This is a genomic window from Rhodanobacter lindaniclasticus (genome assembly GCF_004799035.1).
GTDB classification, from domain to species: domain Bacteria; phylum Pseudomonadota; class Gammaproteobacteria; order Xanthomonadales; family Rhodanobacteraceae; genus Rhodanobacter; species Rhodanobacter lindaniclasticus.
Window position 1 is genome coordinate 1 of the sequence record NZ_MWIO01000032.1, and the last position, 55,908, is coordinate 55,908.

Consider the following 55,908-nt stretch of genomic DNA (forward strand, 5'->3'; position numbering starts at 1 on the left):
CCGCGAGCGGGCTCCTACCCGTATTTCGGCGGCGCGGGGTGGACGTGGCCGCAGGCGTCGCAGGTGCGCGCCTCGATCGAGCGGTAGAAGCGCTGGAACACCGGCGGAAAATCCTGCTCGATGCTGGCGAGGGTGAAGTACTCCTCGTACAGCTTGTGGTTGCAACGCTCGCAGAACCACATCAGGCCGTCTTTCTCGCCGGGCAAGCGGCGGCGCTCGATCACCAGGCCGATGGAACCCGCGGCGCGGTTGGGCGAATGCGGCACGCGTGCGGGCAGGTAGAAGATCTCGCCGGCGCGCAGCGGGATGTCGCGGGCGACGCCGTCGTCCTGCACCTTCAGGGTGATCTCGCCCTCGAGCTGGTAGAAGAACTCGGGGCCTTCGTCGTAGTGGTAGTCGGTGCGTGCGTTCGGACCGCCGACGATCATGATGATGAAGTCGCCGTCGACGATGCACTTGTTGCCTACCGGCGGTTTCAGCAGGTGGCGGTGCTCGTCGATCCAGCGTTGCAGGTTGAGGGGCGGGGTCAGGGCCATGGCGTCGCTCGCATTCGATGCGTGCATGTTAGCGCCGTCGCGACGTTCAGACTTCCAGCGTCGCCAGGTCGCCCTTTTCCTCCAGCCAGGCCTTGCGGTCACCGGCGCGCTTCTTGGCCAGCAGCATGTCCATCAGCTTCGCCGTGCCGGCGTCGTCGTCGACGGTCAGCTGCACCAGGCGACGGGTATCCGGGTGGATGGTCGATTCGCGCAGCTGCGGCGGGTTCATCTCGCCCAGGCCCTTGAAGCGGGTGGTGCTGACCGCGCCCTTGATCTTCTCGCGCTCGATCCGCTGCAGCATCGCTTCCTTCTCGCCCTCGTCGAGGCAATAGAACACCTGCTTGCCCACGTCGACGCGGAACAGCGGCGGCATCGCCACGAACACGTGGCCCTCGCTGACCAGTTTCGGGAAGTGGCGCAGGAACAGTGCGGACAGCAGGGTGGCGATGTGCAGGCCGTCGGAATCGGCGTCGGCCAGGATGATCACCTTGCCGTAGCGCAGGCCGGCCAGGTCGTCCTTGCCGGGATCGCAGCCGATCGCCACGGCGAGGTTGTGCACTTCTTCGGAGGCCAGCACCGAAGTGGATTCGACCTCCCAGGTGTTGAGGATCTTGCCGCGCAGCGGCAGGATCGCCTGGAACTCCTTGTCGCGCGCCTGCTTGGCGCTGCCGCCGGCCGAATCGCCCTCGACCAGGAACAGCTCGGTGCGGGTGAGGTCGGTGGCGGTGCAGTCGGCCAGCTTGCCGGGCAGTTGCGGGCCCTGGGTGATCTTCTTGCGCACGATCTGCTTGGCGGCTTTCAAGCGCGCACTGGCGCGCTCGATCGCCAGTTGCGCGATGCGCTCGCCCATCTCCACGTTCTGGTTCAGCCACAAGCTGAAGGCGTCGTGGATGACGTTCTCGATCAACCCGGCGGCATGACGCGACGAAAGACGCTCCTTGGTCTGGCCGGCAAACTGCGGGTCCTGCATGCGCGCGGACAGCACGAACGCGATGCGCTCCCAAATATCCTCCGGCGCCAGCTTCACGCCGCGCGGCAGCAGGTTGCGGATGTCGCAGAATTCGCGGATCGCGGTGGTCAGGCCGCTGCGCAAGCCGTTGACGTGGGTGCCGCCCTGCATGGTGGGGATCAGGTTGACGTAGCTTTCCTGCACCAGCTCGCCCTCGGGCAGCCAGGCCAAGGCAACCTCCATACCTTCGGCATCGCGCGCCATCTGGTGCACGAACAGCTCGGCCGGCAGCAGCTCGTTGCCGTTCAGTTCGCCGCGCAGGTAGTCGCGCAGGCCGTCCTCGTAATGCCACTCGACGATTTCGCCGCTGGCCTCGTCGGTGAGCTTCACGTTGAGGCCGGCGCACAGCACCGCCTTGGCACGCAGCAGGTGCTTGAGCTTGCCCAGCGAGATCTTCGGCGAATCGAAGTACTTCGCCTCGGGCCAGAAGCGCAAGGTGGTGCCGCTGCGCTTCTTCGGCACCGTGCCGACCACTTCCAGCGGACTGACCTTGTCGCCGTGCGCGAACGCCATCGCGTATTCCGAGCCGTCGCGGCGGATGGTCACCTCGACCCGATCGGACAAGGCGTTGACCACCGACACGCCCACGCCATGCAGGCCGCCGGAGAAGCTGTAGTTCTTGCCGCTGAACTTACCGCCGGCGTGCAGCCGGGTCATGATCAGCTCGACGCCCGACACGCCTTCCTCGGGATGGATGTCCACCGGCATGCCGCGGCCGTCGTCGCTCACCGACACCGAGCCGTCGGCGTGCAGCACCACCTCGATCGCGCTGGCATGGCCGGCCAGCGCCTCGTCCACCGAGTTGTCCACTACCTCCTGCACCAGGTGGTTCGGGCGGGTGGTGTCGGTGTACATGCCCGGCCGGCGCTTGACCGGGTCCAGGCCGGACAGGACTTCGATGTCGGCGGCGTTGTAGCGACTGCTCATGCGGGTGTTTCTGTGGAGAAAAGACGGTGAAGCATGGGGTGCGCGGGCGGCCGTGGTCAAGGTCCGGCGAAGATCCTCGCGGCTATCCGTGCCGCGTAATGGGTTGGCCTGAAAAACCCCGCCAGGTCATGACGGGGTTCCGGGGAAATCACCGGTCCACGAGCCATACGTTACATGGCTGCACGTACCGAGGGTTGGTTTTGCTTGTTGTGGATGGACTTCATTCCGGCATCAATTTGCAGAGGCTTTCGCCTCCGGAAGAACAGCTGTTGCCTTGATAACGAATTTCCGTCCAGTTACCCATTCCACCGCCACTGGGCTGCCATTCGTATGTCCACTCCTGAAAAACGGTGGTCGTTTGATTGACAACGGTGATTCGCTCTCCGGGAGTTCCATTGGGTGGGAGCGCCACGGGCGGGCCATTGTCGGGCGGAGTCGGGGGCGTAGCGGCAGTCTGGGCCAAATCCGATGAGTAAGGAGTTTTTATCGTAATGGTGATTCTCCCTATGCCACCAATTCCATCAATGGCCGAAAGGGTGCCGTCATGCCTTTGCGCGTGGCGACGAGCGCTCTGCTCATTCTGGTGTTCGATCCAGGCTTTCCATTCGCGGTAGAAGGCGGAACCTGGGGTCAGAATGTATGTCCGTTCGGAGTTCGTGAGCGAATAGGGCGGCGAGGTTGCTGGAGCCGATGCCTGAGTGGAATCTTCCGGTGTCGAATCCCGCGACTGGGGAGCCTGTGCAAGCGCCATGGTCGAGCCGGTCAGGCAGACTGCCAAAAGAGCCCTTTTGAAAAAGTGCTTGACTTCCATAGAGGTATCTCCATTGATTCAAGTGATGAACCCCGAGACCGGTGGAGGCTGCTACCTTGCTTGTGGGCATTGCGTGATGCGGGATTACATGTGCGACGGGTCGAGTGGTGAGGTTTTGTCTTTTGGGGCGAGTTCAACTCCGAAGTTGCGGCACCATGAATCTGCAGGTTTTCTACCGGACGTCGCTGGCGTGGCGACGTTGAAGCGGTGACATTCGTGACTCCCTCACCGATACCCCTGCGCCTGCAACGAGAACAGGTGCGCGTAATGCCCGTCCTCGGCCATCAGCTGCTCGTGGTTGCCGCGTTCGATGATGCGGCCGTCCTGGATCACGATGATCTGGTCGGCCATGCGCACGGTGGAGAAGCGGTGCGAGATCAGGATCGCGATGCGGCCGCCGGAGAGTTCGCGGAAGTGTTCGAAGATGGTGGCTTCGGCTTGCGCGTCCATCGCGGCGGTGGGTTCGTCCAGCACCAGGATGTCGGCGCGTGAGCGCATGAAGGCGCGAGCCAGGGCGATCTTCTGCCACTGGCCGCCGGAGAGTTCGCGGCCGTCGTTGAACCACTTGCCGAGCTGGGTTTCGAAGCCGGCGGGCAGGCTGTCGATGAAGTCGCTGGCCATGCCCTTGTCGCTGGCCTCGCGCCAGCGCGCTTCGTCGTCGAAGTGGGTGACGTCGCCGGCGCCGACATTCTCGCCCACGCGCATCTGGTAGCGCGCGAAGTCCTGGAAGATCACCCCGATGCGTTGCAGCAGCACGCCCTCGTCCCACTCGCGCAGGTCGGTGCCGTCGAGCAGGATGCGGCCGCTGTCGGGCGTGTACAGGCGCGTGAGCAGCTTGATCAGGGTGGTCTTGCCCGAGCCGTTCTGGCCGACCAGGGCCAGCGATTCGCCGGGGCGGATGTGCAGGTCGATGTCGCGCAGCGCCGGTTCGCTGGCGCCGGGGTAGGTGAAGCTGACCTGCTCGAAGCGGATGCCGTCCTCGGGCTTCGCGCCGCGCTGCGCCATGCCGGTCGCCGGCGGCACCGGGGTTTCCAGATACTCGTACAACGTGGAGAGGTAGAGGTTGTCCTCGTACATGCCGCCGATCGCCGACAGCATCGCCGACACCGCCGACTGGCCCTGGCGAAACAGCGCCAGGTACATCGTCATCTGGCCCAGGGTGATGCGCGCCATCACCGTGCTGGCGGCGATCCACGCATAGGCACCATACAACGCCAGCGTGCCCAGCAGGCCCAGCACGAAACCCCAGCTGTCGCGACGCACGGCGAGGTCGCGATCGGCGCGGTACAGGGTGTGGAAGATGTCGCGGTAGCGTTGCAGCAGCAGCGGGCCGAGGCCGAACAGCTTCACTTCCTTGGCGTGGTCCTCGCGCGCCAGCACGGTTTCCAGATACAGCTGCATGCGCGTTTCGGGCGAGCGCCAGCGGAACAGCCGGAACGCGTCACCGGAGAACTTCGTCTCGGCGAAGAACGAGGGCAGGCCGGCCAGCAGCAGCACAGCCACCGCCCACGGCGAGAACTGGAACAGCAGGCTGCCGTAGCTGAGCAGCGAGATCGCGTTCTGGCCCAGCCCGAACGTGCGCGTCACCAGCGACAGCGGCCGGCTCGATGCCTCGCGCCGGGCGCGGGTGAGCTTGTCGTAGAACTCCGAGTCCTCGAAGTGCGCCAGCTCCAGGGTCAGCGCCTTCTCCAGGATCATCACGTTGACGCGCTGGCCCAACTGCGCCCGCAGCAGCGACTGACACAGCGACAAACCGCGCTGCGCGCCGGCCAGCGCAGCCACCAGCAGGCCTTCCAGCGCCACCCATTCGAAGACCGGGCGCAGCGGCGCGTGGCCGTCTGCGGCCCAGAGGCGACTGGCGGTCACCACCGCATCGACGATGTGCGCACCGACCCAGGCGATGCCAGCCGGCAGCAGACCGGCAACCAGGGTGAGCGCGGCCAGCGCGACGGTCAGTGCGTGGCTGGTGCTCCACACCAGCTCCAGCGCGCGACCGCTGTAGCGGAACACGCCCAGGAAGCTGCGGGCGAGTTCCTTCGGTGGCTCGGGAGAAGTGGCGTGGGGTGGCACGTGGTGAGGGTATCGGAAGGCGCGGACAGCACGCGAGGCTTCCGACATGGGGGCCACGCCGCCTCACGCAAGGTGAAACGTGCAGGAGCGCACCCTGTGCACGATGCTCTTCGTGACGTGACGAAATGGCATCGCGCCCAAGGGCGCTCCTACAAAGAGGCTTGGTAGAGCTCCGGGAACAGCCGTTGCAGATGGGCCACCTTGGGCGCGTCGTTGATCACGATGTACGGGTTGCGCGGGTGCTGGTCGTAATAGTGCTGGTGATAGGCCTCGGCCGGATAGAACGCCTTGAGCGGGACCACCTGGGTGACGATCGGCGCGGCGAACGCCTTGGCGGCGGTCAGCTGGGCGATGTAGTCGGTGGCGATTTTCTTCTGCTCGTCGTTGCCGTAGAAGATCACCGAGCGGTACTGGGTACCGCGGTCCGGCCCTTGCCGGTTGAGCTCGGTGGGGTTCAGCGCCACCGAGAAGAACACCTGCAGCAGCTTGCCGTAGCTGATCCGGGAGGGGTCGAACTCGACCTGCACCGACTCGGCGTGGCCGGTGTCGCCGTCGCTGACTGCATCGTAATGGGCGGTGCCGGCGGCGCCGCCGGAATAGCCGGCGGTGACCTGGCGCACGCCCTTGACGCGCTCGAACACCGCCTCGATGCCCCAGAAGCAGCCGCCGGCGAACACGGCCACCTCATCGTGCGCGGTGGATGGCGCGGCATCGACGGCGGGTGCGGGCAGGCGCACGACTTCGCGGGCGGCCGCGGCAGGCTGGCAGGCGGCGAGGCCGGCGAGCAGGAGCGCGGCGGCAAACGGAAACAGGCGAAACACGCGTGGGCGGATCATGGGCAACCTCGCTGACGATGGCATGCGGACGCACTCAACCAGTCATTCGTCGGCGGGGCGGCAGCGGTTACCCAGCGACGGCGCGGCGTTACCATGGGCGGCGAATTCGCTGGAGGGTTGCATGCCTGACGCCGTCAATCTGGACGCCTATCTGCGCCGCGTGGGCTGGTCCGGCCCGGTAGGGACGGATCTGCCGACCCTGCGCGGGCTGGCCATTGCGCATGTGGCCACGATCCCGTTCGCCAACCTCGATCCGCTGATGGGCCTGCCGGTGGATCTCGGTCTGGCGGCGCTGCAACGCAAGCTGGTCGACGAAGGCCGCGGCGGCTACTGCTTCGAGCAAAACCTGCTGTTCGAAGCCGTCCTGCGCGAGATCGGTTTCGAGGTGAACGGCTTGATCGCCCGCGTGCTGTGGGGGCATCCGGAGGACGTGCAGACCCCGCAGAGCCACATGCTGCTGCGCGTCGAACTGGAGGGCGGAAGCTGGCTGGCGGATGTCGGCTTCGGTGGCCACGTGCTCACCGGTGCGCTGCGGCTGCAGCCGGATATCGAGCAGCCCACCGCGCACGAGCCGTTCCGGCTGCTGGAACGCGATGGCGAATGGCGCATGCAGTCGCTGGCGCACGGCCAGTGGCGCACGCTGTACCGGTTTGATCTGCGCGCGGTGCCGATGGTCGATTACGTGGTAGCCAACCATTACGTGTCGAGCCATCCGGCTTCGCGTTTCGTCAGCCATCTCTTGCTCGGCCGCACCGCGGCGGATCGGCGGCTGGGCCTGCTCGACTACGAGTTCACCATCCGTCGCGACGGCCGCGAGCCGGAGCGCCGACTGCTGCGCGACGTGGCCGAACTGCGCGACGTGATGGAAGGCGAATTCCTGTTGCCTGCCCGCGCAGTCGCGGCGCTGGGCGATCGCCTGCAAGGCCTTCCGCGCACCTGAATCAGCCGTGTCCACCGACTGACGGGCGGCCGTCTTCGTCGCCCAGCGGATCGGCCAGCACGTGGATCTCCACATCGTCGAGGGTGACGAACTGGCCTGCGCGGATCTTGCAGGTCTTGCGCAGTTCAACGGCGCCGTCGACCTTCACCGCGCCGCTGGCCACGATCGCCTTGCCGGCGCCGCCGCTGTCGCACAGGCCGACCAGCTTCAGCAGCATGTTGAGTTCGACGTAGCCGCCTTCCAGTTCGAATTCGATGGTCTGCATGGTTCTGCCGTGGCGATGGATGGTCCGCGCTCAGGCGGAAGGGTGGGCGTGCTCGAACGCGCTGTCGGGCAGCGCCAGGAAGGCAAACCAGGGGCGGTCGTGTTCTTCGCCGAAGGTGGCGGCGTCATCCAGTACGCCGAGCAGGATCTCGTAGTCGTGGCCGGCCGCGGTGCGCAAGTCGTCGGTGTGCGCGAACAGCAGCACGTGCCCCCACGCCGGCAGCCAGCCGAGGTCGCGCAGGCAGTCGGCCAGCGCGTCCCAGTTGTGGCCGAAGGTCGCCGGCAGTTGCAGCGACGCGGCCAGCCGGCGCAGCAGTTCGTCCTTGTCGTGGCAGCCGGCCAGGTCGGTGCGGCACACGCACAGGTCGGCCTTCGCCGCCGCGCGGGACAGCCGGTCAAGATCGTCGATGCCGACGAAATACACGCCGCTCTGGGCGGGCCGGGTCAGGTCCAGGTCGAAACGGTCCGCACTCATCGCGCCACCTCGAAGCGGCGGAAGCTGCGGTAGTGATCGTCGGTGTAGTACCACACCGTCGGTGGCGTGCCGCCGGTGACGATGCGCCGCGCGCCGCGGTTGCGCGCGCCGGGCGTCTCCACCGTGTATTCGTGGTAGTAGCCGCGTGGCTGCCGCGGCAGCAGGCCCTCGTAGTTGCCGAACACGGCGCCATCCTGGGAGTGCTCGAACGGGCCGCCGCCGACGATCCGCTGCACCATCGCACGCGCCTGCGGCGGCAGCGAAGCCATCGGGTCGTCCGCCGCTGCCGCACGCGTGGCGACAGTGTTGCCGGAGGTGCCGGCAGGCGCGCCCGGTACCTCGCCATGGCGCTGCCACAGCAGCACGGCGACGATGGCGATCAGCAGCAACAGCAGCGGTCGAAGATGGCGCATGGTTCTGGCGGCAGGCGGTGGCGAGGCGAGCTTAGCAGGGCCGAACGGGGCTGCAGGCTTTCTTCATCGAAGGAAATTGCGCACACTCCGCCTTCCTCTCGATACCGCGCGCGAGCCTGCCCACCCGACTTCCGGAGCCCGGATGAGCACCACCTCCGACCATGATCGCGGCCGCTTGCCGCGCCAGATCGCCTACATCATCGGCAACGAGGGTTGCGAGCGTTTTTCGTTCTACGGAATGCGCAACATCCTCACCCCGTTCCTGATCACCACGCTGCTGCTGTACCTGCCCGAAGGGCAGCGGATGCTGGCGGCGAAGGACGTGTTCCACACCTTCGTGATCGGCGTGTATTTCTTCCCGCTGCTCGGCGGCTGGATCAGCGACCGCTTCTTCGGCAAGTACAACACCGTGCTGTGGATGAGCCTGGTGTATTGCGCCGGCCATGCCTGCCTGGCGATCTTCGAGAACAACCGGCTGGGCTTCTTCGCGGGGCTGGGCCTGATCGCGCTGGGCGCGGGCGGCATCAAGCCGCTGGTGGCGTCGTTCGTGGGCGACCAGTTCGACCAGTCGAACAAGCACTTGGCGAAGATGGTGTTCGACGCGTTTTACTGGATCATCAACTTCGGCTCGTTCTTCGCCTCGCTGCTGATGCCGCTGTTCCTGCATCACTTCGGCGCGGCAGTGGCGTTCGGCATTCCCGGCGGGCTGATGTTCGTCGCCACCGTGGTGTTCTGGCTGGGCCGCAAGCAGTACGTGATGGTGCCGCCCGGGCCGCCGGAGCCGCATGCATTTTCGAGGGTGCTCCGCACCGCGTTGCTGACGCAGCGGTCGGGGCAGGCGCGGCCGGGGCTGTGGCTGGCGATTGCTGCCGTGGTGGTGGCGCTGGCCTCGTTTGCGCTGGTGCCCGCGCTGGGTTTCGTGATCGCCGCGTGCATCGCGCTGGTGGTGCTGATCGGCGGCGTCGGTGGCGGCGCCTGGCTGCAGATGGATCGCGCGCGCGGCGTGCACCCGGACCATGCCGTCGATGGCGCGCGCAACGTGCTGCGCGTGCTGGTGATCTTCGCGCTGACCACGCCGTTCTTCTCGCTGTTCGACCAGAAGGCATCGACCTGGGTGCTGCAGGGCAACGAGATGAGCATGCCCTCGTGGTTCCACTCCGCGCAGATGCAGGCGCTGAACCCGCTGCTGGTGATGCTGCTGATCCCGTTCAACAACCTGGTGCTGTACCCGCTGCTGCGCCGGTTCGGCTACGAGCCCACCGCGCTGCGCCGGATGACCGCCGGCATCGCGTTCAGCGGTCTGGCGTGGATCGTGGTGGGCGGATTGCAGGTGGTGATTGACGGCGGCGATCCGCTGTCGATCGTGTGGCAGGTATTGCCGTATGCATTGCTCACCTTCGGCGAGGTGCTGGTCTCGGCTACCGGGCTGGAGTTCGCCTACAGCCAGGCACCCGCCTCGATGAAGGGCGTGGTGATGAGTTTCTGGAACCTCACCACCACCGTCGGCAACCTGTGGGTGCTGCTGGCCAACGCGGCCGTGCGCAACGAGAGCGTGATCGGCTCGATCGCCCACAGCGGGCTAAGCGTCACCGCGTTCCAGATGTTCTTTTTCGCCGCGTTCGCCTTGCTCGCTGCGCTGGCGTTCGGGTTGTATGCCAGGCGTTATCGTGAAGTGGACCATTACCGCCCCGCCTGACGTAGGAGCGCACCTTGTGCGCGATGCTTTCCGTCACGTGACAAAAGGCATCGCGCACAAGGTGCGCTCCTACAGATCCAGCCGCGGCATCGGCGCGATCGCAGCTGCGTAGGGCGGGCACTGCCCGCCGCTCCCGGTTTGGTCTGTGGCCGGGTGCGGCGGGTGGTGCCCGCCCTACGGCGTCGCATCCACGCGCGATTGCAACGCCATCGCGGCGGCGGGGTTGCGGTGCTTGGCGGAGCTGATGAAGAACACGAACACGTCGCGCGGTTTGCCTCGTGGCTGCACGCTGGCGGCATGCGGAAGGTCGGCGATGTCCTCTCCGGCGGCCCAGGCTTGTGCGCGCGTGGCCCAGCGGTCGAGCGCGTCGGGCGCGTAGCCGGTCGGGATGTCGTCGACGCTGCGCATCAAACGGGCATAGGCGAAATCGCCGGTGAGATCGGCCAGCGAGGGATACTCGGTCGAATCGGTGAACACGGTGGGCACGCCTCGTGCGCGGGCCAGTTCCACGTACGGCGCGCAGGCGAAGCTGGGGTGGCGAACTTCCAGCACGTGGCGCAGGGGTTTTCCGTTCAACTCGCGCGGCAGGCCGTCCAGGAAGGGCGCCACGTCGTCGGCATCGAACCGTCGCGACGGCGGCAGCTGCCACAGGATCGGCCCCAGCCGGTCGCCCATCTCGGCGAGACCGCCGTGGATGAAGCCGCTGACGCCCTTGCCGGTGTCGGCCAGCCGCTTGCCTTCGGTGATGTAGCGCGGCGCCTTCAGCGAGAAGACAAAACCCTCCGGCGTTTCCGCCGCCCACTTCGCATAGGTCGCCGGTTTCTGCGCGCCGTAGAAGGTGCCGTTGATCTCGATCGCGCGCAGCTGGCGGCTGGCGTATTCCAGCTCGCGCCGTTGCACCAGCTTGGGTGGATAGAAATTGTCGCGCCACGGCGCATAGGTCCAGCCGCCGATGCCGACGCGGATCGTGCCGTGCGTGTTCATGGCGTGGCTCCTCCGGGCTGGTGGCGCAGCCATTCGGCGGTGCCCACGCACAGCACCAGCCACGCCGCGCCGGTAGCGTAACCGGCCAGCACGTCGCTGAAGTAATGCACCTGCAGCAGGATGCGGCTGGTGCCGATCACCCCGATCATCAGCACGGCGCCGGCGATGATTGCGCGATGGAAGCGCGGCGTCAGTCGCAGCAGCACGTAGGCCAGCATGCCGTAGAACACCATGGCACCGAACGCGTGCCCGCTGGGGAAGCTCCAGCCCGGCTCGACGATGAAGCCGTGGTCGTGCAGCGGCCGCACGCGCCGGAACAGCGCCTTCAGTCCGCCATTGATCGGCAGGATGCCGAGCAGGGCCACGCTCCAGCTCGCCGCCAGCGACCATCGGTGCCGCAGCAGCAGAACCAGCAGCACCACGGCCGCCGCGCTGGCGACCCACAAGGTGTCGCCAAGATGAGTGATCGCGGCGATCATGCGCAGCACCGGCACGGGCAGGTGGGCGCGCAGGCTGGCGGCGAGGCTGGTGTCAAAGCCGCCCAGGCCGGTCGTCGGCTGGCCGGAAATCGCCAGCGCGAGGCCGCCGAAGAACAACAGCAGCACCAGGCACAGCAGCAGGCCGACGCGCCAGCGCAGCAGCGTCGGAGCCTGGCCTGTCTGCACGGCGCGGCGCTGCCAGCGCGCATTGCGCTGCCAGGCCAGGTCGCCGGCCAGCAAGGCAAGCAGCAACAGCAGCGCCCACAGCTTCAGGGCGTGCAGGGCGATCCATTCCGCCGGCGTGTTCATTGCGATCCTCGATTCGAGCGCTGATCTGCGCATGATCGCGGCTGGCGCCGCCGGCGTCGAGTTGGGCCGCTGCGTTCGCCGTACTGGCCTTGCGGGCGATTTCTCGCGATAGTGCGCGGATCGTCGCCTGAGGGGAGAACTTCGATGGTCCAGCGATTCGGGTCCATGCGTGCGCTGTCGTTCCGGCTGCTGGCCGGCCATGCCTTGCTGGTGCTCGGCACTTCGGCGCTGGCGCAGGCTCCGGCCAAGCCGCAGCTGCCGCCGCCGGTATCGACCGGCGACATCGTGCAGCCGCTGCTGCCGGCGCAGTTGCAGGATTTCGACGCGTACATGGCCCACACGCTGAAGACCTTCGAGGTGCCCGGCATCGCGGTGGCCATCGTCAGGAACGGCAAGGTGGTGATGGAGCGCGGCTTCGGCGTGAAGGAGCTGGGCAAGCCGGACCAGGTCGACGCGCACACCTTGTTCGCGATCGCGTCCAACACCAAGGCGTTCACCGCCGCGGCGCTGCAGCAGCTGGCCGACGCCGGCAAACTCGACATGGACGACCGGGTGATCGACCACCTGCCGTGGTTCCGCATGTCCGACCCGTACGTGACGCACGAGATGCGCATCCGCGACCTGCTGGCGCACCGCAGCGGCCTGAACCTGGGCGCGGGCGACCTGCTGTACTGGCCGCCGACCTCGTACACCACCCGGGACGTGGTCGAACGCCTGGCCAGGGTGCCGCTGAAGAACGGCTTCCGCAGCCACTACGCCTACGACAACATCCTGTTCGCGGTGGCGACCCTGGTGATCGAGCAGGCTTCCGGGCAGAGCTATGCGGACTACGTGCGCGAGCACCTGTTCAAGCCGGTCGGCATGGACGAATCGCTGATCGACATGACCTACCTGAAGCCCGGCATGGACGCGGCTACCGGCCATGCTCCGTACGAGTTCAAGGACATCAAGCCGGTGCCGCCGATGGCCTGGCTCAACGATCCGGGCGCCGGCGGCATCTATTCCAGCGTGCACGACCTGGCCAAGTGGATGAACGTGCAACTCGCCGGCGGTGCGTTGCCGACGATGGGCGCCGACGGCAAGCCGCAGCGGGTGTTCTCCGAAAAGAGCCACCACGAGATGTGGTCGATGCTCACGCCGATCCCGATCAGGAAGGCGTCGATCCCCGAGCTGGAACCGCTGACGCCGGACTATTACGGCTATGGCGAAGGCTGGTTCCTCGGCCAGTACCAGGGCCGCAAGCTGGTCTGGCACACGGGTGGCTGGCCCGGCTTCGTCTCTCGGGTGACGATGGTGCCGTCGCTGAAACTCGGCGTGGTGGTGCTGACCAACCAGCAGTCCGGCGCCGCGTTCAACGCGGTGACGTATCGCGTGCTGGATGCGTACCTCGACCCGTCGCGCAAGACCGACTGGGTGGCGGTGTACGAGAAGGCCGTGCAGCACGCCCAGGCCAAGGCCGACGACAGCGTGGCGAAGCACGAACAGGCGCGCGACAAGCGCAGCAAACCTTCGCTGCCGCTGGCCGACTACGTCGGCACCTATCGCGACCCGTGGTATGGCGACGTCACCGTCAGCCAGGAACACGGCAAGCTGCGCATGCGCTTCAGCAAGACCGAACAGCTGGTGGGCACGATGACGCCGTGGCAGCACGACAGCTTCACCGTGCGTTGGGACGACCGCTCGCTGGACGCCGATGCCTTCGTCGATTTCGCGCTGGACATGGACGGCAAGATCCGCGAAGTGCGCATGCAGCCGATCTCGCCGTTGACCGATTTCAGTTTCGATTTCCAGGATCTGCGACTGGTGCCGGTGAAAGTCGCCACCGGGGCGTCTGCGGACAAGTGATCCATCACGGCGCCGTTCGCGGCGTCCATGCCGAAGGGGAAGGGACATGAACTATCGTCGTCATGCGGTGACGATCCTGCTGTCATTCGGATTGCTGGTCAGCGTCGCCCAGGCGCGCAGCGACAACACGCTGGAACATCGCTACATCCGCGTCGAACTGGGTGCGGCCAGCACCCAGGCGACCTCGGGCCGGCTGCTGCTGTTCGCGGTCGATGCCAAGGCGGCGCAGGCGGCGGCCAAAGCGGAGTCCAAGGGCAAGAGCAGCGTGGTCGAGTCGGTAGACGCCAATCCGTTCAGCGGCACGGTGACCAGCGTGGCGGCGGCCGAGGTGGACCACTGGGCGCCGGGGCAGGCCATCGACATCGACACCAACCGCATGGCGTACCCGGCTCCGTGGTCGCAGCTGCCGGCGGGCGATTACCTGGTGCAGGCCGTGCTCGACGTGAACCACGACTACAACTACACCGGGCGTGGTGCCGGCGATCTGCTCAGCGACGTGGTCAAGCTGCATCTGCCCGCGACCGCCGTGCCGAAACTGGTCCTGGCAAAGGCCTTGCCGGCAGAGGGTGACCCGTGGGCCGTGCCGGAATCGGCGTCGCCGGACCTGCGCGAACGTGTGGCGGCGGCACGCCCGCATGCGCACCTGGTCGATTTCATCAGCCCGTCGCTGAGTGCGTTCTGGGGCCGGCCGATCCACATGCGCGGCTGGGTGCTCACCCCGCCGGGCTACGACGCCCATGCTGCCGTGCGTTATCCGACGGTCTATTACACGCAGGGTTTCGGCGGCAACAACGAGCGTGTGATCGGCCCGGTGGCGACCGTCTACGCGGCGATGGCCAGGCAGCAGATGCCGCCGATGATCTGGGTATTCCTCGACGAGTCCAGCTCCACCGGCACCCACGAGTTTGCCGACTCGGTCAATAACGGTCCGTGGGGACAGGCGCTGACCACCGAGTTGATCCCGCATCTCGAAGCGCACTACCGCATGGACGCCGATGCCAACGGTCGCTTCCTCAACGGTCACTCGTCCGGTGGCTGGGCCACGCTGTGGCTGCAGACGCGCTACCCGAAGCTGTTCGGTGGCACCTGGTCGACCTCGCCCGATCCGAGCGACTTCCACGATTTCACCGGCGTGGATCTTTACGCGCCGCATGCCAACGTCTACCGCCGGCCCGACGGCTCGGCCTATCCGCTGGTGCGCAACCACGACAAGGTGCTGGGCACCTTCGAGCAGTTCGCGAAACTCGAACGCGTGCTGGGCAGCTATGGCGGCCAGTTGGCCTCGTTCGAGTGGGTATTCTCGCCGCGCGGTGAGGATGGTCGGCCCGTGCCGATGTTCGACCGCGACACCGGCGCCGTCGACCCGGCGGTGGTGGCGTACTGGCGCGATCACTACGACATTGCCTATCGCCTGCAGCAGCACTGGCCGCAGTTGAAGCCCGACCTGGACGGCAAGATCCATCTCTACGTGGGCACGGCCGACACGTTCTATCTCGACGGTTCCGCGCACAAACTGAAAGCCGTGCTCGATGGCCTGGGCGCGAAGACGGAGTTCCGTTTCGTGCCCGACCGCACCCACGGCAACCTGTACTGGATCGGCGAGGACCACCACGGCCTGCTCAAGCAGATCAGCTGGGCGATGTATGCCGTTGCGCGGCCGGATTCCAAGCTGAAGCCCGTCACCGCTCCCTGATCCTTGTCGTGCCGTGGGGCGGGCACCGCCCGCCGCCCGCGCCCGCACGTGAAGCCGGCGGGCAGTGCCCGCCCTACGCGTCTCGCGGGCCGCCGCCCGCGCGGTTTCGGATCACTCCGGCTGCCACGGGTCGTAGCTGCCGATGTACCAGAGGTGGCCTTCCGGGTCGTGGCAGCTGTAGCCTGCTCCGCCGTAGTCCTTTTCGGCGTAGTCATCGACGATCACCGCGCCGGCGGCCTTCGCCCGCTCGTAGTGGGCCTTGCAGTCGGTCACGGTCACGCAGGCGCACTGCGTTTCGCGGCCGCCGATCTCGTCGGGTTGCGCAATGTGCCGGCCGAAATCGTCATGGCGCACGCCGCCAAGCATGATCATGCCGCGGCCGTAGGCCAGTTGTGCGTGCTCGACCTGGCCGGCGTCGTTTTCGTAGACCGCATGCCGTTCGAAAGCGAATGCCTGGCAGAGCCAGTCGATGGCCGCGTGGGGATCGCGATAGCGCAGGCAAGGGATGATGGTGCTGCCGCCGGACTGTTCCATGGGTACCTCCGTGGTGGAATTTCGCAGAGCGGGTGGCGCGGTCGTTCCGCTTGCGCGAAACGACGTCACGGTCCTGCAGGGACGCGACCAGATTAGCCCGGCGGGGTGTAGCGGTCTTGTAGATTTCCGTCGCTCAGTCGAGCGGCAGGTGGTTCGAATACGGACCGCGCGCGGCCATGAAGGCGCTCGGCGTGACGCCGGCGAACTGGCGGAACTCGTGGGTCAGGTGGGCCTGGTCGAAATAGCCGCCGTCGGCTGCCACCTGGCTCCAGTTCACCGTGGGCTGCGCTGCCGCATGATCCACCACCGCGCGAAAGCGCAGCAGCCGCGTGTAGTGCTTGGGGCGCATGCCTATCTGGCGCTGGAACAGCAGGCCGAAGCGGCGCTCGGACAAGCCCGCCTCGCGCACCAGCGGCGCGATGCGTTGCACCTGCGGCGCGTCGGACAGGCGGTCCAGCGCGTAGGCGATGGCGGGATGCAGGGCCGTGCTGTACAGGCGGCGCTCCAGCCACCCGGTCAGCAGGCGCAGGCGGTCGTGCGGCGCGGCGATTTCCAGCAATTGCTCGCGCAACAGCGCGGCGGCCCGGCCGAACAGGTCGCCCAGGTCGATGTCCCGTCCGATCAGCGTGGTGGCGTCCTCGCCGGTCAGCGCGTGGGCACCGCCGGGGCGGAACACCACGCCCATCACGCGGATCTGTTCGGCGGTGTCGATGATCTCGCTGCGCAGGGTGGGACCGCCCAATACGCAGGCGGACGAGCGGATGCAGCGCCGCGCCGCGTCGTCGGTGTAGACGCGGGTTTCGTCCTCGTGCAGGTTGATGATGAGCTGCGCCCCGGGTTGCGGCAGCACGCGCTCGTGGCGATGCGCCGCGGGCGGCATGTCCCAGTCCCATACCTTCGCGATCAGCTTGTCCAGCGGTGCACCGGGCTGGCAGTACTGGAATCCCATCGGCTCGTCTCCGTGGATAGGCGGCAGTCTAGCGTGCCGGCTCAACCCGTGTGTTCGTCTTCCTCGGCCAGCGGTGGCAGCGTGCGCACCAGTTGCGCGCGCACCAGCGGCAGCCGCGCGCGGCGCAGGCGCTGCAGCAGTTCGAACAGCAGCTCGCTCTTCACGCCACTGGTGTCGCGGGGGCTGCCGACGTAGGCCACGCAGTTGAAGGTCATCGAACCGGCATCGAGGCCGTCCAGCTGCACGTAGGGCGCCGGCGCGGCCAGTGTGCGCGGGTGTGCGCCGAGTACCTCCAGCGCCAATGCCCGTACCTTGTCGGCATCGGTGTCCAGCGGCATCGGCAGCTTGATCTGCACGCGGCCCAGCGCATTGGCCTGGGTCACGTTGCGCACGTTTTCGGTGATCAGCTGCGAGTTCGGCACGATCACGGTGGAGCGATCCCACAACTGGATCTCGGTGGCGCGCACATTGATCCGGCGGATGTCGCCCTCGACCTCGTTGAGGCTGACCCAGTCGCCCACCTTCACCGGCCGCTCCACCAGCAGGATCAGGCCGGAGATGAAGTTCTGCACGATCGCCTGCAGGCCGAAGCCGATGCCCACCGACAGCGCGCTGACGATCCAGGTGATGCTGGTCAGGTTGACGTGCAGCGCGGCAAGGGTCAGCACCAGTACCAGCAGGCCGCCGAGGTAGCCGAGCAGGGTGACGATGGAATCCTGCATGCCCGGTTCCATCGTCGACTTGGGCAGCAACTGTTCGCGCAGCCAGCGCTTGAGCATGTGCAGCAGCACGCCGCCGACCACCAGCACCAGCACCGCCCGGAAGATGTTGCCGGGATTGATCGGCAGATCGCCCAGTTTCAGGTTGCCGAAGGTGCGCACGGCACTGGCCAGCAGGTCGCCCGGGCCGGCGCCGAACGGGGTCAGCACGATGGCAATGGCCAGCAGGGTCAGCAGCACCCTGGCGATGCCGGCGAGCAGGGTAGCGGCCTGGTCCAGCGCATGCGGCGCCAGCTGGAAGGATGTCTGCAGCCGCTGGCCGCCGCGTTCGTGCGGCGAGAGCGCGATGTGGATCAGGTCGTTCAACAGGTGGCCGAGCAGCCACGCACTGGCCACCACCACGCCGACCCACAGCATCTGCACCGCGGCGAAGAAGGCCAGCGCGATGTAACCGGTGGCCACGCCCAGCCAGCTCACCAGCACGCCGAGCACCGCGCCGGCGCCGAGCGCGCCGACCCACAACGGACGATGTTCGACCACGCCCTCGGCCGCCGCCTGCCGCCGCGCGCCGCGCAAACGCCACCAGCCCGCCGCGATCAAGCCGCTGACCACCAGTGCCACCGCGCCGCGCGTGGCCACCGTGGTCGGCAGGCTGGAGCCGATGGTGCGGCTGATGCGCTCGATCAGGCCGAACAGCAGCGCGGCGGCGCCGAGCAACCAGGGCAGCATGCGCAAGCGTTGCGCGGCGAGGTCAGACAGCGGCGGCAGGCGCCAACTCGGCCGGCGCACGGAGAGCAGCGCGCGGCCCAGCCCGGTGACAAACGCGGCGAACAGCACCAGGCGCACCGCCGATCGCGCCAGCGCGTCGAGGTCGGTCGCGAGGATGTCGTTCCAGTTCAGGCCCAGGTACACCAGCTGGGCGGCGAGGCCGGTGGTGAGCAACGCGGTGAGCGCGACCGCCACCGCCATCGCGCTGCGGCGCAGGTGGCCATCCGGCACGTGGCGCGTGGCCAGGCGCAACAGCAGCCCGTCGAGCAGCCAGCGGCCCACGCCCAGCCACAGCAACGCGCCGATCAGGCACAGCAGCAACGGCGTGCGGTTCGGCGGTTGCCATGCCTCGCTCCAGGCATCGGCCAGGCGACCGCCGAGACGATCCAGCCGCGCCAGGTCATCGGGGAAACTGCGCGCCGGCTCGCTCCAGAACGCGCTGCTGAAGGGCGACGCCGTGCGCGATGCCAACCGGGCCTGGAACTCGTCGTTGCGCAGGCCGGTGATCTGCGCGGCTAGTTGCAACGCGTTCTGGCCCAGCAGCTGCGCCTGTTTGACCTGCGCATCCAGGCCGGCCAGCGCCTTGTCGAGTTGCCGGCGCTGCGTGGCGACCCCGATGGCTTCCGGTGGCGCGTCCCTGGCCGGCGCCGGCCCCAGCACGTCGAGCTGGGCCTGCACGGCCGCCATCTGCGGCGCGAGGTCGAGTGCCAGCTGGCGCGCCTGGTCCTGCACGGCCAGCGCGGTGCCGCGCAGGTCGGCCAGTGGGGTGTCCGGGTGTTTGGACTTGAGCGTCGCCTTGATCGTGTCCAGGCGATCGTCCAGCAGCTGCATGGCCTGCGCCGGCGTGGCGGAGGACGCCGCGGCGGCCGGCGCGGCGTCGCCCTGCGCCTGTGCGGCGAAGCTGCCGAGACACAACAGCGCAAGGAGGACGAACCGGCACGGCATGGGCATCCGCGCATGATCGGAGCGTCGTGGCGGGTGGTCAATCGCCACGGCGAGGGTGCCGCGAAGGCCGCAAGGCGTGCGTTCAGATTGGGCTGGGCGGACCGGGCACTTGACGTCAACTAGTTTGTAATGCAAACCTATTTGCATATTTCGAGAGGAACCCCCGATGAGTGACGAAGTCCACGATCGCCTGCAGGATCTCGAAGGGCTGACGCGAAGCTATGCGCGCTATTCGCGCAACGCCGGCGGGCTGTCCTCCGTGCTCGGCGGGGTGCTGTGTTTGCTCGCCTACTTCGGCGGGCAGTTGCTGCATGGCGTGGCGGTGGCCAGTGCGGTGCTGATCGCGATTCCCGCGGTGTGGCTGCTGGCCAAGGGCTGGATGACGCGTCGCTACTACCAGCGCTGGGGCCACGTCGAAGAGCAGGAGACGCCGGCGGAGCGGCGCACGCACTGGTTCTGCGTCGGCGGGGTGCTGCTGGTGGCGCTGGTGATCACCGTCGGCCTGGCGTTTGCCGCGCGGCCGCACCCGTGGTCGCTGGCGCCGGGGATGATCGGCTACCTGGCGCTGCTGTGGTTGCTGGTGCCGGCCGCGTGGCGCTGGCTGCGCAGCCCGCTCGATTTCATCGTGGGCGTGTTCCTGTTTTGCCAGGCGGCGATGGTCAGCGGCGGCGGCTATTACCCGCTGATCGGCACCACCCACACGCCGCAGGCGACGCAGATGTCGCTGGTGGCGCTGATGTTTCCGCTGGCCGCGCTGGTGATGATCGCCAATGGCGTGCGCGAGCATCGCCAGTTCCAGCAACTGCGCCAGCGCCTGCAGCAACTGCGTCCCGGGCAGGAGGACGAGGCATGAGCGCACCGGGCGACATCACCGAAGTCATGGCGCTGGACCGGCTGGTGCACGAACCGGCGCGGCTGCTGATCCTGGCGGTGCTGTCGGGGGCCAAGCTGGTCGAGTTCGGCTTTCTCGAGCAGGTCAGCGGGCTCAGCAAGGGCAACCTGTCCAGCCACATGAGCAAGCTCGAGGCCGGCGGCCTGATCGAGGTGAAGAAGAGTTTTCGCGGCAAGCGCCCGCTGACCGAGCTGTGCATCACGCCGGCCGGCCGGCGCGCGCTGGCCAACTATCGGCGCCAACTGGCGACCGTGATGCAGGGCATCCCTGCACCGGCCGCTCCCACGAAACGGAGACGCGAGGAATGAAATCCGTCACGAGACTCATCCTGGGCGCCGCGCTGGCGGCTGCGCTGGGCACGGCCACCGCTGCCGAGGCGCCGGTGTTGCCCGCGCGCATCGCGCAGGTGGCCGAGCAATATGTTGAGGCCGGTACGTATCCGGCGATGGTGGTGGTGATGGTCGACGACGGCCGCAGCCAGATCGCCGGTTTCGGCAGGCTGGCCGACGGCCGCGCGCCGGACGGCGAGACCATGTTCGAGATCGGCTCGGTGACCAAGACCTTCACCGCCTTGCTGCTGGCCGAGGCGGTGCAGGCGAAGGCACTCAGCCTGGATACGCCGGTGGCCGACCTGCTGCCGGATTTCAGCATCCCGGCGCGCCACGGCAAGTCGATCACGCTGGGCCTGCTGGCCGAGCAGTTCTCCGGCCTGCCGCGGCTGCCGGGCAACCTGCAACCGGCGGACCTCGGCAATCCGTACGCCGATTACAGTCGCGACCGGCTCAAGGCCTTCCTGGCCGGCTACCAGCTGCCGCGTGACCCCGGCGCGGCTTACGAATACTCCAACCTCGGCTTCGGCCTGCTTGGCGATGCGCTGACCCGGCACGCCGGGCTTTCCTACGCTGAACTGGTACGGCGCGAGGTGCTGGCGCCGCTCGGCATGCGGTCCACCGGCACCGGGCTGACGCCCGCCGTGCGCGCGCGTCTTGCCCCGGGTCACGACGAGGTGGGGCAGGCCGCCAGGCATTGGGACTTCGGCGCGCTGGCCGGTGCCGGCGGCCTGCTGAGCGACGGCGACGACATGCTGCGTTATCTGCAGGCCAGCATGGGCCAGCTGCAGACACCGCTGGCCGCGGCCATGCGGCTGGCGCAGGCGCCGCGGCGCGACATCGGCGGCGGTGACCACATCGGCCTGGCCTGGATGACCCACCATACGGCCGGCGGCGACGTGATCTGGCACAACGGCGAGACCGGTGGCTACAGCAGCTTCATCGGCTTCACGCCCGACGGCCGGCGCGGCGTGGTGATCCTGACCAATGCCACCAGCGCGCCGCAGGAGCTGGGCTTCGCCGCCTTGCTGCCGTCGGCACCCTTGCCGGTGGTGCACAAGGCGATCGCGCTGTCGGGCGCGCAGCTGGATGCCTGCGTCGGCCAGTACCGGCTGGCGCCGGACTTTGCGTTGACCGTGTTCCGCCGTGCCGACCAGTTGTTTGTGCAGGGGACCGGGCAGGGTGCGATACCGTTGTTCGCCAGCGCGCCGGGTGTCTTCTTCGCCAGGATCGCGCCGATCACCATCGACTTCGGGCGCGGTGCCGACGGCAAGGTCGACGCCCTGACCCTGCACCAGGGCGGTCGCGACCGGCGCGCGCCGCGCACGGACTCGGCGCGCGCCGCGGACGGCACGTCCAGCGTGCGGCTCGACCCGGCGCTGCTGCACGATTACGTCGGGCGTTATGTGCTGGGTGCCGGCGTGGAGTTCGCTGTCACCGTCGTGCATGACCAGCTCTACGTCCAGCTTACCGGCCAGGCCGCATACCCCGTGTATGCGAAGGCGAAGGACCATTTCTTCTACACCATGGTCGACGCGCAGCTGGGTTTCGAACGCGATCCGGCCGGCAAGGTGGAGGCACTGGTGCTGCACCAGAACGGCACGGACCAACGCGCGTCACGGCAGCCGTGATCGTCGTTTCCATAACTTGCAAGGAGAGTTCCCATGTGGGCAGCCATCATCGCCATTTTCATCGTCCTGTTCGTGGCGCGGTCGGATCGCGATCGCGCCTGCGGGCCTCGGCGGAAGAACCGGTAGCCTGTCCGGCCCGATGAACGGCGGCCCGGCTTCGGCGCTTGCGTCGAAGCCGGGCGCCATCCACGCTATCGGTCTCCCCGCTGTCCGCGCGCACCGATGATCTTCCGCTGGTTCGAATCCCTCATCGACGCATTCAAGGAACCCGTCGACGGCATGCCGCCGCAGTCGGTGTGGCGCTTCTATGCGTTCTACCTGCGCCAGGCGTGGCCGGTGTTCGCCGTGGCGATCGTGCTGGGTTTCGTGGTGGCGATCATCGAGGTGTCGCTGTTCGGCTTCATCGGCAGCATCGTGGACATGGCCAGGGGCGCGCCGCCGGCAGATTTCTTCCGGCAGCACGGCAACGAACTGCTGTGGATGGGCTTCGTGGCGCTGATCGCGCGCCCGCTGGCGATCGGTGCGCACGACCTGCTGGTGAACCAGGCCATCGTGCCCAGCCTGACCAATCGCATCCGCTGGCAGAACCATCGCTACGTGATCCGCCAGAGCCTGGGCTTCTTCCAGAACGACTTCGCCGGGCGCATCGCCAACCGCATCATGCAGACCGGCGGTGCGCTGCGCGAATCGGCGGTGCAGATCGTCGATGCGATCTGGTACGTCACCATCTATACCGGCAGCGCCATCGTGCTGTTTGCCCAGGCGGATTTCTGGCTGGCCGCGCCGCTGTTTGCCTGGGTGTTCGCCTATGTGGGCCTGCTGGCGTTCTTCGTGCCGCGGCTGAAGCAGCGCTCCTGGAAGGCCTCGGAGGCGCGCTCGAAACTGATGGGCCGGATCGTGGACGGCTACAGCAACGTGCTCACGCTGAAGCTGTTCGCGCATACGCGGCGCGAGGAAGCCTACGTGGCCGAGGCGATGATGGAGCAGACCGACAAGCTGCGCCGGATGACCCGCATCACCACCGCACTGGACGCCAGCATCACCACCCTCAACGGCTTTCTGATCGTGGGCACTTCGGCGCTGGCGCTGTGGCTGTGGAGCGAGGGGCGGGTGACGGTGGGCGCGATCGCGCTGTCGACCGGGCTGGTGATCCGCATCAACAACATGTCCGGCTGGATCATGTGGGTGGTCAACGGCATCTTCGAGGACGTGGGCACGGTGCAGGACGGCATCACCACCATCGCCCAGCCGCGCGCGGTGCAGGACCGCGACGGCGCGATGCCGCTGGAGGTGACCAACGGCGCGGTGCGCTTCGAGCAGATCCATTTCCACTACGGCAAGCAGGGCGGGGTGATCGCCGGGCTGGACCTGGCCGTGCGCGCGGGCGAAAAGATCGGCGTGGTCGGGCCGTCCGGTGCGGGCAAGTCCACCCTGGTCAACGTGCTGCTGCGGCTGTACGACCTCGAGGCCGGGCGCATCCTGATCGACGGCCAGGACATCGCCCATGTCACCCAGGAAAGCCTGCGCTCGCAGATCGGCGTGGTCACCCAGGACACCTCGCTGCTGCATCGCTCGATCCGCGACAACATCCTGTATGGACGTCCGGACGCCGGCGAAGCGCAGGTTGCCGCGGCGGTGCGCAAGGCCCGTGCCGACGAATTCATTCCCACCCTCAGTGATGGCGAAGGCCGGGTCGGCTACGACGCCCTGGTCGGCGAGCGCGGCGTGAAACTCTCCGGCGGCCAGCGCCAGCGCATCGCGATCGCCCGCGTGCTGCTGAAGGACGCACCGATCCTGGTGCTGGACGAAGCCACCAGCGCACTGGACTCCGAGGCGGAAGCGGCGATCCAGGAAAGTCTCGACCTGCTGATGCAGGGCAAGACGGTGATTGCGATCGCGCATCGCCTGTCCACCATCGCGCGGATGGATCGGCTGGTGGTGCTGGACAAGGGGCAGGTCGTCGAGACCGGCACCCACGCCGAGCTGATCGCGCACGAAGGCCTCTACGCGCGACTGTGGCGGCGACAGACCGGCGGCTTCGTGGCGGCGGAGGATGCGCCGGCCTAGCCGGCGGTTGCGGCGGACGTCCGTCGCGGGCTCAACAGGCTCCGCTGCTGCAGCAGGCAGGTTTGCCCGCCGTCGCCGCGCTTTCCAGTACCTCGGCCGCGGCCGTCAGCGCCTTCGTCGCGGCGGCGCCCTTGCGTTCGCTGTAGCGGCTGACCAGATAGTCGCTGCGCCCGCGCACCAGCAGGGTGAACTTGAACAGCTCCTCCATCACGTCCACCACGCGGTCGTAGAACGGCGAGGGTTTCATCCGGCCGTCGTCGTCGAACTCCTGCCAGGCCTTGGCCACCGAGGACTGGTTCGGGATGGTCAGCATGCGCATCCAGCGGCCCAGCACGCGCAGCGCATTCACCACGTTGAACGACTGCGAGCCGCCGCTGACCTGCATCACCGCGAGCGTGCGCCCTTGGGTGGGCCGCACGCTGCCGTCCTCCAGCGGCAGCCAGTCGATCTGGTTCTTGAACACGCCGGTGATCGTGCCGTGCCGCTCGGGGCTGACCCACACCTGGCCCTCGGACCACAGCGACAGCGCGCGCAGTTCCTGCACCTTGGGGTGGCTGGCCGGCACGCTGTCCAGGATGGGCAGTTCGTGCGGATCGAACACCCGCGTCTCGGCGCCGAAGTGGCGCAGGATGCGCTCGGCTTCCAGCGCCAGCTTGCGGCTGAACGACTGCGGGCGCAGCGAGCCGTACAGGATCAGGATGCGCGGCGGGTGGCCGGCGTCGGCCGGCAGGGCCAGCTTGGCCAGGCTGGGGGTGTCCAGCACCTCGGCGGCGACATGGGGCAGGTCCGGGATCACGGCGATTCCTGTTGCGTTGGTTTGATGATTCTATAATCATGGAAATATGGAAGCCAATCCGGAACCGCCGCCCATGCACCCGTGTCGTGTCCTGTTCATCTGTACCGGCAATTCGGCCCGCAGCATCCTGTCCGAGGCCACCCTCAATCACCTGGGCGCGGGGCGCTTCGCGGCGTTCAGCGCCGGCAGCCAGCCGACCGGGCGCGTCAACCCCCACGCGATCGAGCAACTTCAGGCCCACGGCATCGCCACCGAGGGACTCGCCAGCAAGTCGTGGGACCGCTTCACCGAAGCGGGCGCGCCGCCGCTGGACATCGTGATCACGGTTTGCGACAACGCCGCCAGCGAGACCTGTCCGCTGCTGTTCGGCGATTTCGTGAAGAGTCACTGGGGCCTGCCCGATCCGGCTGCCGCCCGGGACGCGGACGCCGCCGCGGCGTTCCGGCGTGCGCACGCGCTGATCGTGCGTCGGATCACCGCGCTGCTGCAGCTGCCGGTGGAAACGATGGGCCGCGACGAACTGAAACAGGCGCTCGACCGCATCGGCAGCCTCACCGGCGAGGAAGCCCACGCATGAACCAGCCATCCGCCGCACTCGCCGCCGACGCGGTTTCTCCGGACGGCGCCCGCATCGGCTTCTTCGAGCGCGGGCTCACGCTCTGGGTGTTGCTGTGCATCGTCGCCGGCACGCTGCTGGGCCACCTGCTGCCCGGCAGCTTCGCGGCGCTGGGCGGCATGCAGGTGGCCCAGGTGAACCTGCCGGTCGCCGTGCTGATCTGGCTGATGATCATCCCGATGCTGCTGAAGATCGACTTCGGCGCGCTCGGCGGCGTGCGCCGGCAGTGGAAGGGCATCGGCGTCACGCTGTTCGTCAACTGGGCGGTGAAGCCGTTCTCGATGGCGCTGCTGGGCTGGATCTTCATCCGCCACCTGTTCGCCGGCCAGCTGCCGGCCGAACAGCTCGACTCCTATATCGCCGGCCTGATCCTGCTGGCCGCCGCGCCGTGCACGGCGATGGTGTTCGTGTGGAGCAACCTGTGCCGCGGCGAGCCGGCGTTCACGCTGAGCCAGGTCGCGCTGAACGACGCCATCATGGTGGTGGCGTTCGCGCCGATCGTGGCGCTGCTGCTGGGCATCTCCTCGATCACGGTGCCGTGGAACACGCTGTTGCTGTCGGTGCTGCTGTACATCGTGGTGCCGGTGGCGCTCAGCATGCTGCTGCGGCGCCAGCTGCTGGCGCATGGCGGCGAGGCACGCCTGCAGAAACTGCTGCAGCGGCTGGGGCCGGTGTCGCTGGGCGCGCTGCTGGCCACGCTGGTGCTGCTGTTCGGTTTCCAGGGCCGGCAGATCCTCGAGCAACCGGCGATCATCGCGCTGCTGGCGGTGCCGATCCTGATCCAGGTGTATTTCAACGCCGGCCTGGCCTACTGGCTCAACCGCCGCTTCGGCGTGCCGCACTGCGTGGCCGGCCCGTCGGCGCTGATCGGCGCCAGCAACTTCTTCGAGCTGGCAGTGGCCACCGCGGTGGGCCTGTTCGGCGTGCATTCCGGCGCGGCGCTGGCGACCGTGGTGGGCGTGCTGATCGAGGTGCCGGTGATGCTGTCGGTGGTGCGCATCGTCAACCGCAGCAAGCGCTGGTATGAATCGGCCCGGGAGTAGCGCCATGCAGAACAGGCAAGCCATCACCATCCTCGCCGCGCTCGCCCAGGAATCGCGCCTGGCGGTCTACCGGCTGCTGGTCGAGCACGCGCCGGAAGGACTGGCCGCCAGCGCGATCGCGGAGAAGCTGGGCCTGCCCAACGCCACGCTGTCCTTCCACCTGAAGGAGCTGTCGCACGCCGGCCTGGTGAGCAGCCGGCAAAGCGGGCGCTTCATCTATTACGCGCCGGTGATGGAGGCGATGGACGAGCTGGTCGGCTACCTCACCGACCACTGCTGCAGCCAGTCCGGCGGCACCTGCGCGCCGGCCAGGCGCGTGACCGCCGGCAAGCGGCGGCCGGCTTCGGCTTGATGCAGGGAACGATCGATGACCCGGCAATGCTCCGGCGTGCTCAACCCGCCGGGATGGCGGCCGGGTCCATCCAGAACGCTTCCCACACGTGGCCGTCGGGATCGGCCAGGTCGCGGCCGTACATGAAGCCGTATTCCTGGACGGGGTTGATGTCGGCGGTGCCGCCGTTCGCCGCGGCCGTGTCGTTCATGGCGTCGACCGCGGCACGGTCATCGAGGGAGAGCGCCAGCATCACCTCGCTGGCGCCGGCATCCGGTATCGGCCGCGCGGTGAACGTGCGCCACTTGGCGTGGGTGAGCAGCATGACGTGGATGGTCTCGCTCCACACCATGCATGCGGCGGTGTCGTCGGTGAAGTGGGGGTTGTTGACGAAGCCGATGGCGGCGTAGAAGGCCATCGACTTCTTGAGGTCGGCGACCGGCAGGTTCACGAAGATCATCTTGGGCATGCGGGTTTTCCGGTGGTGGAGGCGAGGAGCGACGGTGCTCGTCATCGGAGCGACGATCGGCGGGCGGCGATTTCGACACGGCGGGGAAGCCTGCTGTCGCCCCCGTGGCTGAGCCACCGCGGGGCTGCGTTCAACGATCGCGGAGGTCCGGCGTCGCCACGCCCAGCGAACGGCAATGGCCTTCGTACTCCGCCCATTGGCTGCTGGCCGATGCACGTCCAGTCACCACGCCGCCGGGGCCGAGGAACTCGACCGTGCCCATCACGATCACCAGCGCCAGCATCGGCTCATCGCCGACGACCTTCCACCAGTCGGTGTTGCCCGGCGGCTCGTAGACGTAATCGCCGGGGCCGATCAGCTCGCCGGTGCACAGCTTGCGCGTACCGCTGAGGTTGTAGGCATGGATCTCGCCGGTGTGGCGATGCAGCGGCATCACCACGCCCGGCTCCATGCGCAGCAGCTCGACGAAGCCGCGGTCGTCGGCGAAGAAACGCAGCGGACTGGACGATTTGCCGGGCGTGGAGGAAGGCACCCAGTGCCGCGCGGTGGCGGTGCTGAAGCGGGCGGGCAGGTAGTCGTGCAGGCGTGGAGAGGGCGTGGTCATGGGCGCGGCTCAGGCGGCGATGGCGGAAAGGTAGAGTTCGAACGAGGCGTCGACCGCGGCGCGGCCGCCGCCGATGATGTTGCGGCCCCAGGTGAAGCCGTAGACATCCTCGAACGCGTAGCCGGCCAGGCGCGCCTGCATGCCGCGCACCGCGTCGGGCGGCATCGGCGTGAAGTTGGGATAGCTGCGCATGAACGAAACGTGGCGACGGTTGCTGACCACGTGCGGGGCGTCGCCGGAGAACAGCGCGCCGCCGGGTCGCGGCCCGTCCTTCCAGTGCAGCACGGTGCTGCCGGGGAAGTGGCCGCCGCTGTTGATGAGGGTCACCGCGTCGGACAGGCGGTGCTTGTCGCCGCGCCAGAACTGCACGTTCGGCGAGGGCCGGCGCACCCACTCGCGGTCCGCCTCGTGCAGCAGGATCGGCACGTTGCCAAGCGCCTCGCTCCACTCCAGCATCGAAGCGTAGAAATGCGGATGCGAGATCGCGATCAGGTCCACGCCGCCGCGCGCCTGCAGCGCGGCGACCGCTTCGTCGGTGACCAGGCTCAAGGCTTCCCACAGGATGTTGCCCGCGTCGGTGGGCAGGTACAGCGCGCGCTGGTTGATCGCGAAGGTCGGCGTCAGCCCGATGCCGAGCACGCCGGCTTCATCCTGCAGGCGCAGCGCGTGGGTGGTTTTCAGCGCCTCGTGCGTCGTCCAGGTCTGGCCGCCTGCGCCGACGTACTGGCGCTCGTCCTCGCAGACGGCGCAATGCGCGGGAGTGTTCGGGTACTGGGTGCCGCAGGTTTCGCAGATGGCTTTCGTCATGGTCTGGCCTCGCGTAGGGCGGGCATTGCCCGCCAGCTTTCCGGGATGCGTGATGGTCGGGAACGGCGGACGGCGCCCGCCCTACGGTGCAGACTCTAGGCATAATCTGGACCCTTGATTGATCCATTCGGGAGAGATTCGATGGAACCAGTTTTCCCGTTCCCCGTGCAGCTGCCGCGCGGCGCAGGCACGCTCACGCAGGCGCTGCACCAGCAATTGCGCGCGGCGATCCTGGACGGCCGCCTGCCGCCGCACGCCGCACTGCCCGCCACGCGCAAGGTGGCCGAGGCCCTGGGCGTGGCGCGCAATACGGTGGTTGCCGCCTACGACCTGCTGATTGCCGAGGGCTACCTGGTGCCGCGTCAAGGCGCCCGGCCGCAGGTCGCCGAATTCGCGCGGCGCCGGTCGAAGCCGGCGCGCGCGGGCGTGGACGAATCGCGTTTTGCGCCGGCGTGGCGCACGCCGTTCCTGCAGCCGTCGCCGGCGCGCAGCCTGCCCGAACGCAATTTCCGTCTGGGCATTCCCGATCATCGCCATTTCCCGCACGAGGTCTGGCGTCGGCTGATGGCGCAGACGCTGCGCAGGAGCGCGCGCGAACCGTTCGCCTATGCGCCGTCACAAGGCATCCCCGCATTGCGCGAGGCGATCGCGCAGCACGTGGCGTTTGCCCGCGCCGTGGCCTGCGGCGCCGACGACGTGATCGTCACCTCCGGCGCACAACAGGCGTTCGACCTGATCGCCCGCCTGCTGGTCACGCCGGGTCAGACGAAGGTGGCGGTGGAGGAGCCGGGCTACCCGCCGGTGCGCGCCGCGTTTGCCGCCGCCGGCGCGCAACTGGTGCCGCTGCCGGTCGACGACGAAGGCCTGTGCGTCGAGCGCCTGCCCGAGGATGTGCGCATCATCAGCGTCACGCCTTCGCACCAGTCGCCCACCGGCGTGGCGATGTCGCTGCGTCGCCGCGCTGACTTGCTCGACTTCGCGCGCCGCCACCGCGCGGTGATCGTGGAGGACGATTACGACGGCGAGTTCCGCTTCGGCGGCCGTCCGCTGGATGCCTTGCAGACGCTGGATGGCGACGCGCTGGTGTTCTACGTCGGCACCTTCTCCAAGAGCATGTTCCCCTCGCTGCGCAAGGGCTTCGTGGTGGCGCCGGCGTGGGCGCGCAGCGGGCTGGTCACGGTCAAGCACTGCGTCGACTCGCATTGCGACGGCATCACCCAGGCCGCGCTGGCCGCCTTCATCCGCGACGGCCACCTCGCGCGGCACGTGCGCCACATGCGGCCGATCTACGCCGAGCGCCGCGCGGCGCTGCTCGACGGGCTGCAGCACCTGCTCGGCCGCTGGCTGCAACCGATTCCTTCCGAAGCGGGCCTGCACCTGGCCGCACGATTCCGCGACCCCGCGCGGGCGGCCCGGCTCATGCCGACCATCCTGCGCTACGCCGCCGGCGCCGAATCCACCGCCGATTACGCGATGACGCGCACGATCGAGCCGGCGGTGACGTTTGGTTATGGCGTGATCGACCCGCACGCCATCACCAAGGCGTTCGCCCAGCTGTGCCGCGCTATGACCTGAATCGCTTGCGGCCACCGGAGTGGCCGTGCATGATCCCGCAGCACGCGTCGGCGGGGACCGATCGAGGCGGTTTTTCGCCGCGACAGGCTGGCGAGGGAACAGGGGAAAGGGAATGGGAAGCAGGATGTTGGCGATGGTGGCTGCCGCGCTGCTTGGCGGTTGTGCCACGGGGTATCACTCCGACAAGGGGGTGATCCGCGGTTACACCGGCGGTTACTGGGAGCAGCCCGGCCCCGGCGAACTGCTCAAGGTGGGTTTCTCCGGCAACGGTTACATCGACCGCGACACCACCCATGCCTATCTGATGTATCGCTGTGCCGAACTGGCATTGCAGCGGCACAAGCCGTACTTCCGCCTGTACGAATCGCTGCCGGACGCGATCCGCGACCGCCCCAGCATGGACCTCACGGTAGGTCGGGTGGCGGGCGCCATGGGCGACTGGGTGTTCGTGCTGTTCGACCAGGATTACTCCGCCGGCGACCTCGATGCGGACGGGGTCGAGAAGCGCTACGCCTCTTATATCCATGCGCAAGGAGGCCAACGATGAGTGCCGGTCGCTTCAGCCGCCGGCTGCTGCCCGCCGTGGCCGCTGCCCTTCTTGGCGGCTGCGCGGGGCTGCCGATGTACCAGCCGGCGGCCGGCCAGCCGCTGGCCACGATCAAGCTGTCGCCGAATCTGGCGAGTCAGGCGATGCCGCTGAGTTTCTGCGATGGTCGCCGGTGCTACGACCTCAAGAGCAGCCACGGCGAGCTGCAGGTGCCGACGGGCGAGCGCCTGATGCTTTTCAAGGTGCTGGTGGCCAGCGGCTACCAGCGGATGTATTCGTGTTCGCCCGACCTGACCTTCGTGCCCTATCCGGGCGTGGTCTATTACGCGGACTTTGCGTTGCGCGCGGAGCACTGCGTGCTGGGCCTGTATCGCGAGGCGCCGGCCAGCCGCGTGGGCATCCTGTTCGAGCCGACCGTGCGCGCGGTGCCGCACAAGCACGCCGGCTGAACCGCCGGGGGCACCGGCCGTGTACGCGCCGCGCGGGCAGGCGATACTGGCCGCCCTTGTCGACCGGAACCGCACCATGACCTCACGCGTGATCCTGGCGGCGCTGCTCGCCGCGCTGACCTTGCCGGCGCCGGCCCGGGCCGATGCCGTGTCGGACCTGCGCGCCACGCTGGTCAAGCTGCAGCCGGCGCAGCCGCTGCTGGCCACGGCGCGCGTCAGCAGCACGGTGAAGAAGGAAGACGGCAAGACCGAGCGCGCGCAGTTGCAGCTGGGCGTGCGCAGCGGCACCGATGGCCTGGAGCTGCATTTTCCGCCGGAGCTGCTGCAACGTGCCGCGGCCGAGGCGGCGGTGAACGCGAAGAACAAGGATGCGCCGACGCCGGTGCAGGACCTGCTCGGCCAGTTGAGCCCGGTCAACGTGCAGCCGATGGTGAACTACGCGCCGGTACTGCTGCGCCAGCTCGACGGCGCGACCCTGGCCAGCCAGCGCGACGACACCCGCGACGGCAAGCCGGCGCGCCTGCTGGTGTTCGACGTGCCGATGCCGCCGTCAGCGAACAAGGAGATGTCGGTCAAGAAGTACGTCGGCCAGCTCAGTGTGTGGCTGGGCGCCGACGGCGTGCCGGTGGCGGTGCGCAACATGCTGGCGATCAAGGGACGCAAGCTGCTCATCAGCATCGAATTCGGCACCACCACCGAGTACGCGTTGCGGCAGATCGGCACGCGCCTGCTGGCGGTGTCGCGGCGTACCGAGGAAAGCCATTCGATGTTCGGCCACGATGGCAGCAGCGTGACCGAGGCGGTGCTGGCGCCGACGGTCCCGGGCCGCTAAGCGGAGCCGGCCGCATCCCGGGAACCGCGCCGGGTCCGTCGGAGCCCGTCCGCGGGCTTCGACGGCGGCGCGCGTTTACCGCGGTCTTAGCGGTGCTTCTTCTTCGACAATGCGTCGAGCAGCAGTCCCACGCCCGCGGCCGCCTGCTCGCCGCGATTGCTGCTGCCATCGCCGAGCAGGCCCAGCGAACCACCACGCAGTTGCTGGAAGTCCAGCGAATACTGGTTGCCCACGCGCACCTTCTGCTGGCCGGGGATGGGCTGCAGATCCTCCACCGGCAGGTCGGCTGCGAACACATTGCCGACCGGCGTCGACGCGACGCTGCGGCTGAAGATCCAGCTGGCCGTGCGGCTCGATCCCGGCGCGATGGTGAAGTTGCCCTTGACCCCGCTGCGGCTGATCACGGCGATGCCGACGATGCGTTGCGGGTAACGCCAGTCGATGGAGTAGGTGTTGCCGTAGTTGTCGGTCATGGTCGCCGCGCCGCGCCACGGAAAGGCCAGCGTAATCGGCGAGGTGCCGGTGTTGCGGAAGCGCACGTTGAGGCGCAGGTAGTGGGTGCGATGCGACCGGTCCCACGATGGGCTGACCGAGGTCACCTCGGCCACGAACGGGCCGGCATCGAAGCAGGACACGCCGGCACAGTCGGCCGCGTGGGCGGGAGCGCCTGGAATGGCCACGGCGAACAGCGTGGCCAGCGCGAGTGCGGGCAGACGGGTGGCGATGGCACGGACTCGGATCATGGTGGTGGCTCCTGGGCTGGTGGAGAAGTGGGAGGCGTACGGGCAGGTCAGTCCTTGATGGCCTTGACGCGCGCCACGATGCTGCCGCTGCGGCTGTCGCGAAGGCTCCACGAGTCGACGTGTGCCACCACGGTTCCGCCGCCGGGGCCCGGCAACACCTTGCGGATGTGCAAGGTGGCATCGAGCAGCAGCGAGTCGTTGCCGATCCTGTCGACGATCGCCTGCGCCTGGTCTTTTGGCACGCTCCAGCTCTGCGCGGTCAGCGCGTTGTCGAACTTGAGGTTCACGGTCTGGCCCTGCGCCTTGAAGGTGTAGACCGCGCCGGGCGAGAGCGCACCCACGGTGAACTCGCCGTAGGTGGGGTCGTAGCTGCTCAGGCCGGCCTGGAGGGTGAGTTGCAGCACGCCCACGCCGCGCACCGCGGCCAGGCCGGCCTCGAACTCGGCGCGCACGGCGGTGCGGCGCGCGGCCTTGTCGGCACCGGGTGCGTAGCGCACGCGTTGATCGTCCTCCACCCATTGGTCGACCGGCGGCGCGATGCCGGCCAGGTCGTAATAGAGGAACACCATGGTGGCGTTGTCCGGGTCGTTCAGCGTGCTGCTGCGGCCGGCCAGGCCGCCGGCATCGGCGCCGGACGCCGCGGCGCGGACCGGTTGCGCCGGCGTTGCCGCGGCCGGTTCGCCCGTCGCCGTGGCGGCGGTCGGCGCCGCTGGCGACTTGCCGCAACCGCCCAGCAACAGCGCGGCCAGCGCGAGGCCGAGCGGAATCGTGCGGGTGCGGGAGATCGGATTCATGCGCATGGCCGCGTACCTCACAGTTGGGGCGCCTGGGCGTTCTTGCCCGCCTCGCGCACCTGCTGCGCGCGGCGTTCGGCATCCATCGCCTGCAGTCCCTGCTGGGTGTCGGTCAGTGCCTGGTAGCCACCGGCCTGGTCGACCACGCCGACCTGCAGGTACTGCGCCAGCGCCGGATTGCCGCGCAGCGGAACCACGTTGGCAGCCACCACCAGGCCGCAGTCCGCCGACAGGCTCACGCCGCTGTCCGGATCGGCGGCGCCGCGGCACTGGTTGAACAGCGGCGAGGTCTCGGTGATCAGGCGCCCCCGTGGGTCGTAGGCCCAGCGCAGCTGGTGGGTGTCGCCCTGGTCGTTGCGCTCGGTGGACGTGCCGTATTTCGCCAGCAGGGCCTGCTCGACGCTGTCCACGGTCGGATTGCGATCCTGCTCGAACCATTGCTCGCGGGCCACGCTGATGGCTTTTTCCTGGCCCGGCATGCCCATCGTGGCGACGAACCATTTCGACTGGCCCGGCTGCATGTCCTGGCGGACCGCATTCATGCCCCGCGCCATCGCATCACGCTCCATCTCCTGCACGATCTGGCGGCCGCTCTTGTGCACCCGCGGCTCGGCGAAGCGCGCGCTGAAGCCCTGGCGGAGGGTCTGCCCGAAGGTGTTGATCTCGAAGCCGCGACTGTTTTCCGGCTTGACCACCAGCAAGGGACCGCTGCACATCACCGCGTTGGCGGCCTGCTCGTAGCTCATGCCGGGACGCACGCCGACGATGTCGTCCACCGGCGTGCCGGGGGCGTTCGGCGCGGCATCGACCGGGCAGTCGACATCGCCTCGCGCGGCGGCGGCCACGTCCTCGGCCGATGCGTCATCGGACGGCGCCGCCGCCTGGGCCGCGGCACGGCCATTGCCTCCTGCGGTTGCCGTACCGGCCTTGTCCGCGCCGCAGGCGCAGAGCAGGCCGGCGATCAGCAGGAGACCTGCAAGCTGACTGGTGTGCATGGTGCTGGTCCTCATCGAAGGGAAAGGAAGTGTCCGGCTTGTGCAGACCGGCGCGTTCACGCATCCGGCGGCGTGTCGTTGCCTGCGCCGCTGCCGTGCTCGCGCGCCATCTGCGCGGCGCGGGCCTGGGCCGCGCGCGCCTTCTGCTGCACGCGTTCCGCCTGCGTGCGCATCTGCGCTTCGAGAGCCGCCGGGTCGAGGTCGCGCGCGGTGTCGTTGAAGATCACCACCCAGCCGCTGGCGTAGACCACCAGGCCCATGCTGAAGGCGAGGAAATACAGCACCAGCGAGGAGGCGCCCGCCGCCCGCAAGCCGGGCAGTGTGCCGAGCAGGCCACTGCCCATGCCGCCCAGGGCGCCGAGCATGGCGTTGCCGTAGCCGCCCGGCTGGCCGTAGCCGGCGTGGCCGATGTGGACCATCTGCTGCAGCGCGCCGGAGGTGGCAACGCCGAGCGAGACGATCAGCACGGCAAGCGCGATCACGAACGCCGCCATCAGGTTGAGCAACACGCCGCGCAGGGCGGTGTCGAACAACCGCGAGCGAATCACCAGCATCGTGGTCGCGACGATGCCGAACACCGAGCGCCCGTTGCAGGCAGCCACCGCCGCCAGCGGCACGGCGATGAACAGCAGTGCGTACAGCGCCACGCCCACCACCAGGGCCACGATCGGAAACACCACATAGTTGAGCGGCGGCCCGATGCCGGGGATCTGGGTGACCAGGAACAGCGCGCCGGCGGCCAGCAGCAACACCAGCATCGCGAGGCACAGCAGCAGCATCGCCAGCAGCACCTTGATCGCGGCGAAGAAGCCGCTGATCGCTGCGGCCGCGATGCCGGCGGGCCGCTGTCCGCGACCGGCCTGCAACTGACGCAGCGTCACGGCGCAGTAGCCGGCTTCGCCGACCAGCCAGGCGAACACCATCAGCAACAGGCCGAAGGTCGAGCCGACGCTGCCGGCGGCGAAGCCGGCCGTGGCCAGCGCCGTGAGCGCCAGCGCCAGGATTGCCGCCAGCGCGACCAGGGCAAGGTTGGCCGGGCTGCGCAAGGCCTCCAGTGCGGAGAGGAAACTGCCGGGTCCGGCAGCGCTTGCAGTGGTTGGCGTGGACATCGGGATCACCTCGTGGCGGATGGACGTTCAACGGATACGACGGGGGTCACTCGCGGCAGGCCACCTGCAGGGTGTTGCCGTGGCAGCGCAGCCGGTCGGCGGTGGCCGCCTTGCCGTTGACTGCGCACACGGCACCCATCTGGTGCACCAGCTCGCGGTCGCGGTTCATGGCGCTGATCCGCGCCTCGTTGCAGCCGCTGGCATCGACATCGACCCAACTGGTCCGTTGGCCGCATCCCGCGGCGCAGGCCAGGATCAGCAACAGCGATGCAATGGGCGGATGCGGCAGGGAGGGCATGGCAGGCTTCGCGGCAGTGGCAGTGGGCGAAGCCGATTGGCGCACGTCGGCGGCAGCCAAGTCGTCACGGCGGTCTAACCGATCACTAACGGCGGCGGCGATCGTTGCGGGGCGCGGCTCGCGCCGCACCGCCATCTGCGGCATAGTTCCCGTGGGGGTGCCTATGCAGCCGGTCGAACAGGGCGACGAACAACCGCTTTATCGGTACGCCTTCGGCAACGTCGAGTTCGACGAGGCGCGCGGCGAGTTGCGCGTCGACGGCCAGTCGGTGGAACTGGAGCAACGCCCGCTGCAGGTGCTCGCCTGCCTGCTGCGTCGCGCCGACGAGGTGGTGCCGCGCGAAGAGTTGTTCGCCACGGTATGGGGTGCGCGGCCCACCGTGGACAACGTGCTGGCCAACGCGGTCGCCAAGCTGCGCAAGGCATTCGGCGCCGACGGGCACGGGCGCATCGTCAACCTGCCGCGGGTTGGTTATCGCCTGCGCGGGCCGGTCGAGCGCACGGTTTCCGGCCGGCGCCTGCACAGCCTGCTGGCGCTGGCAGCCGGGCAGAGCGTGCCCGGGCGCGAACACTTCCGCCTGCGCGAGCAGCTCGGGCCGGCGCGCGGCAACGAGGTCTGGCTGGCCCGCCACGACAAGACCGGCGAGTTGCGCGTGTACAAGTTCAGCGCCGATGGCGAGCGCCTGGCAGCGCTCAAGCGCGAGGCCACGATCCACCGGCTGCTGCGCGAGAGCCTGGGCGGGCGCGACGACTTCGTGCGCGTGATCGACTGGAACTTCGCCACCGCGCCGTTCTACCTGGAATGCGAATACGGCGGCGATGACCTGGCGCGCTGGGCTGCCGGCTCGCCCGGCCTGGCCGGGCTGGATCTGTCGCAGCGGCTGCACCTGTTCCTGCAGATCGCCGATGCGATCGCCGCAGCGCACGGGGTCGGCGTGCTGCACAAGGACATCAAGCCGGCCAACGTGCTGATGCGACCAGCCGGCGACGGCTGGCAGCCGCGGCTGGCGGATTTCGGCGCCAGTCGGCTGCTGCAGCCTGAGCGGCTGCAGGAACTTGGCATCACCGCGCTGGGTCTGACCCTTACGCAGGCGGCCGGTGATTCGAACGCCACCCCGCTGTACCTGGCGCCGGAGCTGCTGGCGGGCCAGCCGCCGACGGTGCAGAGCGACGTCTATGCGCTGGGGCTGATGCTGTATCAACTGGTGGTGGGCGACCTGCGCAGGCCGCTGGCGCCCGGCTGGGAAGCCGACGTCGACGACGAGCTGCTGTGCGAGGACATCGCCGCGGCGACCGACGGTGCGCCGGCGCGACGGCTCCGCAGCGTGGCCGAGCTGTGCGCGCGATTGCGCCGGCGCGAGGCGCGGCAGGTCGAACGCAGCCGGCTGCGCGAGGCCGAGGCGCGTGCGCATCGTGCCGAGCAGCGCCTGCAGCGCAGCCGCGCACGACGGCCGTGGATTGTCGCTGCCGCGCTGCTGCTGCTGGTCGGCCTGGCCACCAGCCTGTGGCAATTCCAGCGTGCCCGCGTGGCCCGCGACGAAGCGCAGCGGCAGGCCGCACTGGCCACCGCCACCAATCAGTTCCTCAACGAGGATCTGCTGGGGGCCGGCATCGGCGGTGACTCGCCGGCGTGGTACGAGAAGAACCCCCGCCTCGGCGACATCCTCGACGCCGCGGCCACGCGCGTGGACCAGCGCTTCGGCAAGGCGCCGCTGCTGGCGGCCGACCTGCACCAGACCCTGGGGCGCGCGTACCGCAGCACCGGCGATTACCGCAAGGCGCTGGACCAGTTGCTGGCCGCGGCCGGGCTGTTGCGCCACAAGCTTGGCCGCGCCGACGAGCGCAGCCTGCTGGCCGAGTACGAACTGGTCGTGATGCAGGCGCACATGTCGCAGTTCAAGCAGGCCACGACGCGCCTGGACGAAGCCGATGCGGCGGCCGGCGTGCGCCGCCAGGCGGTGTCGGAGGTGAGCCTGCGCTCGCATCTGGCGCGTGGGGACCTCGCCTACCAGCAACTGCAGGTACAGGTGGCGCTGGACAACTATCGCGCTGCGCTGACCATGCAGAAGATCCTGCATCCGGACGATGCCTTGATGTCGGCCCACCTGCTGCTGGGCATTGCCGGCTGCCAGCTGCGCCTGGACCGGGCCGGCGAGGCCGAGCGGATCGCCCGCGAGGTGCTGGGAGGGCCGGCCTACACGCAGCAGCGGGTGGGCAGGGCAGTGCTGGCGCTGGCGCACTCGCGGCTGGGCGACGCACTGCGCGCGCAAGGCCGCCATGCCGAGGCCATCGCGGCCACGCAGCGGGCACTGGCAGATTACGAGGCGACGCAGGGACCCAGTGGGCAGGGCACGATCACGGCGCTGAGTTCGCTGGGTTACCTGTACTCGTTGAGCGGCGACGATGCCAGGGCGCTGGTGGTCCAGCGCGACGTCTACCGACGCGCGCTGGCACGCTGGGGCGCCCGCCACCAGTACACCCTGGTGGAGCAGCTCAACCTTGGATCGCAGGAGCAGGAGGCCGGTGACCTGCCCGCCGCGCTGGCCGACCTGCGCGCGGCCGAGGATGGCCTGGTGGCGGTATCGGGCGAGCGCAGCCCCACGGTGCAGGCAGCCCGCGTCGCCCGCGCCGACGTGCTCAGCCAGCTGGGTCGTCAGGCCGAGGCGCTGGCCCTGATCGAGCATGTCGATCCGGCGGCCTACCAGGCCAGCACCGCCGACCCCGGCCGCGCCTCCGTGCTTGGCGCGCTGCACGCGCAGATCCTGCTGCGCATGGGGCGGCGTGCCGAGGGCACGGCACGGATGCAGCAGGCGCTGCGCGAGATGAGCGCTGCCGGCGTGGCGGAGGAGGAAATCGCCCGCTACCGCAAGGACCTGCCCGAGAACGCGGTGGCCGCGCAGTGATTGCCGACGGCTTGTTCGCGAACCCGCGAAAACCGACCAGGCATCCGGACGTCCAGACTGCCGACTGGCGTGAATGGGCGGAGTGCGACATGGTATCCAGACCTCGACTCCTGCCGGGCGCACGCTGTGCGCGCGGCCAGTGCAGTCGATGCAACTGTTTTCGCGACGTCGCCAGAGGCGGCGCGCGATCGGGACCGGCAGCAATCCAGCGCGCGGTCAGGCAAGGCGAACCACCGCAACACCCACCTGTACAGGAGATGGAAGATGAACACCCGTTTTGAACGTTCCGGCCCGCTCACCGAACTGACCAGCTACCCCCAATGGGCACAGGACATGGTGGCCGATTGCGAAGCCGCCAAGCAGGGCGTCGTGCGGCACGAGATGTGGGATCTGATGAGGGAGGCTTCGCTCAGCCACACGGCGACGCGTCACTTCATGGTCGGCATCTGGCCGGTGATCGAGCGTTTCCCGGCATACATGGCGCTGAGCCTGCTCAAGACCCGCTTCGGCCGCAGTTCCGGTGACAACCTGGCCCGGCGCTGGCTGGTGCGCAACATCCGAGTGGAGCAGAACCATGCCGAATATTGGCTCAACTGGGCCGAAGGCGCGGGGGTCGCGCGCGAGGACGTGCTGAATGGCCGCGCACCCCACGGCACAGGAACGCTGGCGGACTGGTGCGAGGAGATCTGCGCCAGCGGTTCGCTGGCGGCGAGCGTCGCGGCCACCAACTATGCCGTCGAGGGGGCCACCGGCGAGTGGTCGCAGCGGGTATACGAAAGCAAGGCCTATGCCGAGAGCTTCGCGCCGAAGGAACGTGCCGGCAGTTTGCGTTGGCTTCAACTTCACGCCGCTTATGACGATACCCATCCGTGGGAGGCGCTGGAGATCGTCTGCACGCTGATGGGGACGACCCCGGCCGCCCACGACGTGGAACATATTGCCAGTTGCATCAAGCGCAGCTATGTAAGCATGCGTATCAGCATGGATCACTGCATCGACGCGCGTTACGAGTTGGAGGCCATGAGGGAAGCCGCCGCCTGAGTTCCCGAGCTGCAACAACCAAGGAGCACGCAGTGGGTCACACGGCACCAGTCATGGTAGAAGGAGCGTGATGCGCACTTCTCAAACCACCTTGCAAAAGCCTTTGTCGCGGCGGCTGATGCCGCTGGCGTATGCGCTGATCGCGATGGTGGGGCTGATGCTGGCCCTGACCTGGGGTGCGTTGCAGATCCAGATCACTCTCGCCGGTTTCCTCAACGGCGAGAGCCTTTGGTCCAAGGCGCAGAAGCAGTCGGTGATCGACCTGGAAGCCTATGCGATCAGCGGCGACGCCGTGGACCTGGCCGGCTTCAAGCGCCACTACGCGGTGGTGCTCTCCGATCGCTGGGCCCGCGACGCGATCGCCTCGGGCCAGTTCGACCACGACAAGGTCGCCCAGGCGTTCGCCCGAGGCAGCGTGATCCCCGATGCCATCCCCGGGATGATCTTCATCCTCCAGCATTTTTCGTCGGCGCCGCACATCAGCGAGGCGCTGCGCGCCTGGTACTCGGTCGACGATGCCATTACCGAGCTGGACGAGATTGCCGGCGAGTTGCAACGCGCCTACGCGGCCGGTGGCCTGCAGCCGGCCGAACAGCTCCGCCAACGCAGTCGCATCCACGAATTGAACCGTTTCATCGAGCCGCGCACCAACGTCTTCTCGGTCGAGGTGGCGCGTGGCGCCTCGTGGGTCGGCAAGCTGCTCTTCGGTGGCGTGGTCGCGGTCACCCTGGTCGCCGTGCTGCTGTGGCTGGGCATGGCACGGCGCATCCTGGAAAGCATCCGCGGCAGCGAGGAGCGCTACCGGCTGCTGTTCGACAGCGCGGCCGACGCGATCGTGATGATCGACGAGGGCAGCGGGCGCATCCTCGACGTGAACCGCACCGCGGCGGCATGGACCGGGCGCAGCGCGAAGGAGCTGATCGGCGACCGCTACGTGCACCTGTTCCTGCAGCCGCTGGCTGGCCAGCAGGCGGGGCGAGCCGCCACCAATGCACTGTTGGCCGCCGACGGCAGCACCCGCCCGGTGGAAACGCAGACCAGCGTCGCCCGCTGGGGCGAGCTGCCGGTTTGCCAGGCGATCATCCGCGACATCTCCGAGCGGGTGGCGATGGAACAGGAGCGCCGGGTGGCAGCTGAGGCGCTGGCCAGCATCGCCGAGGGTGTGGTCATCGCCGACGCGCATCAGCGGATCACCTCCACCAATGCGGCGCACACCGAACTGACCGGCTTCAGCAGCCTGGCACTGCAGGGCCGGCGGTTGGGTGACACGCGCCGCCTGCCGGACGGACGTGCGCTGCCCAAGGCCATCTGGGACGAGGTGGCTGCCGGCGGCAACTGGATCGGCGAAGTGGTGAGCACCCGCGCCGACGGCAGCAGCTATCCGGAACACCTCAGCCTCAGCGCGATCCGGAACGGCGAGGGGCATGTGACGTACTACGTGGCGGTATGCACCGACATCCACGAAGCCAAGGCCAACCAGCGCCGGCTGGAGCACCTGGCCCGGCACGATCCGCTGACCGGCCTGGTCAATCGCGCCGAGTTCGAACGCTATTGCACGGAGGCGATCGCCCAGGCCGAACGCGAGCGGCTGGCGGCGGTGGTGCTGTTCATCGACCTGGACGCGTTCAAGATCGTCAACGACAGCTACAGCCATGCGATCGGCGACCGCCTGCTGGTGAAGGTGGGTGAGCGGATCAGCCGGCAGCTCTCCGACGGCGACGTGGCCGGACGCATCGGCGGCGACGAGTTCACCGTGCTGCTGCCGCGGCTGAGCCTGCGTGAGGATGCGCGGGCGATCGTCAATCGCCTGCTGTCGACACTGTCCGAGCCACTGGTGCTGGACGATTACGAGGTCGTGCTCACCGCCAGCATCGGCGTGGCCGGCTATCCGCTGGACGGCAATGATGCGGCCACCCTGATCGCCAACGCCGACGCCGCCATGTACGCGGCCAAGACCGAGGAGCGCAATGCGTTCCGTTTCTACACGCCGATGATGCACGCCGACAACCGGCGCCGCCTGCAGCTGGCGACCGAACTGCGTCAGGCGCTGAGCCGCGGCGAGTTCCGCCTGGTGTTCCAGCCCAGCATCGAACTGGGCAGCGGGCGCATCGTGGCGGTGGAGGCGCTGCTGCGCTGGCAGCATCCGGAGCGTGGCGAGGTGCTGCCTGGCGAGTTCATCCCGGTGGCGGAGAACCTGGGCCTGATCCGGCGCATCGACGAATGGGTGCTGCAGGCCACTTGCGCCCAGATCCAGGCCTGGGACCTGGCCGGAGTGCCGCCGATCCGCGTGGCGGTGAACATCTCCGCGCGCTGGTTCGGCCATCCGTCCTTCGTCGACGGCGTCAGCCGCACCTTGCAGTCGCGCCGCGTGTCGCCGCACCGCCTGCTGCTGGAGATCACCGAGAGCGCGATGCTGCGGCTGGGCGACGACACCCAGCGCACCATGCAGACGCTGGACATGCTGAACATCGACGTGGCCATCGACGATTTCGGCACCGGCTACTCCTCGATGGCTTACCTCAAGCTGCCGGCCGTCACCTATCTGAAGATCGACCGCTCCTTCGTCACCGGCCTGCCCGGCGACGCCAACGACGCGGCGATCACCGAGGCGATGCTGGCGATGTCGCGCAGCCTGGGCCTGATCACCATCGCCGAAGGCATCGAGACCGAGGCGCAGCACGAATTCCTGCTGCGCGCCGGCTGTGTCGAAGGGCAGGGCTACCTCTATTCGTATCCCTTGCAGGCCGAAGAAATCCAGGCGCTGCTCAGCCCCAACCAGCAGAGCGGCTCCCCCCGGCTGCGGCTGGTGCCGCCACGGCGCGGTTGATCGGCATGCGGGGCGGGGCGTCGACCCGGCTGCTTTGATGTGCATCAGGGCAGGCGCGAGCGTCGCGCGGGACACTGGCGGCAGTCCAGCCAGCCCGCATCTTCATGTCCAGCAACCCTTCCATTCCTGACGGCAGCAAGTTCACCAGTCCGCAGGGCACGCGTGCGGTCAAGGGCGGCCAGAAGCCCAATGCGCACAGCCATGAACCCGACGTCAGCCGCAAGCCGCCGTGGCTGCGCGTGAAGCTGCCCAGCGGCGCGCGTTACGAGGAAGTGGCCGAGATCGTGCGCACGCACCAGCTCAACACCGTGTGCGCCGAATCCAAGTGCCCCAACATCGCCGAGTGCTGGGGCCGCGGCACCGCCACGCTGATGCTGATGGGCTCGGTGTGCACGCGCGCGTGCAAGTTCTGCTCGGTCTCCACCGGCAACCCGAACGGCTGGCTCGACCCGCTGGAGCCGGCCAAGGTGGCCGACGCGGTGGCGCTGATGGGGCTGAAGTACGTGGTGCTCACCTCGGTGGATCGCGACGACCTTGCCGACGGCGGCGCCGCCCACTACGCCGCCTGCGTGAAGGCCATCCACCAGCGCTCGCCCGACACCGCGGTGGAGGCGCTCACCCCCGATTTCGCCGGCAACCATGCCAGCGTCGCCACCGTGCTCGACGCCGGCCTGGCCACCTATGCGCAGAACCTGGAAACCGTGCGCCGCCTCACCCATCCGGTGCGCGACCCGCGCGCAGGCTATGAGCAGACCCTGGGCGTGCTGGCCTTCGCCAAGCGCCACGCGCCCGGCACGCTCACCAAGACCAGCCTGATGCTTGGCCTGGGCGAAACCGACGCCGAGATCGAGCAGGCGCTGGACGACATGCGCGAAGCCCGGGTTGACGTGGTCACCATGGGCCAGTACATGCGGCCCAGCCCGCACCACCTGCCGGTGGAGCGTTTCGTCACCCCGGACGAATTCCGTGCCTATCGCGAACTGGCGCTGGGCAAGGGCTTCGTGGAAGCGGTCGCCGGGCCGCTGGTGCGTTCGAGTTATCGCGCCGAACGCGTGCTGGAGCACAACAACCTGGGGCTGTGACCCGGGCGCGACGGGCCGGTCCATCGCTTCGATGTCCACCGGCATCAGGGGGGCGCCATGTTCTGTTTCTTTTCGCACCGTTCCCTTCGCCGCTCGCTGACCGGGCCGGACGCCGCTGGCGTCGTGCCGGGCCGCAAAGCATCCGCCGCATTCGCCGTCGAATCCGTGCTGGCACGCGAGCAGCGCATCGACGACGAACTTGCCCGGAGCTTCCCCGCCAGCGACCCACCGAGCCGGGTACAGGGCACGGCGTCCGTGCGTTATTGAATGGCCGCCCGCCGGCCGGGCAGTGTCTGCCTTGACTATAGCGGCGCGCAGTGGCGGTTCAGCCATTCCAGGTCGGCTTCGGCCAGCAGCGGGCTGAGTGCGGCGCGCACACTGGCGTGGTAGTCGTCCAGCCATGCGCGCTCTTCCGGATTGAGCAGGTTCGGTTCGAGCGCGCGGCGATCGAACGGGCACATGGTGAGCGTCTCGAAGGCGAGGAATTCGCCGAACTCGGTGCGGTCGGCCTCGATCACCACGGCCAGGTTTTCGTGGCGGATACCGTGCCGGCCGGGCTTGTACAGGCCCGGCTCGATCGAGCTGATCATGCCCGGTTCCAGCGGCACCAGCGCGCCGCCCGGCGCCGGTGCGCGGATGCCGTGCGGGCCTTCGTGCACGTTGAGGAAATAGCCCACGCCATGGCCGGTGCCGTGACCGTAATCCGTGCCCGCCGCCCACAGCGGCGCACGCGCCAGCGCGTCCAGTTGCGGGCCGCTGGCGCCCCTGGGGAAGCGCGCGCGCGACAGGCCGATCATGCCCTTCAGCACCAGCGTGGCGTCGCGGCGCTGCTCCGAGGTGGTTTCGCCCAGCGCCAGTACGCGGGTGATGTCGGTGGTGCCGCCCAGGTACTGGCCGCCCGAATCGACGAGCAGCAGGCCCTTTGCCTGCAAGGTGCTGTGCGACTGCGGCGTGGCACGGTAATGCGGCAGCGCGCCGTTGGCCTGATAGCCGGCGATGGTGGCGAAGCTCTCGCCGACCCAGCCGGGCTGGGCCGAGCGCTCCTCGTGCAGCAAGGTATCCACGTCCAGTTCGGTCACCGTCATGCCGGCGGCGAGCCGCTGCTCCAGCCGGCGGAAGCCGCGCACCAACGCCGCGCCGTCGCGACGCATCACGTCGCGGACGTGGTCGAGTTCGGCGGCGCTCTTGACCGCCTTGAACGCGGTGCTGGGGTTGGCCGCCTCGATGCGGGTGACCTCCGGTGCGATCGCCGCGGCGATCGCGCTGACCACGCGGCCGCTGTCCAGCAGCAGACGGTCGTCCGCGCCCAGCTCCTGCAGGGTGGAGGTGATCGCGGCGTAATCGGCGATGCCGATGCCGTCGGCGGCGAGGGATGCCACCACCGTGTCGTCGAGCTTGGCGCGACCGACGAACAAGGTGGCGCCGGCGTCAGCCCGCACCAGCAGGTGGGCGAGGAACACCGGGTTGCACTCGACGTCGCTGCCGCGCAGGTTGGTCAGCCAGGCGATGTCGTCGAGGCTGGACACCAGGTGGTGGGTGGCGCCGAGCTTGCGCATCGCCTTGCGCAGGCGCGCGAACTTGTCCGCGCGCGCGATGCAGGCCCAGGCCATGGCGTGCTCGGTCACTGGCGATTGCGGCAGCGGCGGACGGTCTGTCCAGATCGAGCCGGGCAGGTCGAGGTTGGTGCGCACGCTGACCCCGGCCAGGGTGCGCTCGATCTGGCGCAGCGCGGTCAGTGCCACGCTGTCGCCGGCCACCGCCAGCACGTCGCCCTCGTGCAGGTGCTGTTGCAGCCATTCCAGATGTTCGGGCGTATGCGGCACGCGCAGCTTCATCAGTTCGATGCCGCTGCCGGCCAGTTGCTGCTCGGCCTGGGCGAAATAGCGCGAGTCGGTCCACAGCCCGGCCCATTCGCGGCCGACGACCAGGGTGCCGGCCGAACCGTCGAAGCCCGACAGCCACTCGCGTGCCGACCAGTGCTCCGGCAGGTATTCGGACAGGTGCGGATCGGCGCTGGGGACGAGCACGGCGGCGACGCCATGCTGCTGCATCGCCGTGCGCAAGGCGGTCAGGCGGGCGGAGACGGGGTTGTTCATCCGGCCATGCTAGCAGGCGCCAGTCGGTGTTTTGCTGCCCCGCGACGCAACGGAAATGAACCGACCGGCGCAATTTTTCGTGCGCCATCTCGCAGCCGGGGCCTTCTGCAGCTAAAATGCCAATTTCCCGCACGGCTGCTTTCCATGACCCCCCTGATTTTCGTCACCGGCGGTGTGGTGTCCTCGCTTGGCAAGGGCATCGCTGCGGCGTCGCTGGCTTCCATTCTCGAAGCCCGCGGCCTCTCGGTCACCATGATGAAGCTCGATCCCTACATCAATGTGGATCCGGGCACGATGAGTCCGTTCCAGCACGGCGAGGTCTACGTGACCGACGACGGTGCCGAGACCGACCTCGATCTCGGGCATTACGAGCGTTTCGTGCGCACCCGGCTGGCGGGCAAGAACTCGATCACCACCGGCAAGATCTACGAGAGCGTGATCCGCAAGGAACGCCGCGGCGATTACCTCGGCGCCACGGTGCAGGTGATCCCGCACATCACCGACGAGATCAAGCACTGCATCCACGAAGCCACGCGCGGTTTCGACGTGGGGCTGGTCGAGATCGGGGGCACCGTGGGCGACATCGAATCGCTGCCGTTCCTGGAGGCGATCCGCCAGCTGCGCATCGAGCATGGTCCGGAGAAGGTGGTGTTCATGCACCTCACCCTGGTGCCGTACATCAAGGCCGCCGGCGAGATCAAGACCAAGCCCACCCAGCATTCGGTGAAGGAACTGCGCTCGATCGGTATCCAGCCGGACATCCTGCTGTGCCGCTGCGAGCAGCCGCTGCCCGACGGCGAGCGACGCAAGATCGCCCTGTTCACCAACGTGCCGGAGCACGCGGTGATCAGCGCCGCCGACGTCGACGTCATCTACAAGCAACCGCTGTGGCTGCACCAGCAGGGCCTGGACGACATCGTGGTGAAGAAGCTCGGCCTGGCCGCCAAGCCGGCGGACCTGTCCGAGTGGCAGCGCACGGTGGATGCGGTGGAGCACCCGAAGGACGAGATCACCGTCGCCATCGTGGGCAAGTACGTCGAGCACAAGGATGCCTACAAGTCGCTGGCCGAGGCGCTGCGCCATGGCGGCATCAAGCAGCAGACGCGGGTGAATCTGGACTGGATCGACTCCGAGCAGGTCGAGGCCGAAGGCGCCGCCAAGGTGTTGGGCAAGGCCGACGCGATCCTGGTGCCCGGCGGTTTCGGCAAGCGCGGCTTCGAAGGCAAGGTGCTGGCGGCGAAGTACGCCCGCGAGCATGGCGTGCCTTACTTCGGCATCTGCTACGGCATGCACGCGGCGGTGGTGGATTTCGCCCGCCACGTGGCCGGCCTGACCGATGCCGATTCCAGCGAGAACGACCGCAACACCGCGAACCCGGTGATTGCGCTGATCACCGAATGGACCACCGCGACCGGCGAAGTCGAGCAGCGCAACGACCGTTCCGACCTGGGCGGCACCATGCGCCTGGGCTCGCAGGAATGCCGCCTCAAGGCCGGCACCCTGGCACGCGCGATGTACGGGCAGGACGTGGTGCGCGAGCGCCATCGCCATCGCTACGAGTTCAACAACCGCTACCGGCAGGCGTTCGAGGATCTGGGCCTGGTGATCTCCGGCAAGTCGATGGACGACCTGCTGGTGGAGATCGTCGAGTTGCCGCAACAGAAGCATCCGTGGTTCCTCGGTTGCCAGGCGCACCCGGAGTTCACCTCGACGCCGCGCGACGGGCATCCGTTGTTCAGCGGCTTCGTGCATGCGGCGCGCGAATACAAGGCCGTGCACAAGGGGCCGAAGCTGGCTGAGGAGTCGGTGGCATGAAGCTTTGCGGGTTCGAGATCGGGCTGGACCAGCCGCTGTTCCTGATCGCTGGCCCCTGCGTGGTGGAGTCCGAGCAGTTGCAACTGGACACCGCCGGCACGCTGAAGGAGATCACCGGCCGGCTCGGCGTGAACTTCATCTTCAAGTCCAGCTTCGACAAGGCGAACCGTTCCTCGGGCGACAGCTTCCGCGGGCCGGGGCTGGAAGAGGGCCTGCGCATCCTGGGCGAAGTGAAGCGCCAGGTCGGCGTGCCGGTGCTCACCGACGTGCACGAATACACGCCGATGGACGAAGTGGCATCGGTCGTCGACGTGCTGCAAACGCCGGCGTTCCTGTGCCGGCAGACCGATTTCATCCAGAAGGTGGCGCGCGCCGGCAAGCCGGTGAACATCAAGAAGGGCCAGTTCCTGGCGCCGTGGGACATGAAGCACGTGGTGGCCAAGGCCAAGGCCGTCGGCAACGACGACATCATGGTGTGCGAGCGCGGCGCCAGCTTCGGCTACAACAATCTCGTTTCGGACATGCGTTCGCTCAGCGTGATGCGCGAGACCGACTGCCCGGTGGTGTTCGACGCGACGCATTCCGTGCAACTGCCGGGCGGGCAGGGCGCCAGCTCCGGCGGCCAGCGCGAGTTCGTGCCGGTGCTGGCGCGCGCGGCGGTCGCGGTCGGCGTGGCCGGCCTGTTTGCCGAAACCCATCCGGATCCTTCCAAGGCACTTTCCGATGGACCAAACGCCTGGCCACTCGGCAAGATGGAGGCGCTGCTGGAAACCCTGCAGGAGATCGATTTGGTAGTAAAACGGAGAGGTTTCCTGGAAGCAGACTATGTCTAACGTGCGACCAATCTCATCCTTTATCTTGATGGTCTTGTTAGCAGGGCTATTCCCGGCGAATGCGAATGGGGTTGCTAATCAAGACTCAGAACGGGCGGCGCTTGCTTGTGGAAGGGATTTTCTTGGTCATCCTGCGCCAGAGATAATAAATGGCTTTATTTCTCAAAAACTCGGGAATTCATTCAAAGAGGCGTTGCTGAGTGTGTGGCCGTCCAATTCTGCAACTCGGGGTCAGGTGGAGAAAACGGACCCATTAACAGAAGACGGGATTAGCAAGTTGGTGGAAATTAGTGGTGCCGAGTATATTCGGCAAATGTATCGGGTGGATCGTTATCCGGGGGATAAACTAAACACGGTATTTCTTTATTATTTGGCTGCTGCCGCTGGAAACACCTGCGGCATTACCGATGGCATGGAAGAGGATTTTGCCGAATTCTTGAACAAACCTGCACCAGAGAGGGGGTCTGTTTTTGGGTTGAGTTTTGGCGCTCTGGACAGTGAGCAGGCTGCATTTCAGATCTGTGTGGCAGATGCGAAGAAAGATGGTGGCGCATATTCATCAAGAGGGAGCGTGTCAGTGGGCACCGGTAATTTGGCTGAGCTGGAGCAGGCTGCCCACGAAGCTCTGTCTGATTCAAAAAAATTTGGCCCCGTCCTAAGCGTTAACAAAAAGATGTCTGATGAGGAGAAGGCGAAATATGGGCTTTCAAATGCTACCGAAGTGCGCACTTTCCAAGTTCTATCCTTGCTTGCTGCGGCATCGGTCAAGGACATTGACTACACAACTCGACTGAAGGCGAGGATTGTTTACGACTATTACGCAGCGCCTGTCGGATCGTCCTGCCGGATGTCTGATGATTTGAAAACTGTTTTGGGGAAATTACATGTATAGCATTGCGCGCATCCACGCCCGTGAAATCCTCGACTCGCGTGGCAATCCCACGCTGGAAGCCGAAGTCACCCTGGCCGATGGTGGTTTCGGCCGCGCCGCGGTGCCGAGTGGTGCTTCCACCGGTTCGCGCGAGGCCGTCGAGCTGCGCGACGGCGACAAGTCGCGCTACGGCGGCAAGGGCGTGAAGAACGCGGTGGCCAACGTCAATGGCGCGATTGCCGACACGCTGAAGGGTTTCGATGCGGCCGACCAGAAAGGTCTGGACGCCAAGCTCATCGCGCTGGACGGCACGCCGAACAAGGGCAAACTGGGCGCCAACGCGCTGCTTGGCGTGTCGATGGCGGCGGCGCATGCGGTGGCGGCTTCGCGCGGCGAGCCGCTGTGGAAGTACCTGTCGCACGGCAAGCCCGGCGCGCTGCCGGTGCCGATGATGAACATCATCAACGGCGGTGCGCACGCGGACAACAACGTCGACGTGCAGGAGTTCATGATCCTGCCGGTGGGCATGCCCAGCTTCGCCGAGGCGCTGCGTGCCGGCGCGGAAATCTTCCATGCCTTGAAGAGCGTGCTACACAGCCGCGGCCTCGCCACCGCAGTGGGCGACGAGGGCGGCTTCGCGCCGAACCTGCGCTCCAACGTGGAAGCGATCGACACCATTCTCGAAGCCGTGAACAAGACCGGCTACAAGGTCGGCAGCGAGATCCTGCTCGGCCTCGACGCGGCCAGTTCGGAGTTCTACAAGAACGGCAAGTACGACCTGGCCGGCGAAGGCAAGCAGTACAGCTCGGCGCAGTTCGTCGACCTGCTGGCGAGCTGGGCGAAGCAGTATCCGATCGTCACCATCGAGGACGGCATGGCCGAAGGCGACTGGGACGGCTGGAAGCTGCTCACCGACGCGATCGGCGAGCGCGTGCAGGTGGTCGGCGACGACCTGTTCGTGACCAACCCGGCGATCTTCCGCGAGGGGATCGAAAAGAAGATCGCCAACGCGATCCTGATCAAGGTGAACCAGATCGGCACGCTGTCCGAGACGCTGGAGGCGATCGCCATGGCCGACGCGGCGAAGTACGCGGCGGTGATCTCGCACCGCTCCGGCGAAACCGAGGACACCACCATCGCCGACATCGCGGTAGCCACCACCGCGACCCAGATCAAGACCGGCTCGCTGTGCCGCAGCGACCGCGTAGCGAAGTACAACCAGCTGCTGCGCATCGAGGAGGCACTGGGTTCGGCCGCGCGCTACGCCGGTCGCGACGCGTTCCCCAACCTCGGCCGTTTGCCGGGCTGACCCGGACCCGCTGCCGTGCTGCGCTGGGTCGCCTTGCTGTTGCTGCTGCTGCTGGCCGGATTGCAGCTGAAGCTGTGGTTCGGCGGCGGCAGCATGCAGGAGGTGGACAGTTTGCGCGTGGCAGTGAACAAGCAGACCAGCGACAACGCGCGCCTGCAGAAGCGCAACCAGGCGCTGGCCGCCGACGTGCACGATCTCAAGCATGGCGACCAGGCGGTCGAGGCGCGAGCACGCACCGAGCTGGGGCTGATCAAGCCCGGCGAGGTGTTCTACCAGGTGGTCGAACCCGCGCGCGCGGGCAGCTCGCCGGCCACGGCCGCCTCCGCTGCGCGCGGCTCGCCATGACCGGCACCACGTTGTGGTGCGTGGTGCCGGCGGCCGGGCGGGGCGTGCGGGCCGGCGGCGACTTGCCCAAGCAATACCAGTTGCTGGCCGGCCGGTCACTGATCGAACACACCCTGGAGCGTCTCGCCGTGCATCCGCGGATCGGCGGTCTGCTGGTGACGCTGGCGGCCGATGACCGGCACTGGCCGGGTCTGCACGACGTGCGTGGCAAGCCGGTGTTGACCGCCATCGGCGGCGCGCAGCGCAGCGAATCCGTGTTGGCCGGGCTCGACGCCCTGCCGGAGCGTGTGGGCAGCGAGGAGTTCGTGCTGGTGCACGATGCGGCGCGCCCTTGCGTACGGCCGAACGACATCGGTCGCCTGATCGAGCAGGGCACTCAGGGCGACGGCGGCCTGCTCGGCGCACCGCTGCGCGACACGCTCAAGCACGCCGATGGCGACGGACGCGTGGAGCGTACCGAGTCGCGCGAGTCGCGCTGGCGCGCGTTCACGCCGCAGATGTTCCGGCGCGGCCCGTTGGCGGCAGCCCTGCGCGAGGCAAACCGGCAGGGAGTGGCCGTCAGCGACGAGGCGATGGCGATGGAACTGGCCGGTTTCTCGCCGTTGCTGGTCGAGGGTGCCGAAGACAACATCAAGGTGACCACGGCGGCGGACTTCGCGCTGGCGGAGTTCCTGCTCGCAAGGACAAGCTCATGAGGATAGGCAGCGGTTTCGACGTGCACGCATTCGGCGAGGGCGACCACGTCATGCTCGGTGGCGTGCGCGTGCCGCATGGTCGCGGCGTGGTGGCGCACTCCGATGGCGACGTGGTGATCCACGCGCTGTGCGATGCCATCTTCGGCGCGCTGGCGCTGGGCGACATCGGTCGCCATTTTCCACCCACCGACGCGCGCTGGCGCGACGCGGACAGTCGTCAGTTCCTGCGTCACGCGGCAGTGCTGATGGCCCGGCATGGTTACACGCTGGGCAACGCCGACGTCACCGTGATCGGCGAGGCGCCAAAGGTCGGCCCGCACGCGCAGGCCATGCGCGAAAACCTGGCTGCCGACCTGGACAGCGAGATCGGTCGCATCAGCGTCAAGGCCACTACCACCGAAAAACTCGGCTTCTGCGGCCGGGGCGAAGGGATTGCCGCGCAAGCGTGTGTCCTGCTGGAGCGCGCGTGACCGAAGTAGAAGCCCGCAGCGCCGCGAACCGGCTGCACGACCAGCTCGAAACCATCGTCGAGCTGCTGCACCGGCACGAGGAGGGCGGCCGGCTGCCGGCAGACGCGCTGGCCGAATTGCGCCAGCAGCTGGACGAACTGCACTCGGCCGACATCGCCTTCATCCTCGAATCGCTGCCGCTGGATGACCGCCTGGCGGTCTGGCAACTGGTCAAGGCCGACCGCGACGGCGAGATCCTGCTGGAAGTCTCCGACGCGGTGCGCGAGTCGCTGATCGCGGACATGGACCGCCACGAGATCCTCGCGGCAGCCGAGACGCTGGATGCCGACGAACTGGCCGACCTGGTCGAGGACCTGCCCACGGCGATGTTGCCGGAGTTGATGGCCAGCCTGGACACGCAGCAGCGCGAGCAGGTGCAGTCGGCACTGTCCTACGAGGAGGATCAGCTCGGCGCGCTGATGGATTTCGAGATGGTCACGATCCGCGAGGACGTGAGCCTGGAGGTGGTACTGCGCTACCTGCGCCGCTGGGAAGAGCTGCCGCCGCAGACCGACAAGCTGTTCGTCATCAACCAGGACAACCTGCTCACCGGCGTGTTGCCGCTGCACTGGCTGCTGGTCAATTCGCCCGAGCGCATGGTCAGCGAGGTGATGGCGCCGGACGTCAACACCTTCCACCCCACCGACGACGCCTACGACGTGGCGCAGGCGTTCGAGCGCTACGACCTGGTGACCGCGCCGGTGGTGGACGAGAGCGGCCACCTGATCGGCCGCATCACCATCGACGCCATGGTCGACGTGATCCGCGAGGAGAGCGAAAGCGAGGCGCTGGGGCGGGTCGGCCTGCGCGAGGAGGAGGACATCTTCGCCTCGGTCTGGGCCAGCCTGCGCAACCGCTGGCTGTGGCTGGCGATCAACCTGATGACCGCCTTCATCGCCTCGCGCGTGATCAGCCTGTTCGAAGGCTCGATCGAACGCCTGGTGGCGTTGGCCGCCTTGATGCCGATCGTGGCAGGCATCGGCGGCAACTCCGGCAACCAGACCATCACCATGATCGTGCGCGCGCTGGCGCTGAACCAGATCAGCGCCGACAGCGCGCGGCGGTTGTGGCGCAAGGAGATGGCCGTGGCGCTGCTGAACGGTCTGGTGTGGGGCGGTGTCATCGGCATCGTGGCGTGGCTGCTCTACGACAGTGCCTCGCTGGGCCTGGTGATGACCGCGGCGATGACGCTCAACCTGCTGCTGGCGGCCTTCGCCGGCGTCGGCATCCCGATGTGCATGACCCGTTTCGGCCGCGACCCGGCGCTGGGCTCCAGCGTGCTGATCACGGCGATGACCGACAGCGGCGGCTTCTTCATCTTCCTCGGCCTGGCCACGATCTTCCTCTTGTAGGAGCCCGCTCGCGGGCGAAGCCTTCATTGCAGGAAACGGACACAGGGAGTCGCAAGAGCATCTGCAGGCGATCGATGGTTACAGGATTCCACATGCAAGAACTTCCCCGTGCGTTCGGCGAACCGCCACTGACTGCGCGTCTGCGGACCAGTCCCGAGGATTTCCTGGTCGAGGAGATCCTCGGTTACGACGCCGATGGTGCCGGCGAGCACCTGCTGCTGTGGGTGGAGAAACGCGGCGCCAATACCGACTGGGTCGCCCGCGAGCTGGCGAAGTTCGCCGGCGTGCCGCCGGTTGCCGTCGGCTATGCGGGGCTCAAGGATCGCCACGCCGTGACCCGGCAGACCTTCTCGGTGCAACTGGCCGGCCGGCCCGCCCCGGACTGGTCGACGTTCCCGCACGCGGAGGTGAAAGTGCTGGCGGCGACGCGGCATTCGCGCAAACTCAAGCGCGGCGCCCTGCGCGGCAACCGTTTCGTGCTGGTGTTGCGCGAGGTGAGCGGCGATCGCGCGCGTGCGGAGTCGGTGCTGCAGCAGATCGCCGCGCACGGTGTGCCGAACTATTACGGCGAGCAGCGCTTCGGCCGTGAAGGCGGCAACGTGGCGCAGGCGCGCGCGATGTTCGGTGGGCGCCGGATGGATCGCGACAAGCGATCGTTCCTTTTGTCGGTCGCGCGTTCGCACATCTTCAATGGCGTGCTGGCGGCGCGGGTCGAGCGCGACGCGTGGGACCAACCGATGGACGGCGAGATCTGGTCGCTGGCCGGTTCGCGCTCATGGTTCGGGCCGGAACCGTTCAGCGACGAACTGGCCGCCCGCCTGGCGCGCGCCGACATCCATCCGTCGGGTCCGCTGTGGGGGCAGGGCGAACCGCCGAGCCAGGGCGAAGCCGGTGCGCTGGAGCGCGAAGTTGCCGCAGCGGACGAAGACCTCGCCGCCGGGCTGGCCGCCGCGCGCATGGACCAGGAACGCCGCCCCCTGCGGTTGATCCCGCACAACCTCCGCTGGCGCTGGCAGGACGACGAGGCGCTGGAGCTGTCGTTCGAGTTGCCCGCTGGCGCATACGCCACTGTCGTGGTGCGCGAGCTGGCGAAAGGCGAGGAGTGAGTAAAGGAGGAGTGAGAAGTGAGAGAAAGCACGAGCGCACCCGCTCCTCTCTCACTTCTCACTCCTCTCCACTCACTTCTGCTCTTTCAGCAAGACGATCACCGCGCCGGTGCCGCCTTGCGCCGCGCGCGCCGAGGCGAACGCAATCACGTCGTCGCGCCGGCGCAGCATGCGGTCGGTGAGTGCTTTCAGCACCGGGCCGGCGGCCTTGGAACGCAACCCCTTGCCGTGGACGATGCGCACGCAGCGCACGCCGGCCTGCCGTGCTTCGGCCAGGAACGCGACGATGCTGGCCTGGGCCGCGGCCGCGTTCATCTGATGCAGGTCCAGCTCGTCGCCCACGCTGAACTGGCCGCGCTTGAGTTGCCGCAGCAGTCTGGGCGGATAACCGTCGCGCAGGTAGCCGAGTTCCTCGCCGACTTCGAGCGTGGCGGGATCGAAATCCATGTCCAGCAACTCGCTGGCGACGGCGGCTTCGTCGGCTTCGAACATGCGTGGGTGTGGCGCGGGCCTTTCCGTCGCCGGCGGTGGCGCCATCGGAGCGAGTCGCTGTACCTCGCCAATGGCGTCGCGGAACAGGCGGCGGTCCTCGTCGGTGATCCGGGGCGGGTTGGGTCGCTTCATGTGCGCATCCTAGGGCAACGCTGCTCAAGTATCGCCGCCGTCATCACCTCATCATTTCAGATTCAACGCGTTGAGGCCCACCCTCTCTGTCCGCATACCTTCGGTCCACGGCCAGTCTGCCTTCGCCTGCGGCCCTGTGGTCTGCGAACACAGAGGCTGGGTGACGGTGGTGATACTCGAGCAGCGTTGCCCTGACCAGAAGCGGACAGACCATGCGATGAATCCCGGTGAAACTTGGGGGCGCGCTACGGTAGACTTGCAACCATCATGCAATCGCCACGCACGGGCTGCGGGGCGCGCGCAGTCAGTTTTCGACGGAGCATCATGCGAGTTCTGGTCAGCAACGACGATGGCGTGGATGCGCCGGGCATC

General features: G+C 67.9%; 54 protein-coding genes (1 of these 54 only partly in view). 30 read left to right on the plus strand and 24 right to left on the minus strand.

Annotated elements, in window-relative coordinates:
- Positions 1-14: 14 nt before the first annotated feature.
- The 5 genes from B1991_RS12070 to msrA form a co-directional block, all read right to left on the minus strand.
- Positions 15-536 (minus strand): 3-hydroxyanthranilate 3,4-dioxygenase, encoded by a 522-nt coding sequence (locus tag B1991_RS12070; protein ID WP_136258939.1) that lies wholly within the window; start codon positions 534-536, stop codon positions 15-17.
- Between the two features lie 46 nt (positions 537-582).
- Positions 583-2,472, minus strand: coding sequence for a DNA topoisomerase IV subunit B (gene parE, locus B1991_RS12075; protein WP_136258940.1), 1,890 nt, complete (start codon positions 2,470-2,472; stop codon positions 583-585).
- Positions 2,473-2,692: 220 nt separating this feature from the next.
- Positions 2,693-3,283, minus strand: coding sequence for a hypothetical protein (locus B1991_RS12080; RefSeq protein ID WP_136258941.1), 591 nt, complete (start codon positions 3,281-3,283; stop codon positions 2,693-2,695).
- A gap of 225 nt (positions 3,284-3,508) precedes the next feature.
- Positions 3,509-5,353 carry an ABC transporter ATP-binding protein gene (locus tag B1991_RS12085; RefSeq protein ID WP_210772125.1) on the minus strand — a complete coding sequence of 615 codons (1,845 nt, stop codon included), beginning with the start codon at positions 5,351-5,353 and terminating at the stop codon, positions 3,509-3,511.
- 149 nt (positions 5,354-5,502) lie between these two features.
- Positions 5,503-6,189: a peptide-methionine (S)-S-oxide reductase MsrA gene (msrA, locus tag B1991_RS12090; protein WP_136258942.1), complete on the minus strand. Its 687-nt coding sequence runs from the start codon at positions 6,187-6,189 to the stop codon at positions 5,503-5,505.
- 121 nt (positions 6,190-6,310) lie between these two features.
- Here msrA and B1991_RS12095 point away from each other — a divergent pair, with 121 nt between their 5' ends.
- Positions 6,311-7,129 (plus strand): arylamine N-acetyltransferase family protein, encoded by an 819-nt coding sequence (locus tag B1991_RS12095; protein WP_136258943.1) that lies wholly within the window; start codon positions 6,311-6,313, stop codon positions 7,127-7,129.
- 1 nt (position 7,130) lies between these two features.
- Here the strand turns inward: B1991_RS12095 and B1991_RS12100 are convergent, their stop codons facing one another.
- Genes B1991_RS12100 through B1991_RS12110 form a run of 3 tightly spaced genes read right to left on the minus strand, consistent with a single transcriptional unit; the run spans position 7,131 to position 8,281 of the window.
- Positions 7,131-7,394 (minus strand): RNA-binding S4 domain-containing protein, encoded by a 264-nt coding sequence (locus B1991_RS12100; protein ID WP_136258944.1) that lies wholly within the window; start codon positions 7,392-7,394, stop codon positions 7,131-7,133.
- Positions 7,395-7,424: 30 nt separating this feature from the next.
- Complete coding sequence (locus B1991_RS12105) at positions 7,425-7,868, minus strand: barstar family protein (protein WP_136258945.1); 444 nt, start codon at positions 7,866-7,868, stop codon at positions 7,425-7,427.
- Positions 7,865-8,281, minus strand: coding sequence for a guanyl-specific ribonuclease (locus tag B1991_RS12110; RefSeq protein ID WP_136258946.1), 417 nt, complete (start codon positions 8,279-8,281; stop codon positions 7,865-7,867). Before B1991_RS12110 ends, B1991_RS12105 begins: the two co-directional genes overlap by 4 nt.
- Positions 8,282-8,423: 142 nt before the next feature.
- On the opposite strand from B1991_RS12110, the gene B1991_RS12115 reads away from it, so the two are divergent.
- Positions 8,424-9,977 (plus strand): POT-type proton-dependent oligopeptide transporter, encoded by a 1,554-nt coding sequence (locus B1991_RS12115; protein WP_136258947.1) that lies wholly within the window; start codon positions 8,424-8,426, stop codon positions 9,975-9,977.
- Positions 9,978-10,151: 174 nt separating this feature from the next.
- Here the strand turns inward: B1991_RS12115 and B1991_RS12120 are convergent, their stop codons facing one another.
- Complete coding sequence (locus B1991_RS12120; RefSeq protein WP_136258948.1) at positions 10,152-10,961, minus strand: DUF72 domain-containing protein; 810 nt, start codon at positions 10,959-10,961, stop codon at positions 10,152-10,154.
- On the minus strand, positions 10,958-11,749 hold the full coding sequence (locus B1991_RS12125) for a phosphatase PAP2 family protein (protein ID WP_136258949.1): 792 nt from the start codon (positions 11,747-11,749) through the stop codon (positions 10,958-10,960). The genes B1991_RS12120 and B1991_RS12125 overlap by 4 nt, the downstream gene beginning before the upstream one ends.
- Before the next feature lie 144 nt (positions 11,750-11,893).
- Between B1991_RS12125 and B1991_RS12130 the strand changes: the two genes are divergently transcribed.
- Positions 11,894-13,594: a serine hydrolase gene (locus B1991_RS12130; protein ID WP_246031157.1), complete on the plus strand. Its 1,701-nt coding sequence runs from the start codon at positions 11,894-11,896 to the stop codon at positions 13,592-13,594.
- A 46-nt stretch (positions 13,595-13,640) separates the two neighbouring features.
- Complete coding sequence (locus tag B1991_RS12135; RefSeq protein WP_136258950.1) at positions 13,641-15,287, plus strand: alpha/beta hydrolase; 1,647 nt, start codon at positions 13,641-13,643, stop codon at positions 15,285-15,287.
- A 111-nt stretch (positions 15,288-15,398) separates the two neighbouring features.
- Here the strand turns inward: B1991_RS12135 and B1991_RS12140 are convergent, their stop codons facing one another.
- The 3 genes from B1991_RS12140 to B1991_RS12150 all read right to left on the minus strand — a co-directional run bounded on the left by B1991_RS12140 (position 15,399) and on the right by B1991_RS12150 (position 19,202).
- A complete protein-coding gene (locus B1991_RS12140; RefSeq protein ID WP_136258951.1) occupies positions 15,399-15,821 on the minus strand; it encodes a VOC family protein in 423 nt (140 codons plus the stop codon).
- Between the two features lie 133 nt (positions 15,822-15,954).
- A complete protein-coding gene (locus B1991_RS12145; protein ID WP_136258952.1) occupies positions 15,955-16,770 on the minus strand; it encodes a helix-turn-helix domain-containing protein in 816 nt (271 codons plus the stop codon).
- A gap of 41 nt (positions 16,771-16,811) precedes the next feature.
- A complete protein-coding gene (locus B1991_RS12150) occupies positions 16,812-19,202 on the minus strand; it encodes a DUF3772 domain-containing protein (RefSeq protein WP_425466684.1) in 2,391 nt (796 codons plus the stop codon).
- A gap of 166 nt (positions 19,203-19,368) precedes the next feature.
- Between B1991_RS12150 and B1991_RS12155 the strand changes: the two genes are divergently transcribed.
- The 4 genes from B1991_RS12155 (at position 19,369) to B1991_RS12170 (ending at position 24,121) form a co-directional block, all read left to right on the plus strand.
- Positions 19,369-20,055 (plus strand): hypothetical protein, encoded by a 687-nt coding sequence (locus tag B1991_RS12155; RefSeq protein WP_136258954.1) that lies wholly within the window; start codon positions 19,369-19,371, stop codon positions 20,053-20,055.
- Complete coding sequence (locus B1991_RS12160; RefSeq protein WP_136258955.1) at positions 20,052-20,402, plus strand: transcriptional regulator; 351 nt, start codon at positions 20,052-20,054, stop codon at positions 20,400-20,402. The genes B1991_RS12155 and B1991_RS12160 overlap by 4 nt, the downstream gene beginning before the upstream one ends.
- The gene (locus B1991_RS12165) at positions 20,399-22,054 is read left to right on the plus strand and encodes a serine hydrolase (RefSeq protein ID WP_136258956.1); all 1,656 of its coding nucleotides are present in this window, start codon (positions 20,399-20,401) and stop codon (positions 22,052-22,054) included. Before B1991_RS12160 ends, B1991_RS12165 begins: the two co-directional genes overlap by 4 nt.
- A 225-nt stretch (positions 22,055-22,279) precedes the next feature.
- On the plus strand, positions 22,280-24,121 hold the full coding sequence (locus B1991_RS12170) for an ABC transporter ATP-binding protein (RefSeq protein WP_168709637.1): 1,842 nt from the start codon (positions 22,280-22,282) through the stop codon (positions 24,119-24,121).
- 31 nt (positions 24,122-24,152) lie between these two features.
- On the opposite strand, the gene arsH is transcribed toward B1991_RS12170, so the two are convergent.
- The gene (arsH, locus tag B1991_RS12175; RefSeq protein ID WP_425466685.1) at positions 24,153-24,917 is read right to left on the minus strand and encodes an arsenical resistance protein ArsH; all 765 of its coding nucleotides are present in this window, start codon (positions 24,915-24,917) and stop codon (positions 24,153-24,155) included.
- A 73-nt stretch (positions 24,918-24,990) separates the two neighbouring features.
- On the opposite strand from arsH, the gene B1991_RS12180 reads away from it, so the two are divergent.
- The 3 genes from B1991_RS12180 to B1991_RS12190 are packed head-to-tail and all read left to right on the plus strand — an operon-like array spanning position 24,991 to position 26,928.
- Positions 24,991-25,494: an arsenate reductase ArsC gene (locus B1991_RS12180; protein ID WP_136258958.1), complete on the plus strand. Its 504-nt coding sequence runs from the start codon at positions 24,991-24,993 to the stop codon at positions 25,492-25,494.
- Positions 25,491-26,576, plus strand: coding sequence for an ACR3 family arsenite efflux transporter (gene arsB / locus B1991_RS12185; protein ID WP_136258959.1), 1,086 nt, complete (start codon positions 25,491-25,493; stop codon positions 26,574-26,576). The genes B1991_RS12180 and arsB overlap by 4 nt, the downstream gene beginning before the upstream one ends.
- 4 nt (positions 26,577-26,580) lie before the next feature.
- A complete protein-coding gene (locus tag B1991_RS12190; RefSeq protein WP_136258960.1) occupies positions 26,581-26,928 on the plus strand; it encodes an ArsR/SmtB family transcription factor in 348 nt (115 codons plus the stop codon).
- 40 nt (positions 26,929-26,968) lie between these two features.
- Here the strand turns inward: B1991_RS12190 and B1991_RS12195 are convergent, their stop codons facing one another.
- The 3 genes from B1991_RS12195 to B1991_RS12205 form a co-directional block, all read right to left on the minus strand.
- Complete coding sequence (locus tag B1991_RS12195; RefSeq protein ID WP_136258961.1) at positions 26,969-27,376, minus strand: VOC family protein; 408 nt, start codon at positions 27,374-27,376, stop codon at positions 26,969-26,971.
- A 130-nt stretch (positions 27,377-27,506) separates the two neighbouring features.
- Positions 27,507-27,980, minus strand: coding sequence for a cupin domain-containing protein (locus B1991_RS12200; protein ID WP_136258962.1), 474 nt, complete (start codon positions 27,978-27,980; stop codon positions 27,507-27,509).
- Positions 27,981-27,989: 9 nt separating this feature from the next.
- Entirely contained in the window at positions 27,990-28,787 is a 798-nt protein-coding gene (locus B1991_RS12205; RefSeq protein WP_136258963.1) for an MBL fold metallo-hydrolase, read from the minus strand.
- 141 nt (positions 28,788-28,928) lie between these two features.
- Here B1991_RS12205 and pdxR point away from each other — a divergent pair, with 141 nt between their 5' ends.
- The 4 genes from pdxR (at position 28,929) to B1991_RS12225 (ending at position 32,190) form a co-directional block, all read left to right on the plus strand.
- Complete coding sequence (pdxR, locus tag B1991_RS12210) at positions 28,929-30,362, plus strand: MocR-like pyridoxine biosynthesis transcription factor PdxR (protein ID WP_136258964.1); 1,434 nt, start codon at positions 28,929-28,931, stop codon at positions 30,360-30,362.
- Positions 30,363-30,474: 112 nt separating this feature from the next.
- A complete protein-coding gene (locus B1991_RS12215; protein WP_136258965.1) occupies positions 30,475-30,909 on the plus strand; it encodes a CC0125/CC1285 family lipoprotein in 435 nt (144 codons plus the stop codon).
- A complete protein-coding gene (locus B1991_RS12220; protein WP_136258966.1) occupies positions 30,906-31,358 on the plus strand; it encodes a hypothetical protein in 453 nt (150 codons plus the stop codon). The genes B1991_RS12215 and B1991_RS12220 overlap by 4 nt, the downstream gene beginning before the upstream one ends.
- A 76-nt stretch (positions 31,359-31,434) precedes the next feature.
- Positions 31,435-32,190, plus strand: a complete 756-nt coding sequence (locus tag B1991_RS12225; RefSeq protein WP_136258967.1) for a hypothetical protein — start codon at positions 31,435-31,437, stop codon at positions 32,188-32,190.
- An 86-nt stretch (positions 32,191-32,276) separates the two neighbouring features.
- On the opposite strand, the gene B1991_RS12230 is transcribed toward B1991_RS12225, so the two are convergent.
- The 5 genes from B1991_RS12230 to B1991_RS12250 are packed head-to-tail and all read right to left on the minus strand — an operon-like array spanning position 32,277 to position 36,129.
- The gene (locus tag B1991_RS12230; RefSeq protein ID WP_136258968.1) at positions 32,277-32,933 is read right to left on the minus strand and encodes a hypothetical protein; all 657 of its coding nucleotides are present in this window, start codon (positions 32,931-32,933) and stop codon (positions 32,277-32,279) included.
- Between the two features lie 47 nt (positions 32,934-32,980).
- Entirely contained in the window at positions 32,981-33,727 is a 747-nt protein-coding gene (locus B1991_RS18665; protein ID WP_168709635.1) for a hypothetical protein, read from the minus strand.
- A gap of 17 nt (positions 33,728-33,744) precedes the next feature.
- The gene (locus B1991_RS12240) at positions 33,745-34,722 is read right to left on the minus strand and encodes a hypothetical protein (protein WP_136258969.1); all 978 of its coding nucleotides are present in this window, start codon (positions 34,720-34,722) and stop codon (positions 33,745-33,747) included.
- 56 nt (positions 34,723-34,778) lie between these two features.
- Positions 34,779-35,831: a hypothetical protein gene (locus B1991_RS12245; RefSeq protein ID WP_136258970.1), complete on the minus strand. Its 1,053-nt coding sequence runs from the start codon at positions 35,829-35,831 to the stop codon at positions 34,779-34,781.
- A 46-nt stretch (positions 35,832-35,877) separates the two neighbouring features.
- Complete coding sequence (locus tag B1991_RS12250; RefSeq protein WP_136258971.1) at positions 35,878-36,129, minus strand: hypothetical protein; 252 nt, start codon at positions 36,127-36,129, stop codon at positions 35,878-35,880.
- A 163-nt stretch (positions 36,130-36,292) separates the two neighbouring features.
- Between B1991_RS12250 and B1991_RS12255 the strand changes: the two genes are divergently transcribed.
- The 5 genes from B1991_RS12255 (at position 36,293) to B1991_RS12275 (ending at position 44,248) form a co-directional block, all read left to right on the plus strand.
- Positions 36,293-39,031 (plus strand): protein kinase domain-containing protein, encoded by a 2,739-nt coding sequence (locus B1991_RS12255; RefSeq protein ID WP_136258972.1) that lies wholly within the window; start codon positions 36,293-36,295, stop codon positions 39,029-39,031.
- Between the two features lie 264 nt (positions 39,032-39,295).
- Positions 39,296-40,072 carry an iron-containing redox enzyme family protein gene (locus B1991_RS12260; RefSeq protein WP_136258973.1) on the plus strand — a complete coding sequence of 259 codons (777 nt, stop codon included), beginning with the start codon at positions 39,296-39,298 and terminating at the stop codon, positions 40,070-40,072.
- A gap of 70 nt (positions 40,073-40,142) precedes the next feature.
- Complete coding sequence (locus B1991_RS12265) at positions 40,143-42,899, plus strand: putative bifunctional diguanylate cyclase/phosphodiesterase (protein WP_136258974.1); 2,757 nt, start codon at positions 40,143-40,145, stop codon at positions 42,897-42,899.
- A 104-nt stretch (positions 42,900-43,003) separates the two neighbouring features.
- Positions 43,004-43,981 (plus strand): lipoyl synthase, encoded by a 978-nt coding sequence (lipA, locus tag B1991_RS12270; RefSeq protein WP_136258975.1) that lies wholly within the window; start codon positions 43,004-43,006, stop codon positions 43,979-43,981.
- Positions 43,982-44,038: 57 nt separating this feature from the next.
- A complete protein-coding gene (locus tag B1991_RS12275; RefSeq protein ID WP_136258976.1) occupies positions 44,039-44,248 on the plus strand; it encodes a hypothetical protein in 210 nt (69 codons plus the stop codon).
- 35 nt (positions 44,249-44,283) lie between these two features.
- On the opposite strand, the gene B1991_RS12280 is transcribed toward B1991_RS12275, so the two are convergent.
- Entirely contained in the window at positions 44,284-46,077 is a 1,794-nt protein-coding gene (locus B1991_RS12280) for an aminopeptidase P family protein (RefSeq protein ID WP_136258977.1), read from the minus strand.
- Positions 46,078-46,221: 144 nt separating this feature from the next.
- Here B1991_RS12280 and B1991_RS12285 point away from each other — a divergent pair, with 144 nt between their 5' ends.
- From B1991_RS12285 to truD, 9 genes are all read left to right on the plus strand, one after another.
- Positions 46,222-47,892 carry a CTP synthase gene (locus tag B1991_RS12285; RefSeq protein WP_136258978.1) on the plus strand — a complete coding sequence of 557 codons (1,671 nt, stop codon included), beginning with the start codon at positions 46,222-46,224 and terminating at the stop codon, positions 47,890-47,892.
- The gene (gene kdsA, locus B1991_RS12290) at positions 47,889-48,725 is read left to right on the plus strand and encodes a 3-deoxy-8-phosphooctulonate synthase (RefSeq protein WP_136258979.1); all 837 of its coding nucleotides are present in this window, start codon (positions 47,889-47,891) and stop codon (positions 48,723-48,725) included. The genes B1991_RS12285 and kdsA overlap by 4 nt, the downstream gene beginning before the upstream one ends.
- Entirely contained in the window at positions 48,718-49,617 is a 900-nt protein-coding gene (locus B1991_RS12295) for a hypothetical protein (RefSeq protein ID WP_136258980.1), read from the plus strand. The genes kdsA and B1991_RS12295 overlap by 8 nt, the downstream gene beginning before the upstream one ends.
- Positions 49,610-50,905, plus strand: coding sequence for a phosphopyruvate hydratase (gene eno / locus B1991_RS12300; protein WP_136258981.1), 1,296 nt, complete (start codon positions 49,610-49,612; stop codon positions 50,903-50,905). Before B1991_RS12295 ends, eno begins: the two co-directional genes overlap by 8 nt.
- Positions 50,906-50,920: 15 nt before the next feature.
- On the plus strand, positions 50,921-51,250 hold the full coding sequence (gene ftsB / locus B1991_RS12305; protein ID WP_136258982.1) for a cell division protein FtsB: 330 nt from the start codon (positions 50,921-50,923) through the stop codon (positions 51,248-51,250).
- Complete coding sequence (gene ispD / locus B1991_RS12310; RefSeq protein WP_136258983.1) at positions 51,247-51,945, plus strand: 2-C-methyl-D-erythritol 4-phosphate cytidylyltransferase; 699 nt, start codon at positions 51,247-51,249, stop codon at positions 51,943-51,945. Before ftsB ends, ispD begins: the two co-directional genes overlap by 4 nt.
- Positions 51,942-52,415: a 2-C-methyl-D-erythritol 2,4-cyclodiphosphate synthase gene (gene ispF, locus B1991_RS12315; protein ID WP_136258984.1), complete on the plus strand. Its 474-nt coding sequence runs from the start codon at positions 51,942-51,944 to the stop codon at positions 52,413-52,415. Before ispD ends, ispF begins: the two co-directional genes overlap by 4 nt.
- Positions 52,412-53,806 (plus strand): magnesium transporter, encoded by a 1,395-nt coding sequence (gene mgtE / locus B1991_RS12320; RefSeq protein WP_136258985.1) that lies wholly within the window; start codon positions 52,412-52,414, stop codon positions 53,804-53,806. The genes ispF and mgtE overlap by 4 nt, the downstream gene beginning before the upstream one ends.
- 92 nt (positions 53,807-53,898) lie before the next feature.
- Positions 53,899-54,912 carry a tRNA pseudouridine(13) synthase TruD gene (truD, locus tag B1991_RS12325; protein WP_136258986.1) on the plus strand — a complete coding sequence of 338 codons (1,014 nt, stop codon included), beginning with the start codon at positions 53,899-53,901 and terminating at the stop codon, positions 54,910-54,912.
- Positions 54,913-54,984: 72 nt separating this feature from the next.
- Here the strand turns inward: truD and B1991_RS12330 are convergent, their stop codons facing one another.
- Positions 54,985-55,536 (minus strand): Smr/MutS family protein, encoded by a 552-nt coding sequence (locus B1991_RS12330; protein WP_136258987.1) that lies wholly within the window; start codon positions 55,534-55,536, stop codon positions 54,985-54,987.
- Positions 55,537-55,860: 324 nt separating this feature from the next.
- Here B1991_RS12330 and surE point away from each other — a divergent pair, with 324 nt between their 5' ends.
- Positions 55,861-55,908, plus strand: partial view of a 5'/3'-nucleotidase SurE gene (gene surE / locus B1991_RS12335; protein ID WP_136258988.1) — the beginning only. 747 nt of this gene lie beyond the right edge of the window; 48 of the gene's 795 nt are visible here — the first part of the coding sequence; the start codon lies at positions 55,861-55,863; its stop codon lies beyond the right edge, outside the window.

Bases quoted from the DNA above. Each gene is read 5' to 3' on its own strand.
- B1991_RS12155 (WP_136258954.1), top strand. From the start codon at position 19,369: ATGAGTGACGAAGTCCACGATCGCCTGCAGGATCTCGAAGGGCTGACG.
- B1991_RS12285 (WP_136258978.1), top strand. From the start codon at position 46,222: ATGACCCCCCTGATTTTCGTCACCGGCGGTGTGGTGTCCTCGCTTGGC.
- B1991_RS12100 (WP_136258944.1), bottom strand. From the start codon at position 7,394: ATGCAGACCATCGAATTCGAACTGGAAGGCGGCTACGTCGAACTCAAC.
- B1991_RS12250 (WP_136258971.1), bottom strand. From the start codon at position 36,129: ATGCCCTCCCTGCCGCATCCGCCCATTGCATCGCTGTTGCTGATCCTG.
- B1991_RS12095 (WP_136258943.1), top strand. From the start codon at position 6,311: ATGCCTGACGCCGTCAATCTGGACGCCTATCTGCGCCGCGTGGGCTGG.
- B1991_RS12245 (WP_136258970.1), bottom strand. From the start codon at position 35,831: ATGTCCACGCCAACCACTGCAAGCGCTGCCGGACCCGGCAGTTTCCTC.
- B1991_RS12140 (WP_136258951.1), bottom strand. From the start codon at position 15,821: ATGGAACAGTCCGGCGGCAGCACCATCATCCCTTGCCTGCGCTATCGC.
- B1991_RS12120 (WP_136258948.1), bottom strand. From the start codon at position 10,961: ATGAACACGCACGGCACGATCCGCGTCGGCATCGGCGGCTGGACCTAT.
- B1991_RS12205 (WP_136258963.1), bottom strand. From the start codon at position 28,787: ATGACGAAAGCCATCTGCGAAACCTGCGGCACCCAGTACCCGAACACT.
- B1991_RS12110 (WP_136258946.1), bottom strand. From the start codon at position 8,281: ATGCGCCATCTTCGACCGCTGCTGTTGCTGCTGATCGCCATCGTCGCC.
- B1991_RS12295 (WP_136258980.1), top strand. From the start codon at position 48,718: ATGTCTAACGTGCGACCAATCTCATCCTTTATCTTGATGGTCTTGTTA.
- truD (WP_136258986.1), top strand. From the start codon at position 53,899: ATGCAAGAACTTCCCCGTGCGTTCGGCGAACCGCCACTGACTGCGCGT.
- B1991_RS12070 (WP_136258939.1), bottom strand. From the start codon at position 536: ATGGCCCTGACCCCGCCCCTCAACCTGCAACGCTGGATCGACGAGCAC.
- B1991_RS18665 (WP_168709635.1), bottom strand. From the start codon at position 33,727: ATGAATCCGATCTCCCGCACCCGCACGATTCCGCTCGGCCTCGCGCTG.
- B1991_RS12215 (WP_136258965.1), top strand. From the start codon at position 30,475: ATGGGAAGCAGGATGTTGGCGATGGTGGCTGCCGCGCTGCTTGGCGGT.
- B1991_RS12190 (WP_136258960.1), top strand. From the start codon at position 26,581: ATGCAGAACAGGCAAGCCATCACCATCCTCGCCGCGCTCGCCCAGGAA.
- B1991_RS12260 (WP_136258973.1), top strand. From the start codon at position 39,296: ATGAACACCCGTTTTGAACGTTCCGGCCCGCTCACCGAACTGACCAGC.
- B1991_RS12225 (WP_136258967.1), top strand. From the start codon at position 31,435: ATGACCTCACGCGTGATCCTGGCGGCGCTGCTCGCCGCGCTGACCTTG.
- parE (WP_136258940.1), bottom strand. From the start codon at position 2,472: ATGAGCAGTCGCTACAACGCCGCCGACATCGAAGTCCTGTCCGGCCTG.
- B1991_RS12115 (WP_136258947.1), top strand. From the start codon at position 8,424: ATGAGCACCACCTCCGACCATGATCGCGGCCGCTTGCCGCGCCAGATC.
- B1991_RS12265 (WP_136258974.1), top strand. From the start codon at position 40,143: ATGCGCACTTCTCAAACCACCTTGCAAAAGCCTTTGTCGCGGCGGCTG.
- lipA (WP_136258975.1), top strand. From the start codon at position 43,004: ATGTCCAGCAACCCTTCCATTCCTGACGGCAGCAAGTTCACCAGTCCG.
- B1991_RS12275 (WP_136258976.1), top strand. From the start codon at position 44,039: ATGTTCTGTTTCTTTTCGCACCGTTCCCTTCGCCGCTCGCTGACCGGG.
- B1991_RS12230 (WP_136258968.1), bottom strand. From the start codon at position 32,933: ATGATCCGAGTCCGTGCCATCGCCACCCGTCTGCCCGCACTCGCGCTG.
- B1991_RS12195 (WP_136258961.1), bottom strand. From the start codon at position 27,376: ATGCCCAAGATGATCTTCGTGAACCTGCCGGTCGCCGACCTCAAGAAG.
- eno (WP_136258981.1), top strand. From the start codon at position 49,610: ATGTATAGCATTGCGCGCATCCACGCCCGTGAAATCCTCGACTCGCGT.
- B1991_RS12280 (WP_136258977.1), bottom strand. From the start codon at position 46,077: ATGAACAACCCCGTCTCCGCCCGCCTGACCGCCTTGCGCACGGCGATG.
- B1991_RS12125 (WP_136258949.1), bottom strand. From the start codon at position 11,749: ATGAACACGCCGGCGGAATGGATCGCCCTGCACGCCCTGAAGCTGTGG.
- B1991_RS12080 (WP_136258941.1), bottom strand. From the start codon at position 3,283: ATGGAAGTCAAGCACTTTTTCAAAAGGGCTCTTTTGGCAGTCTGCCTG.
- B1991_RS12165 (WP_136258956.1), top strand. From the start codon at position 20,399: ATGAAATCCGTCACGAGACTCATCCTGGGCGCCGCGCTGGCGGCTGCG.
- B1991_RS12255 (WP_136258972.1), top strand. From the start codon at position 36,293: ATGCAGCCGGTCGAACAGGGCGACGAACAACCGCTTTATCGGTACGCC.
- B1991_RS12105 (WP_136258945.1), bottom strand. From the start codon at position 7,868: ATGAGTGCGGACCGTTTCGACCTGGACCTGACCCGGCCCGCCCAGAGC.
- B1991_RS12160 (WP_136258955.1), top strand. From the start codon at position 20,052: ATGAGCGCACCGGGCGACATCACCGAAGTCATGGCGCTGGACCGGCTG.
- pdxR (WP_136258964.1), top strand. From the start codon at position 28,929: ATGGAACCAGTTTTCCCGTTCCCCGTGCAGCTGCCGCGCGGCGCAGGC.
- ispF (WP_136258984.1), top strand. From the start codon at position 51,942: ATGAGGATAGGCAGCGGTTTCGACGTGCACGCATTCGGCGAGGGCGAC.
- B1991_RS12150 (WP_425466684.1), bottom strand. From the start codon at position 19,202: ATGCCGTGCCGGTTCGTCCTCCTTGCGCTGTTGTGTCTCGGCAGCTTC.
- B1991_RS12330 (WP_136258987.1), bottom strand. From the start codon at position 55,536: ATGAAGCGACCCAACCCGCCCCGGATCACCGACGAGGACCGCCGCCTG.
- B1991_RS12130 (WP_246031157.1), top strand. From the start codon at position 11,894: ATGGTCCAGCGATTCGGGTCCATGCGTGCGCTGTCGTTCCGGCTGCTG.
- kdsA (WP_136258979.1), top strand. From the start codon at position 47,889: ATGAAGCTTTGCGGGTTCGAGATCGGGCTGGACCAGCCGCTGTTCCTG.
- B1991_RS12145 (WP_136258952.1), bottom strand. From the start codon at position 16,770: ATGGGATTCCAGTACTGCCAGCCCGGTGCACCGCTGGACAAGCTGATC.
- B1991_RS12135 (WP_136258950.1), top strand. From the start codon at position 13,641: ATGAACTATCGTCGTCATGCGGTGACGATCCTGCTGTCATTCGGATTG.
- B1991_RS12220 (WP_136258966.1), top strand. From the start codon at position 30,906: ATGAGTGCCGGTCGCTTCAGCCGCCGGCTGCTGCCCGCCGTGGCCGCT.
- B1991_RS12200 (WP_136258962.1), bottom strand. From the start codon at position 27,980: ATGACCACGCCCTCTCCACGCCTGCACGACTACCTGCCCGCCCGCTTC.
- B1991_RS12240 (WP_136258969.1), bottom strand. From the start codon at position 34,722: ATGCACACCAGTCAGCTTGCAGGTCTCCTGCTGATCGCCGGCCTGCTC.
- msrA (WP_136258942.1), bottom strand. From the start codon at position 6,189: ATGATCCGCCCACGCGTGTTTCGCCTGTTTCCGTTTGCCGCCGCGCTC.
- B1991_RS12180 (WP_136258958.1), top strand. From the start codon at position 24,991: ATGCACCCGTGTCGTGTCCTGTTCATCTGTACCGGCAATTCGGCCCGC.
- ispD (WP_136258983.1), top strand. From the start codon at position 51,247: ATGACCGGCACCACGTTGTGGTGCGTGGTGCCGGCGGCCGGGCGGGGC.
- arsB (WP_136258959.1), top strand. From the start codon at position 25,491: ATGAACCAGCCATCCGCCGCACTCGCCGCCGACGCGGTTTCTCCGGAC.